53 protein-coding genes (1 of these 53 only partly in view) are annotated in these 57,671 nt (G+C 55.8%); 16 read left to right on the top strand and 37 right to left on the bottom strand.

Features of this window, described 5'->3' with window-relative positions; translation table 11 throughout:
* Positions 1-1,141: the 5' portion of a glucose-6-phosphate dehydrogenase gene (gene zwf / locus BJ885_RS12585; RefSeq protein ID WP_023312228.1), read on the bottom strand. The gene continues 335 nt to the left of window position 1, outside the view; 1,141 of the gene's 1,476 nt are visible here — the first part of the coding sequence; it begins with the start codon at positions 1,139-1,141; the stop codon falls past the left edge of the window.
* 356 nt (positions 1,142-1,497) lie between these two features.
* On the opposite strand from zwf, the gene BJ885_RS12580 reads away from it, so the two are divergent.
* Positions 1,498-2,367, top strand: a complete 870-nt coding sequence (locus BJ885_RS12580; protein ID WP_023312229.1) for a MurR/RpiR family transcriptional regulator — start codon at positions 1,498-1,500, stop codon at positions 2,365-2,367.
* Positions 2,368-2,507: 140 nt separating this feature from the next.
* A complete protein-coding gene (pyk, locus tag BJ885_RS12575) occupies positions 2,508-3,950 on the top strand; it encodes a pyruvate kinase (RefSeq protein ID WP_008500455.1) in 1,443 nt (480 codons plus the stop codon).
* Between the two features lie 45 nt (positions 3,951-3,995).
* Here the strand turns inward: pyk and lpxM are convergent, their stop codons facing one another.
* The 3 genes from lpxM to znuA form a co-directional block, all read right to left on the bottom strand.
* The gene (gene lpxM, locus BJ885_RS12570; protein ID WP_029741765.1) at positions 3,996-4,967 is read right to left on the bottom strand and encodes a lauroyl-Kdo(2)-lipid IV(A) myristoyltransferase; all 972 of its coding nucleotides are present in this window, start codon (positions 4,965-4,967) and stop codon (positions 3,996-3,998) included.
* A 121-nt stretch (positions 4,968-5,088) separates the two neighbouring features.
* Positions 5,089-6,408, bottom strand: coding sequence for a murein DD-endopeptidase MepM (gene mepM, locus BJ885_RS12565; protein WP_029741766.1), 1,320 nt, complete (start codon positions 6,406-6,408; stop codon positions 5,089-5,091).
* Between the two features lie 15 nt (positions 6,409-6,423).
* On the bottom strand, positions 6,424-7,368 hold the full coding sequence (znuA, locus tag BJ885_RS12560; protein ID WP_147449221.1) for a zinc ABC transporter substrate-binding protein ZnuA: 945 nt from the start codon (positions 7,366-7,368) through the stop codon (positions 6,424-6,426).
* Between the two features lie 77 nt (positions 7,369-7,445).
* Between znuA and znuC the strand changes: the two genes are divergently transcribed.
* Both znuC and znuB read left to right on the top strand, forming a co-directional pair.
* On the top strand, positions 7,446-8,201 hold the full coding sequence (znuC, locus tag BJ885_RS12555) for a zinc ABC transporter ATP-binding protein ZnuC (protein ID WP_023312233.1): 756 nt from the start codon (positions 7,446-7,448) through the stop codon (positions 8,199-8,201).
* Positions 8,198-8,983, top strand: a complete 786-nt coding sequence (znuB, locus tag BJ885_RS12550) for a zinc ABC transporter permease subunit ZnuB (RefSeq protein ID WP_029741768.1) — start codon at positions 8,198-8,200, stop codon at positions 8,981-8,983. The genes znuC and znuB overlap by 4 nt, the downstream gene beginning before the upstream one ends.
* A gap of 59 nt (positions 8,984-9,042) precedes the next feature.
* Here the strand turns inward: znuB and ruvB are convergent, their stop codons facing one another.
* The 6 genes from ruvB to aspS all read right to left on the bottom strand — a co-directional run bounded on the left by ruvB (position 9,043) and on the right by aspS (position 14,313).
* On the bottom strand, positions 9,043-10,053 hold the full coding sequence (gene ruvB / locus BJ885_RS12545; RefSeq protein ID WP_121932056.1) for a Holliday junction branch migration DNA helicase RuvB: 1,011 nt from the start codon (positions 10,051-10,053) through the stop codon (positions 9,043-9,045).
* An 8-nt stretch (positions 10,054-10,061) separates the two neighbouring features.
* Positions 10,062-10,676 (bottom strand): Holliday junction branch migration protein RuvA, encoded by a 615-nt coding sequence (gene ruvA, locus BJ885_RS12540; protein WP_023312236.1) that lies wholly within the window; start codon positions 10,674-10,676, stop codon positions 10,062-10,064.
* Between the two features lie 80 nt (positions 10,677-10,756).
* Positions 10,757-11,278 (bottom strand): crossover junction endodeoxyribonuclease RuvC, encoded by a 522-nt coding sequence (ruvC, locus tag BJ885_RS12535; protein ID WP_003859749.1) that lies wholly within the window; start codon positions 11,276-11,278, stop codon positions 10,757-10,759.
* A 34-nt stretch (positions 11,279-11,312) separates the two neighbouring features.
* Positions 11,313-12,053, bottom strand: a complete 741-nt coding sequence (locus BJ885_RS12530) for a YebC/PmpR family DNA-binding transcriptional regulator (RefSeq protein WP_008500447.1) — start codon at positions 12,051-12,053, stop codon at positions 11,313-11,315.
* Between the two features lie 27 nt (positions 12,054-12,080).
* On the bottom strand, positions 12,081-12,524 hold the full coding sequence (gene nudB, locus BJ885_RS12525) for a dihydroneopterin triphosphate diphosphatase (protein WP_121932055.1): 444 nt from the start codon (positions 12,522-12,524) through the stop codon (positions 12,081-12,083).
* Position 12,525: 1 nt separating this feature from the next.
* Positions 12,526-14,313, bottom strand: coding sequence for an aspartate--tRNA ligase (gene aspS, locus BJ885_RS12520; protein WP_121932054.1), 1,788 nt, complete (start codon positions 14,311-14,313; stop codon positions 12,526-12,528).
* Between the two features lie 263 nt (positions 14,314-14,576).
* On the opposite strand from aspS, the gene BJ885_RS12510 reads away from it, so the two are divergent.
* Genes BJ885_RS12510 through cmoB form a run of 5 tightly spaced genes read left to right on the top strand, consistent with a single transcriptional unit; the run spans position 14,577 to position 18,157 of the window.
* Entirely contained in the window at positions 14,577-15,143 is a 567-nt protein-coding gene (locus BJ885_RS12510; RefSeq protein WP_121932053.1) for a hydrolase, read from the top strand.
* Positions 15,140-15,958, top strand: coding sequence for a DUF72 domain-containing protein (locus BJ885_RS12505; protein ID WP_121932052.1), 819 nt, complete (start codon positions 15,140-15,142; stop codon positions 15,956-15,958). Before BJ885_RS12510 ends, BJ885_RS12505 begins: the two co-directional genes overlap by 4 nt.
* A 51-nt stretch (positions 15,959-16,009) precedes the next feature.
* Positions 16,010-16,405 carry an MAPEG family protein gene (locus BJ885_RS12500; RefSeq protein ID WP_021240443.1) on the top strand — a complete coding sequence of 132 codons (396 nt, stop codon included), beginning with the start codon at positions 16,010-16,012 and terminating at the stop codon, positions 16,403-16,405.
* Between the two features lie 40 nt (positions 16,406-16,445).
* Complete coding sequence (gene cmoA / locus BJ885_RS12495) at positions 16,446-17,189, top strand: carboxy-S-adenosyl-L-methionine synthase CmoA (RefSeq protein WP_029741772.1); 744 nt, start codon at positions 16,446-16,448, stop codon at positions 17,187-17,189.
* Entirely contained in the window at positions 17,186-18,157 is a 972-nt protein-coding gene (gene cmoB, locus BJ885_RS12490; protein ID WP_121932051.1) for a tRNA 5-methoxyuridine(34)/uridine 5-oxyacetic acid(34) synthase CmoB, read from the top strand. The genes cmoA and cmoB overlap by 4 nt, the downstream gene beginning before the upstream one ends.
* A gap of 144 nt (positions 18,158-18,301) precedes the next feature.
* On the opposite strand, the gene cutC is transcribed toward cmoB, so the two are convergent.
* Both cutC and BJ885_RS12480 read right to left on the bottom strand, forming a co-directional pair.
* Entirely contained in the window at positions 18,302-19,045 is a 744-nt protein-coding gene (gene cutC / locus BJ885_RS12485; protein ID WP_045355966.1) for a copper homeostasis protein CutC, read from the bottom strand.
* 78 nt (positions 19,046-19,123) lie between these two features.
* A complete protein-coding gene (locus BJ885_RS12480; RefSeq protein WP_029741774.1) occupies positions 19,124-19,684 on the bottom strand; it encodes a VOC family protein in 561 nt (186 codons plus the stop codon).
* 239 nt (positions 19,685-19,923) lie between these two features.
* Between BJ885_RS12480 and argS the strand changes: the two genes are divergently transcribed.
* Entirely contained in the window at positions 19,924-21,657 is a 1,734-nt protein-coding gene (argS, locus tag BJ885_RS12470) for an arginine--tRNA ligase (protein ID WP_047647442.1), read from the top strand.
* 58 nt (positions 21,658-21,715) lie between these two features.
* Here the strand turns inward: argS and BJ885_RS12465 are convergent, their stop codons facing one another.
* The 3 genes from BJ885_RS12465 to flhB are packed head-to-tail and all read right to left on the bottom strand — an operon-like array spanning position 21,716 to position 25,327.
* Positions 21,716-22,108: a flagellar protein FlhE gene (locus BJ885_RS12465; protein WP_121932049.1), complete on the bottom strand. Its 393-nt coding sequence runs from the start codon at positions 22,106-22,108 to the stop codon at positions 21,716-21,718.
* On the bottom strand, positions 22,108-24,186 hold the full coding sequence (gene flhA / locus BJ885_RS12460) for a flagellar biosynthesis protein FlhA (RefSeq protein WP_029741777.1): 2,079 nt from the start codon (positions 24,184-24,186) through the stop codon (positions 22,108-22,110). Before flhA ends, BJ885_RS12465 begins: the two co-directional genes overlap by 1 nt.
* Positions 24,179-25,327: a flagellar biosynthesis protein FlhB gene (flhB, locus tag BJ885_RS12455; RefSeq protein WP_029741778.1), complete on the bottom strand. Its 1,149-nt coding sequence runs from the start codon at positions 25,325-25,327 to the stop codon at positions 24,179-24,181. Before flhB ends, flhA begins: the two co-directional genes overlap by 8 nt.
* A gap of 507 nt (positions 25,328-25,834) precedes the next feature.
* On the opposite strand from flhB, the gene BJ885_RS12450 reads away from it, so the two are divergent.
* The 4 genes from BJ885_RS12450 (at position 25,835) to BJ885_RS12435 (ending at position 30,959) form a co-directional block, all read left to right on the top strand.
* Complete coding sequence (locus BJ885_RS12450; protein ID WP_121932048.1) at positions 25,835-26,410, top strand: fimbrial protein; 576 nt, start codon at positions 25,835-25,837, stop codon at positions 26,408-26,410.
* Between the two features lie 42 nt (positions 26,411-26,452).
* Positions 26,453-27,238, top strand: a complete 786-nt coding sequence (locus BJ885_RS12445) for a molecular chaperone (protein WP_310886300.1) — start codon at positions 26,453-26,455, stop codon at positions 27,236-27,238.
* 93 nt (positions 27,239-27,331) lie between these two features.
* Positions 27,332-29,788 carry a fimbria/pilus outer membrane usher protein gene (locus tag BJ885_RS12440; RefSeq protein WP_259467218.1) on the top strand — a complete coding sequence of 819 codons (2,457 nt, stop codon included), beginning with the start codon at positions 27,332-27,334 and terminating at the stop codon, positions 29,786-29,788.
* Positions 29,789-29,792: 4 nt separating this feature from the next.
* Positions 29,793-30,959: a fimbrial protein gene (locus BJ885_RS12435; RefSeq protein WP_121932045.1), complete on the top strand. Its 1,167-nt coding sequence runs from the start codon at positions 29,793-29,795 to the stop codon at positions 30,957-30,959.
* 48 nt (positions 30,960-31,007) lie between these two features.
* Here the strand turns inward: BJ885_RS12435 and cheZ are convergent, their stop codons facing one another.
* From cheZ to BJ885_RS12380, 11 genes are all read right to left on the bottom strand, one after another.
* Positions 31,008-31,652 carry a protein phosphatase CheZ gene (gene cheZ, locus BJ885_RS12430; protein ID WP_023312251.1) on the bottom strand — a complete coding sequence of 215 codons (645 nt, stop codon included), beginning with the start codon at positions 31,650-31,652 and terminating at the stop codon, positions 31,008-31,010.
* Between the two features lie 10 nt (positions 31,653-31,662).
* On the bottom strand, positions 31,663-32,052 hold the full coding sequence (gene cheY / locus BJ885_RS12425) for a chemotaxis response regulator CheY (protein ID WP_008500431.1): 390 nt from the start codon (positions 32,050-32,052) through the stop codon (positions 31,663-31,665).
* 17 nt (positions 32,053-32,069) lie between these two features.
* The gene (locus BJ885_RS12420) at positions 32,070-33,119 is read right to left on the bottom strand and encodes a chemotaxis response regulator protein-glutamate methylesterase (protein ID WP_029741783.1); all 1,050 of its coding nucleotides are present in this window, start codon (positions 33,117-33,119) and stop codon (positions 32,070-32,072) included.
* Positions 33,116-33,982 (bottom strand): protein-glutamate O-methyltransferase CheR, encoded by an 867-nt coding sequence (gene cheR, locus BJ885_RS12415; RefSeq protein WP_023312253.1) that lies wholly within the window; start codon positions 33,980-33,982, stop codon positions 33,116-33,118. Before cheR ends, BJ885_RS12420 begins: the two co-directional genes overlap by 4 nt.
* 19 nt (positions 33,983-34,001) lie before the next feature.
* A complete protein-coding gene (gene tap / locus BJ885_RS12410) occupies positions 34,002-35,603 on the bottom strand; it encodes a methyl-accepting chemotaxis protein IV (RefSeq protein ID WP_121932044.1) in 1,602 nt (533 codons plus the stop codon).
* Between the two features lie 44 nt (positions 35,604-35,647).
* Positions 35,648-37,315, bottom strand: coding sequence for a methyl-accepting chemotaxis protein II (tar, locus tag BJ885_RS12405; RefSeq protein ID WP_121932043.1), 1,668 nt, complete (start codon positions 37,313-37,315; stop codon positions 35,648-35,650).
* Positions 37,316-37,399: 84 nt separating this feature from the next.
* Positions 37,400-38,362, bottom strand: coding sequence for a spore coat U domain-containing protein (locus tag BJ885_RS12400; protein WP_121932042.1), 963 nt, complete (start codon positions 38,360-38,362; stop codon positions 37,400-37,402).
* Positions 38,359-40,743 carry a fimbria/pilus outer membrane usher protein gene (locus BJ885_RS12395; protein WP_121932041.1) on the bottom strand — a complete coding sequence of 795 codons (2,385 nt, stop codon included), beginning with the start codon at positions 40,741-40,743 and terminating at the stop codon, positions 38,359-38,361. Before BJ885_RS12395 ends, BJ885_RS12400 begins: the two co-directional genes overlap by 4 nt.
* On the bottom strand, positions 40,719-41,474 hold the full coding sequence (locus BJ885_RS12390) for a molecular chaperone (protein ID WP_121932040.1): 756 nt from the start codon (positions 41,472-41,474) through the stop codon (positions 40,719-40,721). The genes BJ885_RS12395 and BJ885_RS12390 overlap by 25 nt, the downstream gene beginning before the upstream one ends.
* Positions 41,475-41,490: 16 nt before the next feature.
* Entirely contained in the window at positions 41,491-42,039 is a 549-nt protein-coding gene (locus BJ885_RS12385; RefSeq protein WP_029741329.1) for a spore coat U domain-containing protein, read from the bottom strand.
* Between the two features lie 12 nt (positions 42,040-42,051).
* Positions 42,052-42,624: a spore coat protein U domain-containing protein gene (locus BJ885_RS12380; RefSeq protein ID WP_121932039.1), complete on the bottom strand. Its 573-nt coding sequence runs from the start codon at positions 42,622-42,624 to the stop codon at positions 42,052-42,054.
* A gap of 429 nt (positions 42,625-43,053) precedes the next feature.
* Here BJ885_RS12380 and BJ885_RS12375 point away from each other — a divergent pair, with 429 nt between their 5' ends.
* Entirely contained in the window at positions 43,054-44,325 is a 1,272-nt protein-coding gene (locus tag BJ885_RS12375; RefSeq protein ID WP_029741331.1) for a dicarboxylate/amino acid:cation symporter, read from the top strand.
* Between the two features lie 104 nt (positions 44,326-44,429).
* On the opposite strand, the gene cheW is transcribed toward BJ885_RS12375, so the two are convergent.
* From cheW to flhD, 6 genes are all read right to left on the bottom strand, one after another.
* Positions 44,430-44,933, bottom strand: a complete 504-nt coding sequence (gene cheW, locus BJ885_RS12370; RefSeq protein ID WP_023312262.1) for a chemotaxis protein CheW — start codon at positions 44,931-44,933, stop codon at positions 44,430-44,432.
* 19 nt (positions 44,934-44,952) lie between these two features.
* On the bottom strand, positions 44,953-46,986 hold the full coding sequence (gene cheA / locus BJ885_RS12365) for a chemotaxis protein CheA (RefSeq protein ID WP_121932038.1): 2,034 nt from the start codon (positions 46,984-46,986) through the stop codon (positions 44,953-44,955).
* Between the two features lie 4 nt (positions 46,987-46,990).
* Positions 46,991-47,920 carry a flagellar motor protein MotB gene (gene motB, locus BJ885_RS12360; RefSeq protein ID WP_029741333.1) on the bottom strand — a complete coding sequence of 310 codons (930 nt, stop codon included), beginning with the start codon at positions 47,918-47,920 and terminating at the stop codon, positions 46,991-46,993.
* Positions 47,917-48,804 (bottom strand): flagellar motor stator protein MotA, encoded by an 888-nt coding sequence (gene motA / locus BJ885_RS12355; protein ID WP_008500417.1) that lies wholly within the window; start codon positions 48,802-48,804, stop codon positions 47,917-47,919. Before motA ends, motB begins: the two co-directional genes overlap by 4 nt.
* Before the next feature lie 123 nt (positions 48,805-48,927).
* Positions 48,928-49,506 carry a flagellar transcriptional regulator FlhC gene (gene flhC, locus BJ885_RS12350; RefSeq protein ID WP_013096051.1) on the bottom strand — a complete coding sequence of 193 codons (579 nt, stop codon included), beginning with the start codon at positions 49,504-49,506 and terminating at the stop codon, positions 48,928-48,930.
* A gap of 2 nt (positions 49,507-49,508) precedes the next feature.
* Positions 49,509-49,859, bottom strand: a complete 351-nt coding sequence (gene flhD, locus BJ885_RS12345; protein ID WP_023336137.1) for a flagellar transcriptional regulator FlhD — start codon at positions 49,857-49,859, stop codon at positions 49,509-49,511.
* Positions 49,860-50,653: 794 nt separating this feature from the next.
* Here flhD and uspC point away from each other — a divergent pair.
* Positions 50,654-51,082, top strand: a complete 429-nt coding sequence (gene uspC / locus BJ885_RS12340) for a universal stress protein UspC (protein ID WP_121932037.1) — start codon at positions 50,654-50,656, stop codon at positions 51,080-51,082.
* A gap of 16 nt (positions 51,083-51,098) precedes the next feature.
* Here uspC and otsA read toward each other — a convergent pair whose 3' ends face one another.
* The 5 genes from otsA to araF all read right to left on the bottom strand — a co-directional run bounded on the left by otsA (position 51,099) and on the right by araF (position 57,054).
* On the bottom strand, positions 51,099-52,523 hold the full coding sequence (gene otsA / locus BJ885_RS12335; RefSeq protein WP_029741334.1) for an alpha,alpha-trehalose-phosphate synthase: 1,425 nt from the start codon (positions 52,521-52,523) through the stop codon (positions 51,099-51,101).
* Positions 52,498-53,301, bottom strand: coding sequence for a trehalose-phosphatase (otsB, locus tag BJ885_RS12330; RefSeq protein WP_121932036.1), 804 nt, complete (start codon positions 53,299-53,301; stop codon positions 52,498-52,500). Before otsB ends, otsA begins: the two co-directional genes overlap by 26 nt.
* A gap of 176 nt (positions 53,302-53,477) precedes the next feature.
* Positions 53,478-54,464: an L-arabinose ABC transporter permease AraH gene (araH, locus tag BJ885_RS12325; RefSeq protein WP_029742191.1), complete on the bottom strand. Its 987-nt coding sequence runs from the start codon at positions 54,462-54,464 to the stop codon at positions 53,478-53,480.
* Between the two features lie 14 nt (positions 54,465-54,478).
* Positions 54,479-55,993: an L-arabinose ABC transporter ATP-binding protein AraG gene (araG, locus tag BJ885_RS12320; RefSeq protein ID WP_032658612.1), complete on the bottom strand. Its 1,515-nt coding sequence runs from the start codon at positions 55,991-55,993 to the stop codon at positions 54,479-54,481.
* Positions 55,994-56,064: 71 nt separating this feature from the next.
* Positions 56,065-57,054 carry an arabinose ABC transporter substrate-binding protein AraF gene (araF, locus tag BJ885_RS12315; protein WP_003859687.1) on the bottom strand — a complete coding sequence of 330 codons (990 nt, stop codon included), beginning with the start codon at positions 57,052-57,054 and terminating at the stop codon, positions 56,065-56,067.
* Positions 57,055-57,671 lie beyond the last annotated feature (617 nt).

The following is a 57,671-nucleotide window of genomic DNA, read 5'->3' as shown; positions in this document are numbered from 1 at the left end:
CCTCGTCCGGCTGCAGACGAATGGTCAGTTTGTTCTGCGGCAGTTCCTGCCAGGACTCTTTGAACAGGTTCAGTTCCGGGTTTTTGAAGTAAACCACCACTTCGGAACATTTGGCTGGCAGACGTTTGCCGGTGCGCAGGTAGAACGGAACCCCTGCCCAGCGCCAGTCGTCGATATCCACGCGGATCGCCACGAACGTCTCGGTGTTGCTGGACTTGTTCGCGCCCTCTTCTTCCAGGTAGCCCGGCACTTTTTTGCCTTGCGCAAACCCGGCGGTGTACTGGCCGCGGACGGTCTTCTCACGCACATTGGAGCGGTCGATGCGGCGCAGTGACTTCAGCACCTTCACTTTTGCGTCACGGATGCTATCAGCCGTCAGGTCAGACGGTGGAGACATGGCAATCATGCACAGAATTTGCAGCAGGTGGTTCTGGATCATGTCGCGCATCTGGCCAGCCTGGTCAAAGTAACCCCAGCGACCTTCAATCCCCACCTCTTCCGCCACGGTGATTTCCACGTGGTCGATAGTGCGGTTGTCCCAGTTATTCACAAACAGGGAGTTAGCGAAACGCAGCGCCAGCAGGTTCAGTACCGTCTCTTTGCCAAGATAGTGGTCGATACGGTAGACCTGGCACTCTTCAAAGAACTCGCCCACCTGGTCGTTGATTTCACGCGAGGTTGCCAGCGACGTACCCAGCGGCTTTTCCATCACGACGCGAGCCGGTTTGGCGTTCAGTTTGGCTTCGCCCAGGCCTTTGCAGATGGCGCCGAAGGTGCTTGGCGGCATAGCGAAATAGTTAATGGTGACACGGTTTTTCTGATCCAGCATCGCGCCTAAGCGGGTAAACGCGCTGACGTCATTGACGTCCAGGTTGCAGAAATCGAGGCGTCCACTCAGGGTATCCCACAAACTTTCATCAATTTTTTCCTTCATGAAAGTTTCGAGCGCCTCGCGGACGACTTTAGTATAAGCGTCCTTGTCCCAGTCGGCGCGCCCGACACCCAGGATACGGGTATCCGGATGAATTTGGCCCGCTTTCTCCAGTTGATACAGGGAAGGCAGCAATTTTCGGCGTGCAAGATCGCCTTTCGCGCCGAAAATGACCAGGTCACATGCCTGGGCTGTTTGCGTTACCGCCATGTCATTCTCCTCAGTTGGATCACCTGGTACTTCTGCCAGGTATCGTTGTAATTTTATTACAATGCACTGTACTGCTTTTACGTCATTCCCGAAACCATTAGCGCTTATCGTCGCGTGCGATAACGCGATTTTTCCCTTTCTGGAGGATTACGGCGGCGCAATGACGCAACAACCGCCGTTTCTTTGCGCAACAACGTCACAGCAAAACCCGACACCGATCAAGTAATGAAAAAAAACAACAACATTATCTTGTCGATTGTTACCCTTTATGGAAGCCACAAGGGTAATATCGGCTAAATCGAATCACGATTTCATCAATTTATGAAATCGTTTACACCCATGAGCGTCCTGTTAACATGAACATGCTGGAAAAAATCCAGTTTCAACTGGAACACCTTAGCAAATCCGAGCGAAAAGTGGCCGAGGTCATTCTCGCCTCCCCCGCTCAGGCGATTCATTCAAGCATCGCCGCTCTGGCACAGGAAGCGGGTGTTAGCGAACCGACGGTCAATCGCTTTTGCCGCAGCCTGGAAACGCGCGGCTTCCCTGATTTTAAACTGCATCTGGCACAAAGTCTGGCTAACGGCACCCCTTATGTTAATCGTAATGTGGATGAAGACGACAGCGTTGATGCCTATACCGCGAAAATTTTTGAATCGGCCATGGCTTCACTCGACCACGTCCGTCAGTCTCTGGACATGAGTTCCGTGAATCGCGCGGTGGATTTACTCACCCAAGCCAAGCGGATTGCGTTCTTTGGTCTCGGGTCGTCAGCAGCCGTGGCGCATGACGCCATGAACAAATTTTTCCGCTTTAACGTCCCGGTTATTTATTCCGATGACATTGTGCTGCAACGCATGAGCTGTATGAATTGCAGTGAAGATGACGTCGTGGTGCTGATTTCGCACACCGGCCGCACCAAGAGTCAGGTAGAGCTGGCTCAGCTGGCCCGTGAAAACGATGCCATGGTGATTGCCCTCACCACGGCAGGTACGCCGCTGGCGCGTGAAGCGACGCTGGCGATCACCCTCGACGTGCCGGAAGACACCGACATTTATATGCCGATGGTCTCCCGGCTGGCGCAGCTCACCGTGATTGACGTGCTGGCAACCGGTTTTACCTTACGTCGGGGCGCAAAATTCCGGGATAACTTGAAGCGGGTCAAGGAAGCGCTGAAGGAATCGCGTTTTGATAAAGAATTGCTTATAAAGAGCGATGTTCCCTGATAGTTGATAACGAAGACGTAACCAATAATTACGATGTAACGATTTACGGCATTCGGTCCACTCTCCGCTGCCTTGCAGCAGATGAAGGCCGATTCAATGTTCACGCAACACCAAAGTTGTTTCAGTCAACGGAGTATTACATGTCCAGAAGGCTTCGCAGAACCAAGATCGTAACCACCTTAGGCCCGGCCACCGATCGCGATAATAATCTTGAGAAAATTATCGCCGCCGGCGCCAACGTGGTGCGTATGAACTTCTCTCACGGTACGCCAGAAGACCATAAGTTACGTGCCGATAAAGTGCGTGAAATCGCAGCCAAACTGGGCCGCCACGTAGCTATCCTCGGCGATTTGCAGGGTCCAAAAATCCGCGTATCGACCTTTAAAGAGGGTAAAGTTTTCCTCAATATCGGCGACAAATTCCTGCTTGATGCCAACCTGGGCAAAGGCGAAGGCGATAAAGAGAAAGTCGGTATCGACTATAAAGGCCTGCCGGCTGACGTGGTACCAGGCGATATCCTGCTGCTGGACGACGGTCGCGTACAGCTGAAGGTGCTGGAAGTTCAGGGCATGAAAGTGTTCACCGAAGTCACCGTCGGCGGCCCGCTCTCCAACAATAAAGGCATCAACAAACTGGGCGGCGGCCTCTCTGCAGAAGCGCTTACCGATAAAGACAAAGCGGACATCGTGACGGCTGCGCTGATCGGCGTTGACTACCTGGCGGTCTCCTTCCCGCGCTGCGGCGAAGATCTGAACTATGCGCGTCGTCTGGCACGTGATGCAGGCTGCGATGCTAAAATCGTCGCGAAAGTTGAACGCGCGGAAGCCGTTTGCGATCAGGATGCCATGGACGATGTGATCCTCGCGTCCGACGTGGTGATGGTTGCGCGTGGTGACCTGGGCGTGGAGATTGGCGACCCTGAGCTGGTAGGGATCCAGAAAGCGCTGATCCGTCGCGCACGTCAGCTGAACCGCGCGGTGATCACCGCCACTCAAATGATGGAATCGATGATCACCAACCCAATGCCAACCCGTGCAGAAGTCATGGACGTGGCTAACGCCGTGCTGGACGGTACCGATGCGGTGATGCTCTCTGCGGAAACCGCTGCGGGCCAGTATCCGGCAGAAACCGTGGCCGCCATGGCGCGCGTCTGCCTGGGCGCTGAAAAGATCCCAAGCATCAACGTTTCTAAACACCGTCTGGACGTGCAGTTCGACAACGTGGAAGAAGCGATTGCGATGTCTGCGATGTACGCGGCAAACCATCTGAAGGGCGTTACCGCGATTATCACCATGACCGAATCTGGCCGCACCGCGCTGATGACCTCTCGTATCAGCTCTGGTCTGCCGATCTTCGCCATGTCCCGTCACGAGCGTACCCTGAACCTTACCGCGCTGTACCGCGGCGTGACGCCGGTTCACTTCGACAGCACCAATGACGGCGTAGCTGCGGCACACGATGCCGTAAACCTGCTGCGCGACAAAGGCTATCTGGTGTCCGGTGATATCGTCATTGTGACCCAGGGCGATGTGATGAGCACCATCGGCTCAACCAACACCACGCGCGTCATGACCGTCGAGTAATAACGTCTGTGTTAAAAAGCCCTCTCCATCTGGAGAGGGCTTTTTTTATTTCCTCGGATAAAGCTCTTTGCGTTTATAGGGCTCTGTTTCACCCGGTTTGCGCGTTTTAAGCAGCTTCAGTATCCACGTGTACTGTTCGGCATGCGGCCCCACCAGTATCTCCACCTCTTCGTTCATTCGGCGCGCGATGGTGTGGTCGTCCGCGGTGAGCAGATCGTCCATCGGCGGACGGACCTCAATACTCAGACGATGCGTTTTGCCGTCATAGACCGGGAATAGCGGGATCACGCGGGCACGACAGACCTTCATCAGACGGCCAATCGCGGGAAGCGTCGCCTTATAGGTCGCAAAGAAGTCAACAAACTCGCTGTGCTCGGGGCCGTGGTCCTGATCCGGCAGATAGTAGCCCCAGTACCCCTGGCGTACAGACTGAATGAAGGGTTTAATACCATCGTTACGCGCATGCAAACGTCCGCCAAAACGACGACGCACCGTGTTCCAGACAAAATCGTAGATTTTATTTCCCTGGTTATGGAACATCGCCGCCATTTTCTGCCCCTGAGACGCCATGAGCATCGCCGGAATATCAACGCCCCAGCCGTGGGGGACCAGGAAAATGACTTTCTCGTCGTTGCGGCGCATCTCCTCGATGATGTCCAGCCCTTTCCAGTCAACGCGATCGACGATTTTATCCGGCCCTTTCAGCGCCAGTTCGGCCATCATCGCCATTGCCTGCGGCGCGGTGGTATACATCTCATCAATGATTGCCTCGCGCTCGGCGTCGCTTTTCTCAGGAAAACAGTAGTAAAGGTTGATCTGCGCGCGACGGCGGGCGCTCTTGCCTAAACGCCCGGCCAGACGGCCAATTTTCCCCAAAACAGGATCGCGGACGGAAGCCGGCAGCAACGCCATCCCCGCAAAGGCATAGACACCAAGCCAGGCGCCCCAGTTGCGCGGATGGCGGAAGGATTTTTCAAACTCAGGAATGTATTCAATATTGTTTTTTTTGGTTTCCATGCTGGATCCAGGGTCTGATGACGCAAAATTTTATTCAGATAGTGTAGCGAGGCAGTCGTCCACGCACAAAAGAAAAAGCCGGCGTCAGTGTGAGCCGGCTTTTTTAACAAAAACAGAGAGCTTAGTTTAGGCTCAGCTGCGGCATCACCTCTTTCACCTGCGCCAGATAATCAGTACGATCTTTACCTGTCAGGCCTTCGGTGCGCGGCAGTTTCGCCGTCAGCGGATTCACTGCTTGCTGGTTGATCCACACTTCATAGTGCAGGTGCGGGCCGGTAGAGCGTCCGGTATTGCCGGAGATCGCGATACGGTCACCACGCTTCACCTTCTGGCCCGGTTTGACCAGCAGCTTACGCAGGTGCATATAGCGGGTCGTATAAGTACGACCATGACGTACCGCGACATAATATCCGGCGGCACCGCTACGCTTGGCCACCACCACTTCGCCATCTCCTACCGCCAGTACCGGTGTGCCCTGCGGCATGGCAAAGTCAACGCCACGGTGCGGTGCGACGCGCCCGGTTACCGGGTTCAGACGACGCGGGTTAAAGTTAGAGGAGACGCGGAACTGTTTTGCCGTCGGGAAGCGCAGGAAGCCTTTCGCCAGGCCCGTACCGGTGCGGTCATAGAACTTACCGTCTTCGGCACGAATCGCGTAGTAATCTTTGCCCTCAGAGCGCAGACGTACGCCCAGCAGCTGGCTTTGCTCGCGCTTGCCGTCCAGCATTTCGCGGGACATCAGGACGGAGAACTCATCGCCCTTCTTCAGCTTGCGGAAATCCATCTGCCACTGCATGGCTTTGATCACCGAGCTGATTTCAGCGCTGGTCAGGCCTGCATCGCGCGCGCTGGCGACAAAGCTCGCGCCCACGGTGCCTTTCAGAACGCTGTTAACCCAGTCGCCCTTCTGCATTTCGCTGGTCATCTTGAAACCGTTTGCAGTGCGATCGTAGGTGCGGGTTTCGCGGCGGGACATTTCCCAGGTCAGACGCTGGAGATCGCCGTCCGCCGTTAGTGTCCAGGAGAGCTGTTGTCCGATTTTCAGGTTACGAAGATCTTTATCCGCAGCCGCCAGCTGGCTGATATTGCCCATGTCGATGCCGTACTGGTTCAGCACGCTGCTCAGCGTGTCCCCGGTAGACACAACATATTCGTGGATACCCGCTTCGTTCTCGGTTTTATCGTCCAGTTCATCCTGCGGGATGGCTTCATCTTCCTGAGCCGCCTGGTCGATAGGCTCACTGGCTTCAGGCAGCAAAGAACGGATTTCGCTCTTTTCAAGCTCAATGGTTTTGATGATAGGGGCAGAACTCGGGTGGTAAACATAGGGCCGCCAGACGGCGACCGCTAAGGTGAGAACTGTAAGCGACCCCAGCATAACGCGGTGGGGTCGAGGCAGATTGTTAAATGCCAGGGCGACAGAGCGGGCTATCTGTTGCACGTATTCACTTCCTCGTTATTCTCCTTTCAGGCAGCTCGCATACTGGTTCGCCAGTTGGCTGAGGAACTGCGAATAGCTCGCTTTGCTCAACTGGATATTCGTACCTAGCGGGTCAAGGGTTCCCATGCGCACGGATGTTCCCCTGGCCACGGCTTCTACGACCGCTGGCCTGAACTGTGGCTCAGCAAAAACGCATGTCGCTTTATGCTCAACCAACTGTGTTCTGATTTCATGTAAACGCTGCGCACCAGGCTGAATTTCAGGGTTGACGGTGAAGTGGCCCAGCGGGGTCAAACCGTAGTGTTTTTCGTAATAGCCGTAGGCGTCATGAAAAACGAAATACCCTTTACCTTTCAACGGTGCGAGCTCATTACCAACCTGCTTATCGGTTGCGGCTAATTGTGCCTCAAAATCCTTCAGGTTGGCGTCTAGTTTGGCTCGACTTTGCGGCATAAGTTCCACTAATTTGTCATGGATTGCAACCGCTGAAAGCCGCGCTATCTCTGGGGATAACCAAAGATGCATGTTGTACTCGCCGTGATGGTGATCTCCATCACCTTTTTTGCCGTCTACAGCATGATGGTGATGTTCGTCACCGTCGTCATCCGCCCCTTTCATGAGCAACGGTTTCACGCCGGAGAGTTCGGCAATCGCGACCTGTTTTTCGCCAGCAACCTGTTTTGCTGACTTCTGCATGAACGCTTCCATTTCCGGACCAATCCAGACAACTAAGTCCGCGTTTTGTAAGCGTTTTACATCTGACGGGCGCAGGGAATAGTCATGCTCGGATGCACCATCAGGGAGCAGAACCTGGGTTTCCGTTACCCCGTCTGCAATGGCGGACGCGATGAAACCGAGTGGTTTAAGCGAAGCGACAACCGCAGCGTTAACATCTTGTGCGGTTGTACCCCAAAGGGCAGCGGATAATGCTGCGAAAAGAAGCGTATTTTTATGTAACATAATGCGACTAATCATCGTAGTGAATGCGTGGAATGTGATATTATAACATTCGTTGACTTCTTCAAGCTTAAAATGACATGACGACATTGGTTTCTCTTGAAAATATTTCGGTCTCATTCGGGCAGCGCCGCGTCCTCTCTGACGTGTCGCTCGATCTGAAGCCCGGCAAAATTCTGACGCTGCTCGGCCCCAATGGCGCAGGCAAATCCACCCTGGTGCGCGTGGTGCTGGGTCTGGTCGCACCCGATGAAGGCGTGATCAAGCGCGAGGAAAAATTGCGTATTGGCTATGTGCCGCAAAAACTTCACCTCGACGCCACGCTGCCGCTGACGGTCAGCCGTTTCCTGCGTCTGCGCCCCGGCACACGGAAAGCCGATATTCTTCCGGCACTGAAACGCGTGCAGGCGGGCCATCTTGTCGATGCGCCGCTGCAAAAACTGTCCGGCGGTGAAACTCAGCGAGTGTTACTTGCCCGCGCGCTGCTGAGCAGCCCGCAGCTGCTGGTACTGGATGAGCCAACTCAGGGTGTGGATGTGAATGGTCAGGTTGCGCTTTATGATTTGATCGACCAGCTGCGTCGGGAGCTTGATTGCGCCGTGCTGATGGTGTCTCACGACCTGCATCTGGTAATGGCAAAAACCGACGAAGTGCTGTGTCTCAACCATCATATCTGCTGTTCCGGTACGCCTGAAGTGGTGTCAATGCACCCGGAATTTATCTCCATGTTCGGCCCCCGCGGCGCTGAACAGCTGGGTATTTACCGTCATCATCATAATCATCGCCATGATTTACAGGGACGAATCGTACTGCGTCGGGGAAATGGACACTCATGATTGAACTGTTACTGCCCGGCTGGCTGGCCGGGATTATGCTTGCCTGCGCCGCGGGCCCACTCGGCTCATTTGTTGTCTGGCGCAGAATGTCCTATTTTGGCGATACCCTGGCGCACGCGTCTCTGCTGGGCGTTGCCTTTGGTCTGCTGCTGGATGTAAACCCCTTCTACGCGGTGATTGTGGTCACGCTGCTGCTGGCCGCCGGTCTGGTCTGGCTGGAAAAGCGCCCTCACCTCGCCATTGATACGCTGCTTGGCATTATGGCGCACAGTGCCCTGTCCCTGGGCCTGGTGGTGGTCAGCCTGATGTCGAACATCCGCGTGGATCTGATGGCCTACCTCTTCGGCGACCTTCTGGCCGTAACGCCGGAAGATCTCATCGCTATCGCCGTTGGCGTGGTGGTGGTGCTCGCTATTCTGCTCTGGCAGTGGCGGAATTTACTGGCCATGACCGTCAGTCCGGATCTGGCATTTGTCGACGGCGTGAAGCTGCAGCGCGTAAAACTGCTGCTGATGCTGGTGACGGCGTTAACGATTGGTGTCGCAATGAAGTTTGTCGGCGCGCTGATTATTACGTCGCTGCTGATCATCCCTGCCGCCACGGCGCGTCGTTTTGCCCGTACGCCGGAGCAGATGGCCGGCGTAGCCGTGATTATCGGAATGATTGCGGTAACGGGTGGGTTAACATTCTCGGCGTTCTATGACACGCCAGCGGGGCCGTCAGTGGTGCTCAGTGCGGCGGTGCTGTTTATCTTCAGTATGATGAAAAAGACCGCGAACTAACATGGAGAGCGCTGAGGCCCTCACCCTGTCCCTCTCCCTCAGGGAGAGGGAACACAACATTACGGCATTGCCGGTGGCGTAATGCCGAAATGATTCCACGCCCGCACCGTTGCCATACGTCCACGCGGGGTACGCTGCAGGAAGCCCTGCTGGATCAGATACGGCTCCAGCACATCTTCAATCGTCTCACGCTCTTCCCCAATAGCCGCAGCCAGGTTATCCAGCCCGACCGGGCCGCCAAAGAACTTATCCAGCACCGCCAGCAGCAGTTTACGGTCCATATAGTCAAAGCCTTCGGCATCGACGTTCAGCATATCCAGCGCCTGAGCGGCGATCTCGGCGGAAATCGTGCCATCGTGCTTCACCTCGGCAAAGTCACGCACGCGGCGCAGCAGGCGGTTGGCGATACGCGGCGTACCGCGGGAACGCTTCGCCACTTCAAACGCGCCCTCTTCGCTCATTTCCAGCCCCATATAGCGGGCGCTACGGCCAACGATGTGCTGGAGGTCCGCCACCTGGTAAAACTCAAGACGCTGTACGATGCCGAAACGGTCGCGCAGCGGAGAGGTCAACGAGCCGGCGCGGGTGGTGGCGCCAATCAGGGTAAACGGCGGCAGATCGATTTTGATGGAGCGCGCGGCCGGGCCTTCACCGATCATGATATCCAGCTGGTAATCTTCCATCGCCGGATAGAGCACTTCCTCCACCACCGGGGACAGGCGGTGGATCTCATCGATAAACAGCACGTCATGCGGTTCGAGGTTAGTCAGCATCGCCGCGAGATCGCCCGCCTTCTCCAGCACCGGGCCGGAGGTGGTGCGCAGATTGACGCCCATCTCATTGGCAACGATATTCGCCAGCGTGGTTTTGCCTAAACCGGGAGGGCCAAAAATCAGCAGGTGATCGAGCGCATCGCCGCGCAGCTTTGCCGCCTGGATGAAAATCTCCATCTGGGAACGAACCTGCGGCTGGCCGATATACTCATCAAGCAGCTTAGGGCGGATCGCGCGATCAACCACGTCATCTGCCTGAATTGTGCCTGCCGATACCAGGCGGTCTGCTTCAATCATCCTTTACCTCACAATGCAGCGCGCAGCGCTTCGCGAATCAGGGTTTCACTGCTGGCGTCCGGTTTGGCAATTTTGCTCACCATACGGCTGGCCTCCTGAGGTTTATAGCCCAGCGCCACCAGCGCGGCAACCGCTTCCTGCTCGGCGTCATCATCCGTCGCAGGCCCGCCAGGAGAGGTCAGTACCAAATCGGCAGCCGGAGTGAACAGATCGCCATGCAGACCTTTAAAGCGGTCTTTCATTTCGACAATCAGGCGCTCGGCGGTTTTCTTACCAATGCCCGGGAGCTTAATCAGCGCCGCAGGATCTTCGCGCTCAACGGCATTCACAAACTGTGGTGCCGACATGCCGGACAAAATCGCCAGCGCCAGCTTCGGCCCAACGCCGTTGGTTTTAATCAGCTCGCGGAACAGGGTCCGTTCCTGCTTGTTATTGAAGCCGTACAGCAGCTGGGCATCTTCACGCACCACAAACTGGGTAAAGACAATCGCCTCTTTGCCCGCGTCCGGCAGCTCGTAGAAGCAGGTCATCGGCATATGGACTTCATAGCCCACACCACCCACTTCCAGCAGCACTAACGGGGGTTGTTTTTCAATGATGATGCCTCTGAGTCTGCCTATCACGTGACGCTCCTGCGTTCTGGGAGAAATTAACTGCCGACATAATAAAAAAAGGCTGGATGTTTATCCAGCCTGATTTCTGATTATCGTAACCTGCCTCGCGCCAGATTGAGCCGCGACTCGCTCATTTGCATCGCATTCTGGCTGACGTGACAGTGGGTAATCGCAATCGCCAGCGCATCCGCGGCGTCAGCCTGCGGGTTCGCGGGAAGCTTCAGCAGGGTACGCACCATATGCTGCACCTGGCTTTTCTCCGCGCTCCCAATGCCCACCACCGTCTGCTTGACCTGACGTGCAGCGTATTCGAATACCGGCAAATCCTGGTTCACGGCAGCGACGATGGCGACACCGCGCGCCTGACCGAGCTTTAGCGCTGAATCGGCGTTTTTCGCCATAAAGACCTGCTCGATGGCGAAATAGTCCGGCTGAAACTGGGTGATGATCTCCGACACGCCCGCATAAATGAGCTTCAGGCGCGAAGGAAGATCGTCCACTTTGGTGCGAATACAGCCGCTGCCCAGGTAGGTTAACTGGCGTCCCACCTGACGGATAACGCCATAACCGGTGACGCGTGAGCCTGGGTCAATCCCGAGAATAATCGACATCACGCGTCTCCCGTAAACGGTTTACAGGCTCTCATCAGAGAGTCGCTGCAACCTCATCAGAGATTTCACCGTTGTGGTACACTTCCTGAACGTCGTCGCAGTCTTCGAGCATGTCGATCAGACGCAGCAGTTTCGGTGCCGTTTCAGCATCCATGTCCGCTTTGGTGGACGGGATCATGGACACTTCAGCGTTGTCCGCTTTCAGGCCAGCCGCTTCCAGCGCGTCGCGCACGGCACCCATCTCTTCCCACGCGGTATAAACGTCAATAGCGCCGTCATCGAAGGTCACTACGTCTTCCGCACCGGCTTCCAGCGCCGCTTCCATGATCGCATCTTCGTCGCCTTTCTCGAAGGAGATGACGCCTTTTTTGCTGAACAGGTAAGCAACGGAACCGTCAGTGCCCAGGTTGCCGCCGGTTTTGGTGAACGCGTGGCGCACTTCCGCAACGGTACGGTTACGGTTGTCGGACAGACACTCAACCATCACCGCAGTACCGCCAGGGCCGTAACCTTCATAAATGATGGTTTCCATGTTCGCGTCTTCATCACCGCCCACGCCACGAGCGATTGCACGGTTCAGGGTGTCACGCGTCATGTTGTTAGACAGCGCTTTATCTACCGCCGCGCGCAGACGCGGGTTAGAAGCCGGGTCGCCGCCGCCCAGACGCGCTGCTGTCACCAGCTCGCGAATGATTTTGGTAAAGATCTTACCGCGCTTGGCATCCTGTGCCGCTTTGCGGTGTTTGGTGTTGGCCCACTTACTATGACCTGCCATAAAAAGTTCTCCAAAAATCGCGCCTTCTCAGGCTGCGTTAATTACAAATTCTTCAATCGCCTGCCGGTTGCTCCACGACTTGGTCAGTGCGGCGGCGTCCGCCGCACTCACCCAGCGGTAGGTCAGGTGTTCAGTAAACACGATCTCCCGTTCATGGGGGAGCGCGAGACAGAACCACGACTCCGTATTGCGCTCGGTACCCGGCGCGTAGCGATGACGTAAATGGCTAAAAATTTCAAACTCCACCGTGCGCTGGCAGTCCTTCAGGGTCAGTTGCTCGCGGGCAACGTCAATGGTGACCTCTTCCTTTACTTCGCGCGCGGCGGCCTGCAACGCGGTTTCCCCCTCTTCCAGACTGCCGGTTACCGACTGCCAGAAATCAGGGTCATCGCGCCGCTGCAACATCAGCACCCGCTTCGTGTCTTCTGCATAAATGACCACTAGGACCGAAACGGGAAGCTTATACTGCATATTATTCGTTCTCCGAAATCTCTTTTGAAGCTTTCGGAAGCACCTGAATGCCCAGCTCGGCCAGAGAGGCCGGGTTGGCAAAGCTTGGCGCTTCGGTCATCAGACACGCTGCGGCAGTGGTTTTCGGGAAGGCAATAACATCACGAATGTTATCGGTGCCGGTCAGCAGCATGGTCAGACGGTCAAGACCGAAGGCCAGACCCGCGTGCGGCGGCGTACCGTATTTCAGAGCGTCCAGCAGGAAGCCAAACTTCTCGCGCTGCTCCTGCTCGTTGATGCCCAGGATGCCGAACACGGTCTGCTGCATTTCGCCGCTGTGAATACGCACGGAACCACCGCCCACTTCGTAGCCGTTGATAACCATGTCATAAGCGTTCGCGACCGCGTCTTCCGGTGCCGCTTTCAGCTCTGCCGCCGTCATGTCTTTTGGCGAGGTGAACGGGTGGTGCATTGCGGTCAGGCCGCCTTCACCGTCGTCTTCAAACATTGGGAAGTCGATAACCCACAGCGGCGCCCATTTGTTTTCGTCGGTCAGGCTCAGGTCTTTGCCGAGCTTCAGACGCAGCGCGCCCATCGCATCAGCCACGACTTTCTTGTTGTCTGCGCCGAAGAAGATCATGTCGCCGTCCTGCGCGCCGGTGCGCTCAAGGATCGCTTCCACGATGTCCGCGTTCAGGAATTTCGCTACCGGGCTGGTGATGCCTTCCAGACCTTTCGCGCGCTCGGTCACTTTAATATAGGCCAGACCTTTCGCGCCGTAGATCTTGATAAAGTTACCGTAGTCGTCGATCTGCTTGCGGCTCAGGGCAGCACCGCCCGGTACACGCAGGGCCGCCACGCGGCCTTTAGGATCGTTAGCTGGGCCAGCGAAGACGGCAAACTCAACGCCTTTCACCAGGTCTGCTACGTCCACCAGCTCCATCGGGTTACGCAGGTCTGGTTTGTCGGAGCCGTAACGACGCTCGGCTTCAGCGAAGGTCATGATAGGGAAATCGCCCAGTTCAACGCCTTTCACGTCGTTCCACAGGCTACGCACCAGAGCTTCCATCACTTCACGCACCTGCTCGGCGGTCATGAAGGACGTTTCCACGTCGATCTGGGTAAATTCAGGCTGGCGGTCAGCGCGCAGGTCTTCGTCGCGGAAGCATTTAACGATCTGATAGTAGCGATCGAAGCCGGACATCATCAGCAGCTGTTTGAACAGCTGTGGAGACTGCGGCAGCGCGTAGAATTTGCCTTTATGAACGCGGGATGGAACCAGGTAATCGCGCGCGCCTTCCGGCGTGGCTTTGGTCAGCATCGGGGTTTCGATGTCGAGGAAACCGTGGTCATCCATAAAGCGACGCACCAGGCTGGTGATTTTCGCACGGGTTTTCAGGCGCTGAGCCATTTCCGGACGACGCAGATCCAGGTAGCGGTATTTCAGACGCGCTTCTTCAGTGTTGACGTGGTTGGAGTCCAGCGGCAGCGCTTCTGCACGGTTGATTATCACCAGATCGGACGCCAGCACTTCGATGGCACCCGTCGCCATGTCGGCGTTGACGTTTTTCTCGTCGCGCGCGCGCACGGTGCCGGTAACCTGAATGCAGAACTCATTACGCAGCTCAGAGGCCAGCTTCAACGCATCTGCGCGATCCGGATCGAAGAACACCTGAACGATACCTTCGCGGTCGCGCATATCGATGAAGATAAGGCTACCAAGATCACGACGACGATTGACCCAACCACACAGGGTTACCTGCTGTCCGACGTGGGACTGACGCAGCTGCCCGCAATATTCTGTACGCATGAGATATCCCTTAATTAGCCGCAGGCTAAATGTCGCCTGGTATGCAGGCTACTATGTCGCAGCTTTCTGTATGTCACAACTGGATGAAAAAAGGCGGCTATTATACTGGAAATTCCGCCGGACGATAAGAGCGAACCACGGCCAGGCGGTCGTTTGCTGCACTCTTATTGCGCATTCTCACAAAAATTAACAAAATTATCCGACCAATAACAGGCCATGACGTCGTATGGTGTCTGGAAGTGATTCATTTAACGGGAGTAACGATGTTAACACTTGATGCCAGTAAAACCGCACTTGTTGTGATTGATTTACAGGAAGGCATTCTGCCCTTCGCCGGTGGCCCACATACTGCGGATGATGTGGTCAGCCGCGCTGCTCGCCTGGCGGAAACATGTCGTGCCAGCGGTGCGCCTGTTGTCATGGTGCGCGTCGGCTGGTCCGCGGATTACGCCGAAGCGTTAAAACAGCCCGTTGATGCCCAGGCTCCTGCACGCGCCCTGCCGGAAAACTGGTGGACGTACCCGGCCTCACTTGGCAAACGCGACAGCGATATTGAAGTGACCAAACGCCAGTGGGGCGCATTTTACGGTACCGATCTCGAGCTGCAGCTCCGCCGTCGCGGCATCGACACCATCATCCTGTGCGGCATTTCCACCAACATCGGCGTGGAGTCTACCGCCCGCAACGCGTGGGAGCTGGGCTTTAATCTGGTGATCGCCGAAGATGCCTGCAGCGCGGCCTCCGCGGAACAGCACCAGGGCAGCATGACCCATATCTTCCCGCGCATCGGCCGCGTGCGCAGCACGGATGAGATTGTCAGCGCGTTATGATGTACGTGGGCCTGCCCCAGTGGTCGCACCCGAAATGGGTGCGCCTCGGCATCACCAGCCTTGAGGAATATGCCCGGCACTTCAACTGTGTCGAGGGTAACACCACCCTATATGCGCTCCCCAAAGCCGAGATTGTTGCGCGCTGGCGGGAACAAACGACCGACGACTTCCGCTTCTGCTTTAAGTTTCCGGCCACCATTTCCCACCAGGCCGCGCTGCGCAACTGCGGTGATTTGACCGAAGAGTTTTTTACGCGCATGTCGCCGCTCGCGAACCGCATCGGTCAGTACTGGATCCAGCTACCCGCCACGTTTGGCCCGCGCGATTTACCTGCGCTCTGGCAGTTCCTGGATGCCCTGCCCCGTGAATTCACCTACGGCGTTGAAGTCAGGCATCCTGAATTTTTTGCGAAGGGCGATGCAGAAAAAACGCTCAATCGCGGCCTGCTTGAGCGTTCCGTTAACCGGGTGATCCTCGATAGCCGGCCGGTGCACAGCGCGGTCCCCCATAGCGAAGCCATCGTTGAGGCTCAGCGTAAAAAACCGAAAGTGCCGGTCCACGCCATCGTGACCGCGCAGAACCCAATGGTCAGGTTTATCGGCAGCGATAACATGCAGCAAAATCAGGCGATGTTCGCCGTCTGGCTGCAAACGTTAGCGAAATGGGAACATACCACCACGCCGTATCTCTTTTTGCACACGCCGGATATCGCCCAGGCGCCCGAACTGGTCGATGCTCTGTGGCAGACCTTGCAGGCTGCGGTGCCGTCCGTGGGCAGCGCCCCTTCCATCCCACAACAATCTTCTCTTTTCTGATATCACCCCCTATCATAGTGAAGTGCCATCTGCCAAAAACAGGGAGTTTGTATGGTCAGCGCGCTGTATGCGGTGTTAGGTGCATTACTGCTGATTAAGTTTTCATTTGATGTTGTGCGCCTCAGAACGCTGTACCGCGTCTCTTACGGTGACGGTGGATTTTCCGAGCTACAAAGCGCTATCCGCATTCATGGCAACGCGGTCGAATACATTCCCGCAGCCTTAATCCTGCTGCTTTTTATGGAGATGAATGGCGCAGAAACCTGGATGGTGCACATCTGTGGCCTGCTTCTTATTGCTGGCCGCCTGATGCACTATTACGGTTTTCACCACCGCTTAATCCGCTGGCGTCGTTCCGGCATGAGTGCGACCTGGTGTTCGCTTTTGCTGATGGTGCTGGCTAACCTGTGGTATATGCCGTGGGAGTTGGTTTTCTCCCTCCATTAGCGCACAATACGCCACTTTATTTTTCCCGGATTTTTACGTTATGTCAGATCGCGACACGCTTTTTTCCGCGCCTATCGCCAGCCTGGGCGACTGGACCTTCGATGAACGGGTAGCCGAAGTCTTCCCGGATATGATCCAGCGCTCTGTTCCCGGTTATTCCAATATTATCTCTATGATCGGCATGCTGGCTGAGCGCTTCGTTCAACCCGGCACGCAGGTCTATGACCTGGGCTGCTCGCTCGGCGCGGCAACGCTGTCGGTTCGTCGTAACGTTCACCACGAAGGCTGCCGAATCATTGCCGTCGATAACTCCCCGGCGATGGTTGAGCGCTGCCGTCGCCACATTGACGCGTATAAAGCCCCTGTTCCGGTCGACGTGGTGGAAGGCGATATCCGCGAGATTGAGATCAATAACGCGTCGATGGTGGTGCTGAATTTCACCCTGCAGTTCCTGGTCCCTGAAGACCGCCAGCTGCTGCTGGACAAAATTTACCAGGGGCTGAATCCCGGCGGCGCGCTGGTGCTCTCGGAGAAATTCAGCTTCGAAGATGCCGAGGTTGGCGAGCTTCTGTTCAACATGCACCACGATTTCAAACGGGCGAACGGCTACAGCGAGCTGGAGATCAGCCAGAAGCGCAGCATGCTCGAAAACGTGATGCTGACGGATTCCGTAGAAACCCACAAAGCGCGTCTGAGCAAAGCCGGGTTTGAGCACAGCGAACTCTGGTTCCAGTGCTTTAACTTTGGCTCTCTGGTGGCGCTGAAAGCGGGAGAGTCCGCATGATCGAATTCAGTAACTTCTATCAGCTGATTGCCAAAAACCAGCTCTCCCACTGGTTGGAAACCTTGCCCGCGCAGATTGCCGCCTGGCAGCGCGATCAGCAGCACGGCCTGTTAAAGCAGTGGTCAAACGCGGTGGAGTTCCTGCCCGAACTGACCCCGCATCGTCTGGATCTTCTCCACAGCGTAACCGCCGAGAGCGAAGAGCGGCTTCCGGCCGGGCAGATCAACCGCATCGAAACGCTGCTGCGCAACCTGATGCCGTGGCGCAAAGGGCCGTTTTCACTTTACGGCGTGAACATCAATACCGAATGGCGCTCGGACTGGAAATGGGATCGCGTTCTGCCTCACCTTTCCGACCTGACCGGACGTACCATACTGGACGTGGGCTGCGGCAGCGGTTACCACATGTGGCGCATGATTGGTGCGGGCGCGCATCTGGCGGTCGGTATTGACCCGATGCAGCTGTTCCTGTGCCAGTTTGAAGCGGTGCGCAAGCTGCTGGGTAACGACCAGCGCGCGCACCTGCTGCCGCTGGGCATTGAACAACTCCCTGCCCTGAAAGCCTTTGATACCGTCTTCTCCATGGGCGTGCTGTACCACCGTCGTTCCCCGCTTGAACACCTGTGGCAACTGAAGGATCAGCTGGTCAGCGGCGGCGAGCTGGTGCTGGAAACGCTGGTGATTGAAGGCGATGAACATGCCGTTCTGGTGCCGGGCGATCGCTACGCGCAGATGCGCAACGTTTACTTCATCCCTTCCGCGCTGGCGCTGAAGAACTGGCTGGAGAAGTGCGGGTTTGTGGATGTGCGGATTGCTGACGTCAGCGTGACCTCGCTCGAGGAACAGCGCCGCACCGACTGGATGATCACCGAATCGCTGGAGCAATTCCTCGACCCGGCCGACCACAGCAAAACCATCGAAGGCTATCCGGCCCCGATGCGAGCGGTGTTGATTGCGACCAAGCCGTAGTTTTCCCCTCACCCCGGCCCTCTCCCCTATGGGGAGAGGGTTAGGGTAAGGGGATAAAAAAAGGCCCCTGTTGAAATTGCAGGGGCCTGGTACAAGCAAGCATCATATTGGGCGACATGATGCGCGGTAAAAATCGGTACGTTGCTACACGTGATGGCGCTCAATCAGCGACTTCATTTCCGCAACCGACTCTCCCTCTACGCCATAGCGTGAATACTCATCCGCTTCAGCATCCGTCGACATTGACAATCCTGTATTGCGATAACGCATGGGCGAAGGTATCCATTTACCTGCGGAGCTGTGCAGCTCTTCTACCCCGGCGTTTAAAAACCGTTCCAGATTGCTGGCGCGGACACCCGCACCCGCCATTATTATTGGAACACCGGAATGTGCTTTTAGTTCCGTAATTAATTGCAGTCCTTTTTCAGCTGACGCCTGCTGACCCGATGTCAGGATGCGCGCCACGCCAAGTTCTCCAAGCGTTTCAAAGGCCTGAAGCGGATCTTTACACATATCAAATGCGCGATGAAAAGTGACGGCCAGCCCCTGCGCGGCGCTCATAATCTGACGCATGCGCGGTATATCGATATTGCCGTCTTCATCCAGCAGACCGGTCACCAGTCCTGGAAATCCCAGGTCCCGAACGAGCGCGATATCATCAAGCATGGCACTGAACTCGCCCGCCGTGTAACAAAAATCACCGCCGCGCGGACGAATAATCGGGTGAACGGGAATGGTGACGGCCTGACGGGCAGACTTCAACACGCCGTAGGACGGCGTCAGCCCGCCCTCTTTGGGTGCCGCACACAGTTCAATACGGTCAGCCCCGTGCTTTTGCGCGGTCACGGCACACTCCACGCTGTAACAACAAATCTCCAGCAGCGCCATTTAATCCTCCTGAAATTCCACTAAACGAAACATCATGACACGCCGTCCGTTTTCAGTCCCGGCGTGAACTCACATCTCTTACGCTTCGCTGGCAACGATCTGCTCAATGGTCCACGGATGAAACTTCACCGTGACCTGCCCGTCAGTGACGGCCAGCGTCGGGTTAGGTAACCGCTCGCGCTCGCCTTTGGGTGAACTCGTCTTCACAAAAATTCCCGGCTTGCTTAAGCCTTCGTCAGAAAGGAGGGCCAGCGCGCGCGCGTTCAACGTTTCCGGCTCACCCGGCAGGACAATTTCGATATGTTCCCAGCCTTCGTGCGGATAGCGTTTCTCTCCCGGCCACGGCAGTTCAACCACGCTGAACTGCCAGTGCGCCACGTTCACCGGTTCATACAGTTTGAACAGGCAAATGGGGCGACCGTTGATGATGTTCTCGGAGAGCAACTCGCCGCACCGTTCGAACCCGCGACGCCAGCGCTCGGCCGTGGCATTCTGATGACAGCGCAAAGAGATGTGATCGGCCTCAAGCGGCGCGATATCCAGACCGAGACGGGTGGCAAGTTCTGTGAACGCCTGGGTGAAGCGCGGTAAATCTGCGGAAATATCATGCAGTTCGTCAATGGATTGCCAGTTCGCCATAAGTCACTCTCTTTTCATGTCGCAAAGCCGCTAATTTACTCTGTTGCCCTGTTTTGACCAACCGTAGAATCCGGCTTTTTATGACTGCATGATTATGCATACCTTCACCGCCTGGATTCTGAGCAATCTTCAGGCCCCGCAATGCTGACGCCAGAAGGCATTTGCAGTATACTCCCGCCCTAAATTCTTTAACTGGCGCGGGCGGTTGTAAGCCCGCATCAAAAACGTAAGGTATCCAGGTGAATATTCAGGCTCTTCTCTCCGAAAAAGTCAGTCAGGCACTGATTGCCGCAGGCGCGCCTGCGGATTGCGAACCGCAGGTTCGTCAGTCAGCAAAAGTACAGTTTGGCGACTATCAGGCTAATGGCGTGATGGCAGTGGCTAAAAAACTGGGCATGCCGCCGCGACAGCTCGCTGAGCAGGTACTGACGCATCTGGATCTTTCCGGCATTGCCAGCAAAACCGAAATCGCCGGTCCGGGCTTTATCAACATCTTCCTTGAGCCTGCATTCCTGGCAAGCCACGTTGACGCGGCGCTGAAATCTGACCGTCTGGGCGTTTCCCAGCCGGAAGCGCAGACCGTCGTGATCGACTACTCTGCCCCGAACGTGGCGAAAGAGATGCACGTTGGCCACCTGCGCTCCACCATCATCGGTGATGCCGCGGTGCGCACGCTTGAGTTCCTCGGTCACAAGGTGATCCGCGCGAACCACGTGGGCGACTGGGGTACCCAGTTCGGCATGCTGATTGCTTACCTGGAAAAACAGCAGCAGGAAAACGCGGGTGAAATGGCGCTGGCGGACCTGGAAGGTTTCTACCGCGAAGCTAAAAAGCACTACGACGAAGACGAAGCCTTTGCCGAGCGCGCGCGCAGCTATGTGGTAAAACTGCAGGGCGGCGACCAATACTTCCTCGAGATGTGGCGCAAGCTTGTCGACATCACCATGTCTCAGAACCAGCTGACCTATAACCGCCTGAACGTCACCCTGACCCGTGACGACGTGATGGGTGAAAGCCTCTATAACCCAATGCTGCCCGGCATTGTGGCTGACCTGAAAGCGAAAAACCTGGCGGTAGAGAGCGAAGGCGCAACGGTGGTGTTCCTTGATGAGTACAAAAACAAGGAAGGTGAACCGATGGGCGTGATCATCCAGAAAAAGGATGGCGGCTACCTCTACACCACCACCGATATCGCCTGCGCGAAGTACCGTTACGAGACGCTGCATGCTGACCGCGTGCTGTACTACATCGACTCCCGTCAGCACCAGCACCTGATGCAGGCGTGGACCATCGTGCGTAAAGCCGGTTACGTGCCGGATTGCGTGCCGCTGGAACACCACATGTTCGGCATGATGCTGGGCAAAGACGGCAAGCCGTTCAAAACCCGTGCGGGTGGTACCGTGAAGCTGTCCGACCTGCTGGACGAAGCGCTGGAACGCGCCCGCCGTCTGGTGGCCGAGAAGAACCCGGACATGCCTGCCGATGAGCTGGAAAAACTGGCCAACGCCGTGGGTATCGGTGCGGTGAAATACGCGGATCTCTCCAAGAACCGTACCACCGACTATATCTTCGACTGGGATAACATGCTGGCGTTTGAAGGCAACACGGCGCCTTACATGCAGTACGCCTACACCCGCGTGCTCTCGGTGTTCCGTAAGGCGAACATTGATGAAAGCGTACTGGCGAATGCGGCAGTGACCATCACGGAAGATCGTGAAGCACAGCTGGCGGCGCGCCTGCTGCAGTTTGAAGAGACGCTGACGGTTGTCGCGCGTGACGGCACGCCGCACGTGATGTGTGCTTACCTGTACGATCTGGCGGGTCTGTTCTCCGGCTTCTACGAACACTGCCCTATTCTGTCTGCGGAAAACGAATCGGTCCGCAACAGCCGCCTGAAGCTGGCGCAGCTCACGGCGAAGACCCTGAAGCTGGGTCTGGATACCCTGGGTATCGAAACCGTAGAACGCATGTAATACAAAAAAACCCGGCAATCGCCGGGTTTTGTTTTTTGCAGTGCTGCTCATTCAAGCGTCAGCGGTAGTTCACGATGACAGAATTACTCTGCACCTTCAGCGCCGGGATTAAGCGTCCCCCGCCCGGCACTTCCCAGATAAAACGCAAAGGTTCAATGGCCGGTACGCCGTTGAATGCCTGCGTCGTGCCGTTTTCGCCGTCGATTTCCGTGCAGCGCGTCTGAGAGCAGAGGCGCACCCGCAAGCCCGCTGGCGTAGGGCCAATCAGCCGGTAGTTCCAGACCACAAGGCCCATCTGACCGGAAACGCCTTCAGAAGGCGACAGCGGGTTAGAGGACATGGTGACGCCCCGGTTGCTGAGGGTCACCCCCATGCTGCTTGCCTGCCAGGTGCCCTCCCCGGCAGCGTGCGCCGCCAGCGGGAAGAGTAAAATCCAGAGCCATTTACGCATTATTTTCCTCCAATCGTCGCAGTCATGCGGATATGACGGTTATCCGACAGCTCCATATTCGACAGCACGACCAGCTGATTCAGGCTACGACGCAGGAAGCGCGACAGCAGCGGACGCAGCGCATGGTTAACCAGCAGCACCGGCGGTGCGCCCAGCATCTCCTGGCGCGCCAGCGCCTCCTGCGTTTGCGCCAGCAGACGGTCCGCCAGCCCCGGCTCCAGGCCGCCCCCGCCCTGCAGGGCCTGCAGCAACAGACGTTCAAGCGGCGTATCGAGGCCAATGACCTGCACTTCTCCGGTTCCCGGGAACCACTGCTGGGTGATCGCACGACCCAGCGCCACGCGTACCACCGCCGTCAGCTCGTGCGGATCGTTTTGTATCGGCGCATGCTCGGCAAGGGTTTCCAGAATGGTGCGCATATCGCGGATCGGCACTTTCTCTTCGAGCAGGTTTTGCAGCACCTTGTGCAGCGTGGTTAAGGTCACCACGCCCGGGACCAGATCTTCCGTCAGCTTCGGCATCTCCTGCGTGACGCGGTCCAGCAGCTGCTGCGCTTCCTGGCGGCCAAACAGCTCCGCCGAGAATTGCCCAATCAGGTGATTAAGATGGGTCGCCACCACGGTACTGGCTTCAACAACCGTATAGCCCTGGATCTGCGCCTGCTCTTTCAGGGCACTTTCAATCCAGATAGCGGCCAGGCCAAAGGCCGGATCGATGGTTTGTTCGCCCGGCAGCGTGCCTGCGGCGGTGCCGGGGTTAATCGCCAGCCAGCGGCCCGGATAGGCATCACCGCTGCCAATTTCAACACCTTTCATCAGAATACGGTAGCGCGCGGGCGGCAGGTCCATATTGTCGCGGATGTGAACAACCGGCGGCAGGAAGCCCATATCCTGCGCGAATTTTTTACGGATGCTGCGGATACGGCCAAGCAGCTCGCCATCCTGCTGGAAATCGACCATCGGAATCAGGCGATAGCCCACTTCCATGCCCAGGGAATCTTCCAGCTGAACGTCGTTCCAGGTCGCTTCGACGGCCTGGGTATTCTCCGGCATTTTTACCGGAACAGGCTCCGCCGCCGGTTTGATTTCACGACCGCGCATCCACCAGGCTAGCCCCAGCAGACCCGCCGTAAACAGCAGGAACACCAGGTTTGGCATACCCGGCACCAGGCCGAGCAAACCCAGAACGGCAGCGGCCAGCAGCATAACGCGCGGGTTGCTGAAGAGCTGCCCCACCATCTGCTCGCCAACGTCCTGATCGGTACTCACGCGGGTCACAATCACACCCGCCGCCGTGGAGATAACCAGCGCCGGGATCTGCGCGACCAGACCGTCACCAATGGTCAGCAGCGTATAGCTTTCCGCCGCGTGGCCCATGTCCATCCCGTGCTGCAATACCCCCACCAGCAGGCCGCCGACCACGTTAATCACCATGATCAGAATGCCCGCGATGGCGTCACCGCGCACAAACTTACTCGCACCGTCCATGGAGCCGTAGAAGTCCGCTTCCTGCGTCACTTCCGAACGGCGTTTTTTGGCTTCATCTTCGGCAATAAGACCGGCGTTCAGGTCGGCGTCGATCGCCATCTGTTTGCCCGGCATTCCGTCCAGCACAAAACGCGCGCCCACTTCCGCTATACGCCCTGCACCTTTGGTGATAACCATAAAGTTGATGATAACGAGGATAACGAACACCACGATACCGATAGCGAAATTGCCGCCCACCAGGAAGTGGCCGAACGCTTCAACCACTTTACCTGCCGCTGCCGCACCGGTGTGACCTTCCATCAGGATGATACGCGTGGACGCTACGTTCAGCGCCAGTCGGAGCAAGGTGGTAAACAGCAGAATGGTCGGGAACGCGGCAAACTCCAGGGTACGCTGGGTGAACATTGCCACCAGCAGCACCATAATGGACAGCGCAATATTGAAAGTGAAAAGCAGATCGAGGATGAATGCCGGGAGCGGCAGTACCATCATCGACAGAATTAGCAGGATCAGAATCGGCCCGGCAAGGATTTGCCATTGGGTCGATTTCAGGTTGCCGGGCAGGCGCAACATTGCCACCAGATTAGCCATCAGAGTCCTTCTCGTTCATAAAATCCAGCGCGGCAGGCACCGGAAGGTTTTCAGGTTTCACAGGCCGCTGACCGCCAGCCAGACGCCAGCGCTTCAACTGCCACACCCAGGCCAGCACTTCCGCCACGGCGGCGTAGAGTTGTCCCGGGATCTGTTGTCCGATATCCGCATGGCGGTAAAGGGCACGCGCCAGCGGAGGGGCTTCCAGGATCGGCACGCGGTGCTCAGTGCCAATTTCCCGGATTCGCAGTGCGATCAGCCCCGCCCCTTTCGCAACGACTTTCGGCGCGCTCATTTTGTTTTCGTCATAGCGCAGCGCAACGGAATAGTGCGTCGGGTTGGTAACAATGACGTCGGCCTTCGGCACATCGTCCATCATGCGGCGACGGGCGGCGGCACGCTGCATCTGGCGGATACGCCCTTTTACGTGCGGGTCACCTTCCATCTGCTTATATTCGTCACGGATATCCTGACGCGACATGCGCAGCTTTTTGAAGTGGGTATAAAGCTGGAAGATCACGTCAAAACCCACCATCGGGATAATGCTGAGCACCACCAGCAGCGCGCAGAGCCCGACCAGATTCAGCGCGTTGCTCATCGCGGTGAGCGGCGATTCGCTGATAAGACGCATCATTTCCGGCCAGTGGTACCAGAGGTAGAAGCCTGCGGAACTGCCCATCAGCACCGATTTGAGAACGGCTTTGAGCAGCTCAGCCCCGGTCTGCGCAGAGAACATTTTCGCAATACCCGGCAGCGGGTTCAGTTTGGAAAATTTCGGTTGCAGCGATTTGGCACTGAAAACCAGACCGCCGAGCATCACCGGAGAGACCAGCGCGACCAGCACAACGCCGGTAATCAGGGGCAACAGCGCGACCATGGCCCCTTTGATAAGCTGAATAATCTGGCTGAGGATCAGATTCGGATCGTTGACCATGCTGTGGTCAAAACGTAAGCCGGTGGACAACATTCCCGCCAGCTTTCGGGCGAGCGACTCCCCGCCCCACCAGATAATGCACACCCCTACGATAAGGATCAGCAGGGAGGTTAATTCTCGGGATCGGGGGATCTGCCCTTCCTCACGCGCTTTTTCTAGTCGGTGGGGTGTGGGGGCTTCCGTTTTGTCGTCGTTCTCTTCTGCCACAGTGCATGCTCAGCCCATTACGTCACGGGTATCATGCCAGCACCGCCTTTCATCAATGGGCTGATAAACCCCTATAACCGGGTCTTTTTATCCAGTTTAAGAGCCCACTCCGTACGTTGGGCAAGCGAAGAGAGGACACGTAAAGTTCGAACAGACATTGTTTCTGCTTTTGTGATGGGCTTCATATCACACAATGAATTAAGCGAAGTTTTAAAAACGTTTATTCAAAAAAATATCCCGAAAGAAAATCAACATAGTCGTCGATTTTAACAACTTAATATTGCAGGAATGATATAAGTATGTAAATCCAATAATTCAGACCAATTAAAACCCTATTTATCCATTACTGGAGAAAATCCAAAAATGGATTAATCAATACAACATTCGTCCTGAAGCTCACTTACCAGCAGAAATTTAAATGTTATAATTTCACGCGACATAATTTACTTTTCACGAAAAAGCAAATCATATGCCAGATATTTCTTTTTACTTAAAGGAACATTTAAGATGGATTTGAAAAAGAATATTGTTGCGGGCTTAGTTCTTGCAACGCTGTCGATAAATGGTTTCGCCGCAGAAATGAATGCCGGCACTATTCATTTCACGGGTGAAATTATCGAATCAAGCTGTACAATTCAGGGGGACGACGGTACGGACAGTACTATCCCACTGGGTACCTATCCTATATCGTTGTTTACTGGTGTTGGAACGGAAACCGCACTTATGCCGTTCTCCATTACGTTGGCGAACTGCCCGTTAACAAGCGCTGGGCTTCCGGCTGTTCAGCTGACCTTTAACGGCCCAACGACCCTGACCAAGACCAAGACGCTGCTGGACGTCAGTAAAATCACCACCACGGGCGATACCGCGGCCACCGGTATTGGCGTTGCCGTCAGCCCGTCGGGTAAAGATGATAAACTCATCACTATGGACGGCGCTGAAGGGCAGATCTATATCGAACTGGCGACAAAATCCGAAGATACGATTAAAGCTGATTTTAATGCTCGATATAAATCATTTGCAGCAGCGGTTACCGCCGGTCCTGCAGATGCTGATATGACGGTAAATATTCTTTACCGTTAATAAATGCATCACTGACATTCACAATATATATATTTAGGCGTCATGACATTTAAGGAGTCATGCTTTGATAATAGTCCGAATCCGGATTCGGACTATTATCATTTTCCCTCAACATCCTTTATTAAAGGTTTCACCATGCGCAAATCACTCCAGGTCTTATTATGCATTCCTGTCATTGCGAGTACCTTTTGTCACGCAGCAGGTGTTCAGATAGGTCGCACACGCATAATCTACGATGCCGCGAAAAAGGAAGTTGCCCTGCCCTTACAAAATAATGATAAAGAACTTCCCTGGTTAATACAGTCATGGACGGATACGGGTGATGGTAAAACGCACGGACCGTTTATCGTGACCCCCCCTCTCTTTCGGCTCGACCCGCAAAAAGAGCAAAGCCTGCGCATTACCTGGAACGGGACAACCTTAGCAGGGGATAAAGAATCGCTGTTCTATATGAACGTGCGAACCGTTCCTGCCACGGCTACGGATGAGGGTGACAAAAACGTCCTGCGGTTAATCTATAAAACGCGTCTGAAACTGTTCTGGCGCCCTGTCGGACTGAGCGGTACCCCATCTGAAACCTGCAAAAACCTGCGCTTCGCTCGTCATGGTCAGCAGCTCACTGTCATCAACGCGGGGGCGTTCTACAGCGTCTTTGATTCACTTGCGCTGGGCTCGCATAAAGTGGAGAAGGCCGATATGGCTGGCCCTAAATCCCGCGTTGATATTCCTCTCCCTGACAATGCTCAGGGGACGAGCGTCACCTGGCGCTGCATTACCGATTACGGCAATGCTTCAGAAAAATACACTTCCACACTTGCGCAGGATTAAAAGACCGCGATGATGACAGGACGTAATTATTTGTCATACGGGCGGCTCTTTAGACCGAATCCGCTTCTTCGCTGCCTTGGCGGTGTCTTGCTCATGGCGAGCTTCTCGACGCTGGGCCGTGAGTATCGTTTCTCTCCCTCATCGTTGGAAGGGGACATGCTGGCACAGCAGGATATCGACCTTTCACTCTTTTCAAAGTCGAATGCTCAGCTACCCGGCACCTATTCTTCACGAGTGCAGGTGAACGAACACCGCCTGAGCACCACCAATATCGTTTACGTCAGCTCGCCTGAAGGATCACTGATACCACAGCTCACACCGGATATGCTGCGGGCATGGGGGATTGCTATCGACCAGTATCCCGACTTGCTTGCATTACCCACCAATAAGGCTTTGCCCAAAGATATCAGCAACTATATCCCCCAGGCCTCCGCGCGGCTTGATTTTTCAACCATGACATTAGCGTTGAGTATTCCTCAGGCCGCGTTAAGTGGGACCGGTCACGATTACATCGATCCCTCGCGCTGGGACGACGGTGTTCCCGTGTTGTTCAGTGACTACGCTTTTTCAGGATCAAAAAATAAGGACAACGGCGACAACAGCGCCACCAGTCAGTATCTGAATTTGCGCACCGGCGCCAACCTGGGTGGCTGGCGAGTGCGCAACTATTCAACGTGGAGCAATTCAGAGAGTGAAAACCAGTGGGAAAACATCAATACCTTCCTGCAGCATGACGTTGACGCCCTCAAGGCGCAGTTCACGGCCGGGGAAAGCAACACGCGTGGAGAAGTATTTGATAGCTTACAGTACCGGGGCGTCAACCTTGCGTCAGATGAAGAAATGCTTCCCTATAGCCAACGCGGTTATGCCCCTGTCATTCGCGGCATCGCCAGTTCAAACGCTGAAGTCTCGGTCCGCCAGAACGGCTATCTCATCTATCAGCAAAATGTCGCGCCGGGCGCTTTCGAAATCAACGATCTCTACTCCACGACCAACAGCGGCGATCTGGACGTTACGGTGAAAGAGGCTGACGGCACCGAGCATCGCTTTACGCAGCCCTATTCCAGTATCGCGATTATGCTGCGGCCAGGGCGTATGAAGTATGAAATGACAGCAGGCCGTTATCGTGCTGAAAGCGGGAGCGACCAAAAGGAACCCGACTTTTTCCAGGGAAGCATGATTTACGGTTTAAATAACCTTCTCACCTGGTTTGGAGGGCTGACCCTCTCGAAAGACTATAACGCAGCCAATACCGGTGCCGGTCTGGCGCTCGGGCCGCTGGGCTCGCTGTCGGCTGACGTTACCATGGCCGACACCCGGCTAGACGATAACAGCCAACATACCGGCCAGTCATGGCGTCTGCTTTATACCGGTAAACTGGATTCGACCAATACCAACTTCAGCCTCGGCAGCTACCGATACAGCAGCCGCGGGTATTACAGCTTTGCCGACGCCAATCAAAAGCGTGACGGTCACGAAGACGATCTGCTGTTTCGTTACAACAAACGCAACCGCATTCAGGCCAGCGTTAGTCAAACCGTTGCTGGGGTGAGTCTGTATCTTAACGGTTATCAGCAGGATTACTGGGGCACCTCTAAAAAAGAGCGCAGCCTGTCGGTTGGATTAAATACCGTTATTGCCGGCACGAGTTATCACATTGCCTATACGTACAGCAAAACCAACGACGAAGAGTCTGACAGAATGGTCTCTTTAGGGTTTAGCATTCCTCTCGCCAGATGGCTGCCACGCGCCTGGAGTAGCTATAACATCAGCAATACTAAAAATGGCTATACGCGGCAAAACGTGGGTCTCAGCGGCACGCTGCTGGACGACGAGCGTCTGAGCTACTCGTTGCAGCAGAGCCATTCCAACCACGATGGGGAAGATATCAGCAGCGTCTATGGCAGCTACCGCTCGCAATACGCCAACCTGACCGCAGGCTATTACGCCTCCACTGATAACTCTCAGCAGCTTAACTACGGCATTAGCGGCGGTATTGTTGCCCATCCTCAGGGCGTCACGCTGGCTCAACCTTTAGGCAGCCAGTTTGCTATCGTCAACGCCAACGACGCGTCCGGCGTCCGTTTCCTGAACCAGCGGGGTATTCAGACCGACTGGCAGGGTAACGCAGTCATTCCATCACTCACTCCGTACCAGGAGAACAATATTCGTATTGATACCTCGAGCCTGCCGGAAAATGTGGACAGCAGCGATACCGCCATCACCGTTATCCCCTCGCGCAACGCGGCGGTGCTGGCCAGATTTGACGCCCACACAGGCTATCGGATGTTGATTACCCTGAAGCGTCCAAACGGCCTCCCCGTTCCGTTCGGCGCCATCGCGACCAGTAGCGACCCGGTGATGAGCGGCATTGTCGATGAAACCGGCACCGTCTATCTGGCAGGCATTGGAGAGACCGCGCAGATCACCGTGAAATGGGGCAACGGCACGGGCCAACAGTGCCGCGCCAGCATTACGCAACAGTCAGCCAACCACACCGAAAGCCCTAACGGTATTCGCTCGGTTAGCGAGCTTTGTCAGCAGGAATAAGCACATGAAAACTATAATCACGAAACGGGCCGTCTGGGCTTTATTGGCTACGGCATTGAGCCTGACCGCAACCAGCCCGTGCAGGGGAGCCGCGACTTTACTTCATAGCTGCTTTAGTGCACCGCAAGCCTACACCACTACGTTCGATCATGAGTTTTCGTCCAGCGAAAATGTCGCCAATCATGACTATGATGTGCCAAATCATCTGGTCGGCAATGGCCCGGTGATAGTGGCCAACTGCAGCTGTCCCGGAAATATGTTTTCTTCGAGCATGGTCTATGAAAAAACGTTTGCCGGGAGCCCGCTGAATCCGGGAACAAACGGATACGGCTATTTGACCGATAAGATCGATGCCGATATCACCGCCTATGCGGATGCAATCAACTCTCCGGACGGTACTTCTTTGAACCCGTTAGCTATCAATGAATACCCGACGTCCAGAGCTAATATGCGTAACACTACCGAGAATGCACTCGCCAAAACGGAGGGAGATGCCAACGTTTGCAGTAGTGGCACCCAGCCGAGCAACGCCGCTACAGTAAAGCGTAATTTCCGCTGGAACGTCGTTGCGATCCTGCTTCACGTTAAAAAACCCATCCTGGGTCAAGAGGTTATCCCTTCGACGATCGTCGCGCAAAACTATGCCTGTCTTTATTTCGGCTCGGGGGGAGGCTGCGATTCAGGGCAGGCAGAACAGGTCTCTGATATCTGGTTTAGCGGCACGCTTTCTGCGCCGCTAAGCTGCGTTATCAACGAAGGCAGCACCATTGAGGTTGAGTTCGGCAGCATCGTCAGCAAGCAATTCGTCATCAAGGGGCAACCGCCAAAACGTTATGCCATCAAAAACGTTGATATTTCCTACCACTGTGATGATAACGCAGTGGGAAACACGGACCGGATAAAGCTCACGCTGACAGCAGATCAGGGCGTCGCGGATAGCAGTACGCCGTACATTGCAAAACTTCTGGACAGGGACGATCTCGGGGTGCGCGTATATGATGAAAACAGCCAGAACGTTGCGCTGGATGGTACCTATGAGTTTCCGGTAACGATGGACGAGCAGGGAAACGGTGTGGTCAAAATTCAGGCTGTACCGGTCAGCACGACGAATGCCCCCCCGGCCCCGGGCCGCTTTGAAGGTAACGTGACGGTGAAGATGGATCTTCGCTAACCGAAATACCCTCAGGCTGACGCCGCAGCCTGAGGGTAATCAGAACAATCAGAAGCCGAGGCTGTCCAGCAGATCGTCGACCTGATCCTGGCTGGCTACAACGCCCGCCTTGCTGGCGTCGAGCTGTGGACCATTGAGCAGGCTTTCGTTCTCGCGTTTTGGACGGGCTGCCGGTTCCGGAATGTTTTCCAGCAGAACCATCAGCAGCTGACGCTCAATCTCCTGGATAACATCCATCATGCGCTTGATCACCTGACCGGTCAGGTCCTGGAAATCCTGCGCCATCATGATGTCCAGCAGCTGGGCGTTGGTGAAGCTGGTGTGGCCCGGCACATCACCCAGGTACTGACGAGTATCCGTCACCAGCTCGCGGGCATCCGCCAGCTCGATAGGATTCTCAAACCACTCGTCCCAGCGTTTGCTCAGGGCTTTCGCCCCCTTTTCCATCGCATCCTGGTGCGGCTGTGACGCTTCAACGCTGTTCAGCGCACGTTCCGCGGCCTGAGCGGTCATCTGCACAACATAGTCCAGACGATCGCGGGCATCAGGAATGGCTTCCGCCGCTTCGGCAATCGCCTGATCCAGACCCAGCTCGCGCAGGCTGTCACGCAGCATGCGCGTCAGGCTGCCGATGCGGACGATGATATCGCTCGGCGAGTGTTCTTCAACGGGTTTCATAGCAGGTTGCAACATTTCCATCACCTCACATGCCGAGTTTCTCGAAGATCTTACCGAGCTTCTCTTCCAGGGTTGCCGCGGTGAATGGCTTCACCACATAGCCGCTTGCGCCCGCCTGTGCTGCGGCAATGATGTTCTCTTTTTTCGCTTCTGCAGTGACCATCAGAACCGGCATAGAGGCCATTCCCGCATCGGCACGAATGGTTTTCAGCAGTTCCAGACCGTCCATGTTAGGCATGTTCCAGTCGGAGATAACAAAACCAAACCCGCCAGCCTGCAGTTTGTTCAGCGCATCAACGCCGTCTTCTGCTTCTTCAACGTTGTTGAAGCCCAGCTCTTTCAGCAGGTTGCGCACGATGCGACGCATGGTGGAAAAGTCATCCACAACCAAAAACTTAAGCTCTTTATCCGCCATAAAATAATACTCCTGAGTCAAATACGTATTGCCTGTCCGGCACTGATTTTCGCCAGCATCTGCTGGCTTACCTGGCTAAGATCGACCACTTCGCTCACGCCACCCATATTGATGGCCTCGCGCGGCATGCCGAACACCACACAACTTGCTTCATTCTGCGCAATCGTCCAGGCGCCAGCCTGGTGCATTGCAAGCATTCCGGCGGCACCATCGTTGCCCATCCCCGTCAGGATCACCCCAACGGCGTTGCGCCCCGCATGTTTCGCCACCGAATGAAACAGCACATCCACCGACGGACGGTGCCGGTTGACCGGCGGTCCGTCATGAATTTTGATTTGATAGTTAGCGCCGCTGCGCGACAGCTCCATATGCTTGTCGCCCGGGGCGATATAGGCATGTCCCGGGAGCACGCGCTCGCCGTCTTCCGCCTCCTTCACGCTGATCTGGCACAGCTTGTTCAGGCGTTCGGCGAATGAACGGGTAAAGCCTGGTGGCATATGCTGAGTGATCAGAATACCCGGACTTGAAAGCGGCAATGGCTGGAGTACATGACGAATTGCCTCTGTTCCTCCGGTTGACGCCCCAATGACCAGTAGTTTTTCCGAGCTGAGTAAGGGACCGGCCTTCAGGGTCGCAGGCGCGGCCAATGGCGTATGGGCAGCAAGCTTCGCACGCGATGCGGTGCGGATCTTCTCCGCGATCATTTCGCTGTAGGCCAGCATCCCTTCGCGTATGCCGAGCTGCGGCTTGGTGACGAAATCCACCGCCCCCAGCTCCAGCGCGCGCAGGGTGATTTCCGATCCTTTTCCGGTCAGGGAGGAGACCATCACAACCGGCATGGGCCGAAGCCGCATTAATTTTTCGAGGAAATCTATGCCATCCATGCGCGGCATCTCGACATCCAGCGTTAGCACGTCGGGGTTATATTTTTTAATTAAATCCCGCGCTACCAGAGGATCGGGCGCAGTGGCCACCATCTCCATGTCGCTGTGGCTATTGATAATTTCAGTCATGATCTGACGCATCAGCGCTGAATCATCGACAGACAACACCCTGATTTTACTCATGCTTTTTCCTTACTCAGCGCATATACCGTTTGCCCACGCAGGCTAAACTCACGCGCGAGGTTGCTGAAGTTTTCCGAGTGCCCGGCAAACAGTAAACCGTCAGGCTTGAGCAACGGAACAAACCGACGCAGAATGTCCTGTTGCGTCGTTTTATCAAAATAGATCATGACGTTACGGCAAAAAATGGCGTCGAACGGCCCCGGCACGTTGTACTGCTTATCCAGCAGGTTAACGGGCGCGAATTCGACGCAGTTCGCCAGCTCCTGGCGTACGCGTACCAGGCCTTCATGCGGGCCCGTGCCGCGCATGAAATAACGCTGCAGCTGCTGCGGCGACAGCGTTTTCAGTTCATCCTGGCGATACACGCCGTTACGCGCCTTCTCCAGCACCTCGGTATCGATATCGCTGGCGTAGACTTTCCAGCGCCCGGGCGTCATGCCCAGGGTGTCAGCAAGGGTGATCGCCAGCGAGTACGGCTCTTCACCCGTCGAGGCGGCCGCACTCCATACGCGATATTCCCCGGTGCGACGGCGGGCGTGCTCGGCCAGGACCGGGAAGTGGTGAGCTTCACGGAAAAACGCCGTCAGGTTGGTGGTTAACGAGTTAATAAAAGCCTGCCACTCTGCGCTGTTCTGGTTCGCCTCGAGCATGCTCAGATAGCGGCCAAAATCATCCAGCCCCAGCGTGCGCAAGCGCCGCACCAGACGGTTGTAGACCATGTCCCGCTTATGATCCGCAAGCACGATCCCCGCACGCTGGTAGATTAACTGACATATCCGACGAAAATGCGCGTCGGACAGCGCGAGGCGCTGTGTCATCTGCAACAATAATGACGTTTGCCCAGGGGGCATTGGTGATGTCATAGCGCCTTCTTAATTACATTCAGGATACAACTGGCACGGCCTGCGACCGCCCGACTTCTGTTACTGCTTCAACGTGCTCTTTCACATTAAATACCGCGACCAGTCCGGTCAGACGATCTGCCTGGCTGGCCAGCTGATCGGTTGCCGCTGCCGCTTCCTCAACTAACGAGGCGTTCTGTTGCGTCACCTGATCCATCTGGCTGACGGCCTGGGCAACCTGCTCAATGCCGCGGCGCTGTTCGTCCGACGCCGAGGCAATTTCGCCCATGATGTCGTTCACCCGCGTCACGGAGGTGACGATCTCGTGCATGGTTTTCGCCGCCGTATCCACAAGCGTTGAGCCCTGCTGAACGCGCGAGACCGACTCTTCGATCAGCACCTTAATCTCTTTCGCCGCGTTGGCGCTGCGGCTCGCCAGGTTACGCACTTCCCCCGCCACCACCGCAAATCCGCGCCCTTGCTCACCGGCGCGCGCCGCTTCCACGGCGGCGTTCAGCGCCAGAATGTTGGTCTGGAACGCGATACCGTCAATCACGCTGATGATGTCACCAATTTTCTGCGAGCTGGTGGCAATCTCCTGCATGGTGCTGGCGACATGAGACGCCTGGTCGCCGCCTTTCTTTGCCGTCATCGCCGCCTGTTTTGACAGGTCAGACGCCTGACGTGCGTTATCGGCGTTCTGGCTTACCGTCGCGGTTAACTGCTCCATGCTGGCCGCCGTCTGCGCCAGCGAGGCCGCCTGCTGCTCGGTGCGGGACGAGAGATCGTTGTTGCCCGCCGCAATCTCAGAGATCCCGGTGTGCATGGCATAGCTGCCCTGCCGCACGTCGCTCACCGTTTCCCGCAGCGATCCCTGCATCGCCTTCAGGCTCGCAAAGATCGCCGAAATTTCGTTTTTGCCGAACACCGCGACCGGACGCGCCAGGTCCCCTTTCGCAATGCTGTCGAAGTGGCTGCTGATAATCGCCAGCGGCTGCACGATCATTCTGCGCGACCAGAGCAGCGCCCCGCCGGTCAGCAGCCCTGCCAGGATCACCACCACGGCAAAGATGACGCCCGACATGTGATAGCTTTGACGGCTCTGGTCACCGGCACGCTGAACAGACTGGTTAATATCCTGCTGCCACGCGTTAAAGCTGCCGTCAAACGCCGCCTGCGAGGCCTGAACCGGTGCAGTCATAAAGTCCGAAAGCTGGTTGTTCTCAAGCCACGTCGCCTGGTGGTCCAGATCGCTGTACCACTGCTCAAAGTTCGTCTTCATGGCGGCCTTCAGCGCTTTCTCTTTCTCACTGTCGGCGGCCTGCGCCGTAAAGGCTTTAAACTGTGCGTCAGCCTGCTTCAGACTGTCGCGCGCGGCCGCCATCAGCGCTTTAATGTCATCCGGCGGATAACTCAGCGCGGTTAAGGTTCCCGCCTTGTTCAGCGCAGTGCTTGCCTGCAACAGCACGGCACGCGTTTGTGCCAGTGCGGAGCGCTGCTGATTACTCGCCTCAACTTCCTGCAAATTCTGATAGCCATCGCGAAACGCCCAAAAAGACAACCCGTTACTGCCAACCTGCAACACACCGCAAAGGATCAGAATCAAAAACAGTGTGGTCGAGATACGAATACGATTTAACATCCACGCTCCCATCAAGCGGCAAGCAGCCGCGGTTTAATTGTCAGTCAAAATGTTTCCCAGTTTTCATCTTGTCCGGTCGTCGCGGTGCGCGTACGGTTTGCAGCCGATTCAGCGGCTGGCGCGCGATACGTCGCCTGCGGGGTGACCGTGTTTCCAGCGAGTGAAGCGAGACGAAACGCCGAGACGGCCATCTTCAGACGGCTCGCCTGGTCTTCCAGAGCAGCGGCCGCCGCAGCGGACTCCTGCACCAGCGCGGCGTTTTGCTGTGTCACGCGATCCATTTCCGATACCGCCAGGGCAACCTGGTCGATACCACGACTCTGCTCATCGGACGCAGAGGCGATTTCACCCATGATGTCCGTCACGCGGGTGACGGCATTCACGATGTCATTCATGGTCTCCCCGGCGCTTTCCACCAGCACGGAGCCGGTATCCACGCGGGAGACGGAATCTTCAATCAGGGACTTGATCTCTTTTGCCGCGTTGGCGCTGCGGCTGGCCAGGTTGCGTACTTCCCCGGCCACCACGGCAAACCCGCGTCCCTGTTCGCCCGCACGCGCCGCTTCCACGGCGGCGTTCAGCGCCAGAATGTTGGTCTGGAAGGCAATGCCGTCGATGACGCTGATGATGTCGGCGATTTTCTTCGAGCTGTCGGCGATTTCGTGCATGGTTTTCACCACGCCATCCACCACGCGGCCGCCGCGCTGCGCCGTTTCGGAGGCGCTTTCCGCCAGCTGAGACGCCTGGCGGGCGTTATCGGCGTTCTGCTTCACGGTTGCGGTGAGCTGCTCCATGCTGGCGGCAGTCTCTTCCAGGGCGGACGCCTGCTGCTCGGTACGGGATGAGAGATCGTTATTCCCCATCGCAATTTCGCTGGTGCCGGTATAGATAGCCTCCGACCCGTTGCGCACGTTGGCGACGGTTTCGATTAACGAACGCTGCATATGGTCAACGCTGTTTGCCAGCTCGGTGATCTCATTGCGCCCGGAAACGGTCAGCGTTTTGGTCAGGTCACCGCCGGCAATTTCACGAATGTGGGCAATGACGCGCCCGAGAGGGTTCAGCAGGATATGGCGAATGCCGTACCAGACCGCGACCAGCACAATGACCAGCGCCAGCGCCAGCACGGCCATCTGCCATTTCGCAAAGCGGTAGTCATCCTGGCTTGCGGTAAAGGCCGAGTGGTACAGATCGCCACTGGCCTTCGCGTATTCCCCCAGCGCCGCGCCGAGTGCGTTTTGCATCCCCTGCGTTGGCTGCGCGAAATAGGCGTCCATGTTACCGCTCTCCAGGAACTGAATCAGCTCTGTCAGGCCGGTATGGTAGGCGTTGTATTTTTCATCGATGTTCTGGCTCACCTGCTCCATAGCAGGCTGCGGGGCGATCTTCTTGAAGGCGTCGTAATGTTTCGCGGCGTCAGCGAGGGTGGCACGGGCATTTTTCAACAGATCGGTTTTCGCGCTGCTCTGCTGATTGTTGGGGTCCATCATCATGCGCGCGGACGAGCGGCTCAGGTTGATACGCGTTTGCAGCATCAGATCCCACGTCGACGTGAGTTCACTCTGCTGCAGGCGGAGATCGTTCGAGGCCGCGAAGCTGTCCTGATTCTGTTTTAATGACGAGAAAAAAAGCCCGCCGGAGATGAGCTGAAGAAGTGCGAAAATGACCAGCACCATCATGAGCATTGTGACAACGCGGATACGGTTCAACATACAACACCTTCTCATAGATTTATTAACGGTGTTATCGGCACAGCCCACAGGAACTTTACATTTGCGAAAGGGAAAAGCGCGGGGTTAAAACGCCACGTCGACAATCAGCGTGTCTGTGTAGGTTCCGGCGGGCGGCGTGGCCTGATTGGTCAGGACTTTAGCGGTGTAGTTGAAGGTGCGCAGTAAACCGTCGGTACTGACCTGGGACGATACCGCGCTGGACCAGCGCTCGCTGCCGCTGCCGCCCCAGCGGTTACCGGTGGCTTCCTTATAGATGTCGTAGCTCATGGCGTTGCTGCCGCTCACCATCCGCCGCACGTTGTTCAGCGCGTTGGCACCGTTATTAATGCCGATGGTATACGAACTTCCTTTGGTACAGGTGACGGCAATCGCCTGTGAGACGGTGGGGAAACTTTGTACCAGCGGCGCGCTGTTGAAGTTCACATCTGGCGTGGTCATGGCGCTGCAGTCGTTGGTGACGGTCATATCTAACAGGATGGTGGTTGTCGCGGTTCCCGTCTGATTGATTGTGCAAACGCCGAGCGCGCCCACGGAGCAGACGCTGTAGTTAATGCTGAAGGTTAACTGCACCTGATATGGCCCGGCAGTGACGTTTTGCCCGGCGACGGTGCGGAAATAGAGCGGAATGTTGTACTGCTTTGACCCCAGCAACCCCAGCAGGTTATTCCCGCTCCAGGTATACGATTTACTTATCTGTACCTCGCTGCTGCTCGCGCATCCCGATAACCCGCACAGCCGGGTGGGGATCACGTCGGTGATGGCCGCATTATCCGTGCGTTTCATCGTGGCCCGGCTGCTGCCCGAAACCGATGCCGCGGTGTAGGTCAGCGTTACCGAGTCGCTGGTCAGCAGATTCAGCACGGCATCGCAGGCCACCACCAGCGTGCCGGTGGTTTGAACTTCCCCGGTTCCGCTGAGCGCGAACGAGGTAACGCTGCCAAACGACGCATTAACCGTACTGACGGTACACGCCGCCCAGCCGCCGCCGGAAAACAGCAGCAGGATCAACATCAGCAGGCGCGTCATGGCGCCTCCCGGCAAATCAGCGGCCCGTAGGTTTTCAGCTTATGCTCCGGATTGGCCCCCACGGTCAGAGTAGTCTTGCAGCGCCTCCCGTCAGGTGCGATCACCTCCAGCGGGTTCACATCGCTGAGATTTTCCAGCCAGGCGATGCCGTCATATCCCACCACCGCATTGCTGCGCGAGGCGCGTCGAACCTGGCTTCCCACCGGCAACGCCTTCCCGCGCGCGTCATGCAGAATAACGCTTGCCACCCGCTCCTGCTCCATCGGGAAATCGACCAGATAGCCGCTGTGGCGCCGAATCGCGATCCGGCGTTCGGTCTCTTTCAGACGGGTATCCGCCGGCAGATTCAGGGTATCAATCCGGTAGCTGGCCGGGTAATACGCCGATACCCCGCTGACCAGCAGGTAGCCGTTATTATTGGTTTTACCGACGGGCTGGTTCTCATAGCTGACGGGCACGTCCGGGTGGCCGTCGGTACTGATGACCACAAATGCATCGTTGATCTTATTCGCCGCGAACAGCTCGCCGTCCATCAGCACAACGGAACCCATCGCCTCGCCCCACCAGGTCATGGTATCTCTTTCGCCATAGCCGCCGCCCTGCAGCTCGATGTTGTTATTGCGCCAGCCCAGCGTACCCTGCTGATAATCACTGGATCTCGACTGGTTGGCCCAGGCCATGTTCCAGCTGAAGCCACCGTCAGAAGGCATGGAGTGGTTGTAGTTAATACGCTGGGTACTGCCTGCATCCGGAGTGTTTTCGAAGGTGACGGCAGCGCTGTCGCGCGCCCCCAACGGCACCTGCAGCGACAGCGCGACCGTCCAGTCTCCCCGCTGCCGATCCCGGCTGCCGGCCAGGTAAATGCTGCTCGCCCCCCACAGGTTGCGGCTCCAGGAGAGATTGAGCAGCTCGGTTTTTTGACTGTCAAAACTCTCCACGCCGATCCAGGCCGCACCGATGTTGCCGTACCGTCCCAGATTGAAGGTCAGCGAATACTGGTCCGTATTACGGCTAAAGCTGGCGACAGGCTTATCGTTTTCGTCATAAACCGTCGGCTGGTCGTAGAGGGCGAGATTGCCAAAGCCGCGGTCGCGACGCGTGTGCTGGGTGGCGACGCTAAACTCGCTGGTACTGTACTGGTAACCCCAGTTGATTTGCCCGCCCGCATCACCGCGCATGCGGCTTTGCGAGTAAGAGGTATTCACCACGCCAAACTGGCCGAGTTTTATTACCGTCCCCGCGCCGCCCAGCGCCAGCTCCTGCGCCCCTTCCGCGTGGCCCTCCAGCGTTAGCCAGTCCGTCATCCCGTAGCGATACGAGCCGCTGCCGGCTGCCGGACCGTAGTCAAAATTCTTGATACCGTAATTACGCCGCAGGCTGCCGAGCGTCACGGCGCCGTCGCTCAGCCCTTGCTTAAGCAGGTCGCTGGTGACGTAAAACGGTAGCGTGGTGCTTACCTGGCGCCCCAGCGCATCCGTCGTGACCAGCACCGCATCCCCGGCGCCGTTGATATAGGGCAGATTAGTCAGGGTGAAAGGCCCCGGCTGAAGCTGGGTTGAACCGGAGCGATAGCCGTTGATAAAGAGATCGACCGAAGTGGGTACCGCGGCTTCCCCCGCGAACTCGGGCAACGGCCATGTCACCAGGTCAGGACGCAGGGAGAAATCCCGCCCGACGCTTATCCCTCCCATCCGCACGCTGGAGCTCCAGCTCAGGGCATCGCTGATCACGTCCCCGGCGCTCCAGCTCATCGCGTCATCTTCGTTAGTGAACAGCAGGGTCGTGTCATAGCGGACATACCCTTCCTGCTGGCCGTGGTTACCGGTGAAATTTTCCCGCGCGTAACCGGTCGAGGAAAACGAGCCGTTCTCGTTGAAGTAGCGGAACTCATGCCAGATCGACGCCTGACCGCCGATATGTTCCGTGTGGTTGGTGTAGAGATCGTAATTCAGCAGCGCCCCGCGGCCGAAGTGCGGTTTGGCCTGCGCCGTTTGCGCGCTGAAAGGCGTCACGCGGGCCGTCACCCAGTCGCGGGGAACGGTCAGCAGCAGGCGCTGCGCTGCGCTGTCGTACTCCACCCGAACCTGAGCAAGCGAGGAGAGATTTACCTCCCCGGTGGGAACGTGCGCCGGGGGCAGCCCCGCGCGCAGCAAATCGGCGCTGGAGATAAAGAAAGCGCCTTTACGCTGCGTCACGGGCACGACCAGGCCGGTATCGTAGTGGTTGAGCACGAGGGCAAGCTGGAAAACCGCTACATCATTTATCGCCTGTGCCTGGGGAGGTGGCGGTAAACTGTCGTCGCCGGGCTCGGCCAGGGTCGCGGAACTGACGCATAGCAGTACCATCATCGCCGGCTTCAGTTGACGGGCGTCGACTGCCATTGTTCGTCCCTGGCATTAATCTGCGCGCTCATCCGCTCTGGCTGGCGAACGCCAGCGGGTATGGGCCAGCTGCGGGTGCTGCCCGGCAGGACGTAACCCAGCAATCCTTCCGCCACCGTGCGTTTCTGACCTCCCTGCTCCAGCGCCACCTGGCTCAGCCTGACGTGGACATCCCCCCGATTTTTGACCACCAGAGCAGGCTTACCCTCAGCCTGCGTCACCCGCCAGCTCAGATTTCGGGTTTCAACCATCGCGTGGTGTGCACCCTCTTTTATGGTCGGGATCCCCTGTCCATACACGAACAGAGGGATGGAGTAACGCATCTGCAGTTTCAGGCCGATGGCGGGTTCGGCTTTGGCATCCGGCTGGGGGATTTCATCGACGATAATGCGATAGGCCTGTTCGACCCCTGCGGGAACCGAAGCCTGTTTGATAAGGCGAATAAGCTGCTTGCTGCCCGTGCCAATCGTGACGATCGGCGGGCTGGCGACCACGTCCTGCTGCGCGGTATAACGCTCGTGTCCGTCCTCCTGCTTCCAGCGCACGATGCGGACCTGCATCGTCGTGGCGCTGTTTCCCTGGTTCTGGATCCACAGCTCCGTGGCGTTAGCGTCCGCAGCGAGCCACGGATCGATCGGCCAGAGCAGGATGGTGGCCGCCGCCTGCGCCTGGCCAGCAACCGCCATTCCCAACGCGCCCGCCAGACAAACCGGTCTGAAAAATGGCTTCATCAACGCTCTCCCTTTATTACCATGACAAGGTCACGGTGAGCTGATCGGAATAGGTTCCCGCCGGGCTAAACCCGGTCAGTAGCGCCACGCCAAAAAGCGGCAGCGCGATGTTATTGCTGTTGGTATAGGTCACCGCTATCGCCTGGTTGACGCCAATTTCGCTGTTCGCGGCCAGCGAGCTGCTGCTGTAGAGCCGGTATGGCACCATATCGACGCCGTTCGCGCGCTTCATGCGGCGAACGGATGAATAATTTTGACCGCCATTAATGCTCATGCTCAGCGCCACGCCTGGCGTACAGGCAATAGACAACGCCCCGTTTGGCACAAAGCTGGTGCTGACCGGCGCGCTCTCGACGCCGTTATGGCTGCCAAAATCCAGCGTACCGAGAAGCCCTCCGCTACCGGTGGCCACCGCGCACCCCGGGACAATCGTCGCGCTGACCTTAAACGACTGGGATGTCACCGCATCCGCCGTGGGCATCATGATCAATCCGACGATCAGCGCGAAAAAAGGCTGCACGCGTCCCTCTGCGCATTTGCGCAGACCTGTGAGAGATGCCTTCATGGCGGTTCGGGACTAGTAGGTGACGCTGACGTTAATCGTGTCGGTGTAGGTTCCCGGGACGACCGTCACGCTGTTACCACCGCCGGTAATCCGTCCGTACAGGGTGTAACTGTCCACCCCGCCCGCCGTGGACGCGATCGGCAGCGCGGCGTTATTGGCAATCACGGTGTTAAATCCGCTGTCGCTGTACAGGCTGTAGGCCACGCCCTGTGCCGCGTTGGCCGTATTCACCAGATAGCGTTCAGGCGTACCCGGCGAACCGACAACCGAGCCGGGCGCGGTGGAGTGGGTATTACCGGTGATCGCGACCGTATAGCTGGCGGTCGTACATTGAATGGTGAAGGTGTTTCCGCCGCTGGCGCCGCTCAGCTGCGTCGTAAGCGTGGAAAAGGTTGCCGGATGGGTACCGAAATCGAGCGTGCCGAAGTTAATGCCACTTTGTGCGGGCGAGCCGTTTATCAGACACCCGTTTGTCAGCGTCAGCGTTGCACCGATGGTGCCGCTGCTGGTGACGGCCAGCGCCTGATGAGGCGTTGCCGCAGCCAGTAAGGTGCCTGCGCAGATCAAAAGAAGTTTTCTTTTCATTTACCACCCTCCAGAAGACGTCTCCGTTCCCTAGCCACATTTTATTTTTGTCGTTCAAGATGTTAGCCCCGCTTAACGTTCCTCTGAGGGGGTTATTGTGAATTTAGTTTACGGATATCGCTTCGACCACCTGCCCCACGACGCATAAGGCATATGTCTTATTGACTTAATTTTCATATTAATAACAAGTGGTTAAATTCATTTAATCCGCGATTTTATATTTTCCGGAGAGAATATATCCATTAATATGTGACGCAGATCACAATATATCGTCAGAGCAATAACAACAAAATTAATAAAACTTAAAAAGGAGTTGTATCCCCCTACACTTTGCGTCAATTTATGTGCCGAATAATTTCCTGCATCGTAATAAAAAATTTATATGTATCGATGCGGGCTACATCTGAAGCGCATAGAGGGTCTTTTTTCGTGGCAAGTGCAAACAAACTCACACTCTTCATCGTGATATTCATGCTGGCGGGTATTCTTTCAGGGGCAGCAATTCATGAGTATGCATCTGCGGATGCCATCACAGCCTGGTCGGATAATATTACCCTTCTGACCGATATTTTCCTCCGTCTGATCAAAATGGTCATTGCACCATTGGTCTTCAGCACGCTCACCGTCGGCATTATGAAGCTGGGCGAAACCTCCACCATTGGCCGCGTTGGCGGCAAAGCGATGGTGTGGTTTATCAGCTCATCCGTGCTCTCTATTCTGGTTGGCCTGTTTATCGTCACGCTGGAGCATCCGGGAAGCGGTCTGAACCTGACGGTTCCAACCGAAGCGGTGGATACCGGTCTGGCCGTGGGCGGCATGACGCTGAAAGCGTTCCTGTCACACACCATTCCGACCAGTATCGCGGGGGCGATGTCGAACAATGAGATCCTGCAGATTGTGGTGTTCTCGATGTTCTTCGGCATCGGCGGCGCGTCGCTGGGACAGAAATTCAACGCGCCGCTGGTGGCCGCGCTGGATGTGGTTTCCCATATCATGCTGAAGGTAACGGGTTACGTGATGTACGTTGCTCCGCTGGCCATTTTCGCGGCGATTTCATCCGTCATTGCCACGCAGGGTCTGGGCATTCTGCTGAACTACGCCTCCTTTATTGGCGGCTACTATGTTGCCATTCTTCTCACCTGCATGGTGCTGCTGGCCGTGGGTTACATGGTGCTGAAAAAAGAGGTGTTTCGCCTGGTCAGCATGCTGAAGGATCCGGTCCTGGTGGCCTTTACCACCAGCAGCTCTGAAGCCGCCTACCCTAAAACGCTGGAGCAGCTGGAGCGCTTCGGCTGCTCGCGCAACATCGCCTCTTTCGTTCTGCCGATTGGCTACTCCTTCAACCTGGTGGGTTCGATGGTGTACTGCTCTTTCGCCTCGATGTTTATCGCTCAGGCGTACAACATTCACCTGAGCTTCTCGGAAGTGACCGTGCTGATGCTGACCCTGATGCTGGCCTCAAAAGGGATTGCGGGCGTACCGCGTTCATCCCTGGTGGTGCTGGCAGCAACCATTCCGAGCTTTAATATTCCGGTGGCGGGTATTCTGCTGCTGATGGGGATCGACCACTTCCTGGACATGGGCCGTTCCGCAATTAACGTGCTGGGGAATGGTATTGCTACCGCGATGCTGTCGCAGAATGAAGGCGCGCGAGAAGCTGAAGCTGAAGCGGAAGCGGAGCTGGTAAAGCAGGAAGCATAAGGTGAAAAAAAGGGTGAGGCCTGATGCCCTCACCCCTGCCCTCTCCCTGTGGGAGAGGAAGCAAACACAAAAAACGGCAACCTGGGTTGCCGTTTTGCATTTACCTACGCTACGTGACTCGCGGCGATATCCAGCAGCGCCATCTCATCGCTGTTCAGCAGCTTCTCAATGTTCACCAGAATCAGCATACGCTCGCCGAGCGCGCCCAGGCCGGTCAGGTATTCGGTCGACAGCGTGACCGCAAACTCTGGCGCAGGACGAATTTGGTCAGAGGTCAGGGAAAGCACATCAGATACGCCATCCACCACGATACCAACCACGCGCTGCCCCAGATTCAGAACGATCACCACGGTGTTGTCGTCGTAGTCAACGTCGCCCTGGCTGAACTTCACGCGCAGATCCACGATTGGCACAATGACGCCACGCAGGTTGGTGACACCTTTAATAAAAGCAGGCGTGTTAGCGATGCGGGTAACCTGGTCGTAACCACGGATTTCCTGCACTTTCAGGATATCGATGCCGTACTCCTCATCGCCTAAAGTGAATACCAGGAATTCCTGCCCTGATGGCTCGCCCGCCAGCTTCGTTACATTACTCATACCGGTCATGTTATTACCTTCTACTTAATCAGGCGGCTGTGTACGCCACACGTTGTTCACGATTTAATCCCTGAAGCGCCGACACGTCGACGATCAGCGCCACGCTACCATCACCCAGAATGGTGGCGGCAGAAATACCCGGCACTTTGCGGTAGTTGCTTTCGAGGTTCTTCACTACAACCTGGTGCTGGCCAATCAGCTGATCGACCAGCAGCGCGTAGCGACGGCCCGCGCTTTGCAGGATCACAACGATGCCCTGCGTGGCCTCTGTCTTCGCCCCGTCCACTTCGAACACTTTCCACAGTTCCACCAGCGGCAGGTACTCACCGCGCACTTCGAGGACGCGCTCGCCGCCCGCCAGCGGATGCAGATCTTCTTCACGCGGCTGCAGGGATTCCATCACGGCGTTCAGCGGCAGGATAAAGACTTCGTCCGCCACTTTGACTGACATGCCGTCGAGGATCGCCAGCGTCAGCGGCAGCAGGATGCGAATGGTGGTGCCGGAACCCTGTTTAGACTGGATCTCAACGTGGCCGCCCATCTCCTGGATGTTACGTTTCACCACGTCCATGCCCACACCGCGTCCGGACACGTCGGTCACCTGCTCTGCGGTAGAGAAGCCCGGGGCGAAGATCAGCATGCCCACTTCTTCGTCGGTCATGTTTTCATTGACCGCCATCCCCTGCGAAATCGCTTTTGCCAGGATGCGCTCGCGGTTAAGCCCCGCGCCGTCATCGGTCACTTCGATGCAGATGTTCCCGCCCTGGTGTTCCGCAGAGAGGATCAGGTTACCGACCGGGGATTTTCCGGCGGCAATGCGGTTTTCCGGCAGTTCGATACCGTGGTCGAGGCTGTTACGCACCAGGTGCGTTAACGGGTCGATAATGCGCTCGATCAGGCTCTTATCCAGTTCGGTTGAGCTGCCCATCAGGGTCAGTTCAATCTGTTTATTCAGCTTGCTGGCAAGGTCGCGGACCAGACGCGGGAAGCGGCTGAAGACATATTCCATCGGCATCATACGGATGGACATGACCGATTCCTGCAGGTCGCGGGCGTTACGCTGCAGCTGACCCATGCTGGTGATCAGATCGCCGTGCGTGACCGGGTCCAGTTCGTTAGAACGCTGTGCCAGCATCGACTGGGTGATCACCAGTTCGCCAACCAGGTTAATCAGCTGGTCGACCTTCTCAACGGCAACGCGGATGCTGGTTGACTCGCTGGAGCGCGCGGCAGGTTTTTCACCACGGCCAGGTGCCGCGGCCTCTTTTGGCACGGCCTTCAGCGCCGGAGCCGCAGCCGGTGCGGCGGCCTGAGCGACAACGGCCACCTCTTCCGCAGCGGCAGGGGCGTCAACCGCGGCCGTTTCGGTTTCGGTTTCGAAGGCGATCTGGTCAGCTTCAATCACAAAGCACAGTACCGCCACGATATCGTCCTGGCCAATACCGTCATCAAGCGTCGCGGCAAGGCTGTCTTTGCCTTTTACCACGTTGCTTAATTTCGCCAGGTTACCCAGCTCTTCTTCCAGCAGGTTAACTTCACTCTCTTTAAGGCGTGACAGCACAACGCGCAGTTTGCCCGCTTGTGCAGCGGCTGGCGCGGCCTCGTCGGCAGCAACCGCATCGACAACGCTCAGTTTCGCCGCAGGGACAACGGCTGCAGCGACCTCACCTTTTGCTTCCAGGGCGAGCTGGCGCAGCGCATTGCAGATGTATTCAAAGCTGGCGGCATCAGGCTCTGCCGAACTTTTATAGGCGTCGAGCTGTTCCTGCATAATATCTTTGGTTTCCAAAAACAGGTTGATAATGTCGGTATTGAGCTGCATCTCACCGCGTCGCGCTTCATCAAGCAGGTTTTCCATTAAATGGGTCGTTTCCTGCAGGATGGTAAATCCAAACGTTCCGGCTCCGCCTTTAATAGAGTGCGCCGCACGGAAGATGGCATTGAGCTGCTCGGAGTCCGGTGCTTCGGGCACCAAATCGAGCAAGTGTTGCTCCATATCGGCCAACAATTCGTCGGCTTCATCAAAGAATGTCTGGTAAAAATCGCTAATATCCATGCTCACGCTATCACCTCGGATTGGCTGGTGGCGATGTTGGAACGGCAGCCGAAGGAACGGCCCCAGGCTGTTTTAAATCGTCCAGTGACTCATTCTGACTTTCGGCGTTTTCATGCAGGATGGCCTGCTCCGCCTGCTGGTTCAGCACTAGAAGACTGATACGACGGTTGATGGCATCATCCGGCCCGCGGTCGGAAACGCGCATGGTTGCGGCCATGCCGACTACGCGCAGTACCTTGCCATCATCAAGCCCACCTACCACCAGCTCGCGACGCGAGGCGTTGGCACGATCGGCAGAAAGCTCCCAGTTGCTGTATCCCTTCTCCCCACTGGCGTACGGGAAATCATCCGTGTGTCCTGACAGGCTGATTCGGTTAGGAATGCCGTTCAGCACCGGTGCAATACCGCGCAGAATGTCGCGCATGTACGGTTCGACTTCCGCACTCCCGGTTTTAAACATTGGGCGGTTCTGGCTGTCGATAATTTGAATACGCAGCCCTTCCTGCACCAGGTCGATCTTCAGATGCGGGCGCAGCGCGCGCAGCTTTGGATCCGCTTCAATCAGCTGATCGAGATCGCCCCGCAGTTTCTTCAGACGTGCCTGCTCCATCTTTCTTTTCAGCTCGTCGATGTTCGGCTCTTTTTTCACCTCACCCTTCTGCTGGGTGTAATCATCGCCGCCGCCCGGGATCGGGCTTTCGCTGTTAGAGATACGCGGCCCGCCGGCCACCGCCGTTGCCAGCGGCGTTCGGAAATATTCGGCAATCTGGATCAGTTCTTTTGGGCTGGAGATGGAGATCAGCCACATCACCAGAAAGAACGCCATCATTGCGGTCATAAAGTCGGCGTACGCAATTTTCCACGAGCCGTGTGCGCCATGCCCGCCGCCCTTGTGCTTGCGTTTTTTTACGATGACGATCGGATGGGACTGGTTTTTCATGCGTCCTCAGTTGTCGTCTGTTGGTTTGGGTTTTTCACCGCACGCACGTGTTCTTCAAGCTCGATAAACGACGGACGCTCGCTGGAGTAAAGCGTTTTACGGCCAAACTCAACCGCGATCGGTGGCGCGTAACCGTTGAGGTTAGAGAGCAGCGTGATCTTCACGCACTGCATCATTTTGGTGGTTTCCGCGCTCTTCTGGCGCAGAACGCTCGCCAGCGGCGAAATGAAGCCGTACGCCAGCAAAATACCGAGGAAAGTTCCCACCATCGCGTGGGCAATCAGCGCGCCCAGCTCGGCTGCCGGACGGTCTGCCGAGGCCAGGGCGTGAACCACGCCCATTACCGCAGCAACGATACCGAATGCCGGAAGCGAGTCGCCGACCAGCGCCAGGCTGTTGGCCGGCACTTCAGATTCGCTTTCGTGGGTTTCGATCTCTTCGTCCATCAGCGCTTCGATTTCGAAGGTATTCATGTTGCCGCTGATGATGAGTCGCAGATAGTCGACGATGAAATCCAGCATCATGGCGTCAGCAAGTATTCGCGGATAGCTGGCAAAAATTTCGCTCTCTTTCGGGTTTTCAATATCCCGTTCCAGCGAGAACATGCCCTGCTGACGCGACTTCGCCATCAGGCGATAGAGCAGTGCCAGCAGATCCATATACATACTTTTGGTGTATTTCGAGCGACGGAACAGCAACGGAATCGCTTTCAGCGTGCCCTTGATCGATTTACCGTTGTTACCAACGATAAAAGCCCCTACCCCTGCGCCGCCGATGATAATAAGTTCAGCCGGTTGATAGAGTGCTCCAAGGTGCCCGCCGGTCATCATGTAACCGCCGAAAACTGTACCGAGAACTACCAGGTAACCTAATAAGATAAGCACGACATCATCCTTCCGCTAGTGACTATGGCAAGGACGTCCAGCTCGCAGCGTTTACCGTTTGCGGGGTAAAAAAAAGCAGCGGTAATTGCTTACCGCTGCTGGAATCTTTCCCACACGTTCGGGTTAAACAGCTTGTTCGATCTGTTCATCCAGCAGTTGTGGAATAATATCGGCAGCATCCCGGGAAAGTTTACGTCTTTTTACTGCGCGGGATGGAGGCTGACATAAACTACAGGCGAAGCTGCCTGCAGGCTGATGAGCATGGGTAATAAAATTGCCGTCGCAGCAGTTGCAGCGCGACAGTTCAAGCATTCCGCTCTCAACAAAACGCACCAGCGTCCATGCGCGGGTCAGCGCCAGCAGAGGGCCTTCTTCCTGCTGTGGGCATTGTTCAAGGTAAAGTTTGTACGCTTTGATCACGGCGTCAACGCCGCTGCACAAACCGGTTTTGAGAAGATACTGCCAGGCATTACAGAACATGGAAGCGTGAATATTCTGCTCCCACGTCATAAACCAGTCGGTAGAAAACGGCAGCATGCCTTTCGGCGGGGGACTACCACGTAACTCTTTGTACAGTTTGATGAGACGGCCACGGCTCAGCTGAGTCTCGCTTTCCAGCATTTGTAAACGAGCACCCAGTGTAATCAGCTCCATGGCCAACTGTATGTCACGCGCTTCCTGAACAATGCTTTTCTCGCTCATTGCTAGGCCCTTTTCTTACGGGCTGCGTCATCAGGCTGGCTGATTTCGTTAAGCAAGCGAGTGGAAAGAAGAATACCGGTATGGATCTGTTGAAGATCGTCCACACGGGAATCCTGCGTCAGACGCGTTATTGTCTGCGAATCATCGAAACGGAACTGGCAAACCAGTTGATTCGTTTCAGCCAGTTTAACCATCTGCGGGAGGGTTAAACCGCCCAGCATGGTTGCCATCTCTTCGTTAATACCCAGACGAAACATCGCGGACGCCTTGTCCTGACTAATCAAACGCTGCGCGAGCAGTAAATACGACAAATTGATGTCATAGATATGTTTTAGCAACTCGGATGTATGCATTGTTCCCATCCCGAATAACCAACTATTATTTTTATGCGGAAAGACCGCACCCCGTGATGTCGCCGGGAAATCACCCGGTATAAAAAAGAAAAGGCTAAATGCATAGTTGAATTTAGGTTTGTATTCACTAAAACCGTAAGAGAGAAACCGCGAATGCGTCTCTTACATGATTTATCATTTCTTACAAATAACTAAGATTTTTCCTAATTCGACGCAAACTCTACTCGTCAGTTTTGTCACATACAATCCAGCCACCCTCAAATTTAAAAAAAATGTGATCCACGTCACACAATTTAAGTGAATATGACCCATAAATCCATCAGTATGACTTGTAATTTGTTCAAAATTTAGCCAATCGGTACTGTTTTGTATTCTTAATTGACGAATACTCATGCAGAAGGGTGATCCAAACTGGCATGCAACGTGCTTTTCCTACCGTAAGCGCCGCGCGGAAACATTTACATCAGATCCCTCTCCTGGAAACATTTTTCTTACCGTGAAAAAACATATAGTTATGCAGGTAGCACAAAAAAGATGTTTCAGGACGTGATCATTCGAAATGAGTTTGTAACGCATCAAAACGATTTAACAGTCAAAGCGTGGATTTGTGTGATTTACGTTAAGTTGTTAATTTTTTTCATTTAGGCGCATTTTTCAGTTATTCTTCTTATAAGAATAATTAATGAATAATTATGATAAGCTTCACACTAATGTCGTAATCTGCTCTTGCAGAACCAGGGATTTCGCGGTAAAGGTGGTTAAACGCTGTCTTTCAGACATATAAGGAGTGCGCCATGAGTTACTCCCATCTTCTTGTTTCCGTTGCAGTTTCCCCCGAAAGTCATCAGCTCGTCGCCCGGGCAGTTTCCATTGCCAGACCCCACAATGCCCGCATCAGCCTCATCACGCTCGCCGCAGAGCCAGAGATGTATAATCAGCTGGCCGCGCCCATGCTGGAGGATATTCGCGAGGTTCTGCAGGAAGAAACGCAGCAATTTCTGCGCGAATTAGTGGAAGAGGCACAATATCCTGTTTATGAGACCGTTATTGCGACCGGGGAACTGAACGCCCATATTCTCGATATGTGTCGTAAACAAAATATTGATTTAGTGATTTGCGGGAACCATAACCACAGCTTTTTATCGCGGGCAGCCTGCGCGGCGAAATCTATTGTCGCGTCAAGCCAGGTCGATGTGCTGTTAGTGCCGCTTGGGGGGCATTAGCCCCCCCAGCAGTAAATCAGGCGAGTTTAGGGAAGGTCGCGATCTTTTTTTGCAGATCGCCTTCATGACTTTGCGGAGCGATATCCCGGAGATCCTGAATAAAACGCGCCTGCCAGTGGTTAATATCGTTCTTCCGGATTGTCTCCATCATGTCAGCATGGCGGGAAATACGTTCCGTGAGCGGCATTGTCAGGGCGCGATTCAGCGCGTTAGCCACGTCATCCCTGTCGTAAGGGTTAACGATGAGCGCCGACGTGAGCTCATTTGCGGCCCCGGCAAACTGGGAAAGCACCAGAACACCCGGGTCGGCAGGATCCTGGGCCGCCACATACTCTTTCGCCACCAGGTTCATCCCGTCGCGCAGCGGCGTGACCAGCCCAACGTCCGCATAGCGGAAGACCTTCATCAGGATCTTACGGTCAAAGTGCTGATTCAGGTAAAACAGCGGCGTCCAGCCCAGCTGGCCGTAGCGGCCATTAATGCGCCCTGCTTCTGTCTCCAGCTGATGGCGAATATCCTGATAGGCCTGAACCTCACCGCGCGACGTCGGCGCAATCTGGGTATAGCGAATTTTCCCGTGATGCTGCGGGTATTTATCCAGCAGCGTTTCATACGCCAGGAAGCGTTCCGGCAGCCCTTTGGAATAATCAAGACGCTCAACCGAGAAGATATTTTTTACGTGCTTGAGTTCATTCTTAAGCTGCGCCAGCTTCGGCGGCAGCGGGCCGGAAGCCTGCTCCGCGATTTCGTCAGGTTCAATCCCTATTGGATAGACCTCGGTGTGGAAGGTTTTCCCCCACGCCGTATGGGTTTTCCCGCCTTTGGTTACCAGACGCGCTTTACCTGACACGGAGTCAAGGAACGCGAGGCGGTCATTTTCGGTCTGGAAGCCCAGCAAATCGTAATCACACAGCGCCTCCAGCAATTCTTCATGCGGCGGCAGCGCGGTAAAAATTTCCGGCGTCGGGAACGGGATGTGCAGGAAGAAGCCAATGCGGTTATTTACCCCTCTTTTTCGCAGCTCGCGCGCGAAGGGCAACAGGTGATAATCGTGGATCCATAAAATATCGTCTTCTTCGATTAATGGCAGCAGTTTATCCGCCAGCAGCGCATTCACGCGCGAGTAGCCTTCGAAGGATTCACGCTGGAATTTGACCAGGTCAAGACGATAGTGGAACGCAGGCCACAGGACGGCATTTGAGAACTGCGAGTAATACTCGTCATAGTCTTTCTCTTTCAATGCAAATGAAGCCCACGTAATGTTTCCGCGCGTCACCTTTTTGAGCGGTTTCTCTTCTTCACTGATTTCTCCACTCCAGCCAAACCACAGCCCGCCAGCGGCTTTTAAGGCACCTAACACCCCTACCGCCAGGCCACCTGCACTGGCTTTTTTATCGTCAGGCGGTGCGATTCGGTTAGAGACGACGACTAAGCGACCCATAATGGTTTCCCCCTTTGCTTTGCGCTATTTGTTGTTGTTGCTGGTTAGCGATGTCAGATATCCACTGCCAGACGCTGGCGACATCCGCCAGCCGCCATTCGGCAACCGTGTCACCAGGCCCCACCTTGACGGCGATCCCTCCGGCCTGATTCACCACGCGAAACCCGGCCTCGTCGGTCAGGTCATCCCCAATGAAAACGGGCGTTCGCCCTTTGAAAGGCGGCGACGCCATAAACGCGGCGATGGCCGCGCCTTTATTAATCCCTTTTGGTTTTAACTCCACTACGCATTTGCCGGGCTGCAACGCCAGCTGTGGATGGGCATCCGCAACCGTCTGAGCCAGCGCAAGCACGGCCTCCTCATGCTGCGGCGACTGACGATAATGCAGGGCAAAGGCCATGCCTTTGGCTTCCAGTTCGGTGCCAGGCAGCGCTTCCAGCGCAGCAGAAAGCTGCTTCTGGAGCGTTTGCGTGAGTGCGTCAGGGAGTGAAACGATATGCGTGTGATCATGGATGTCGCGGCGCTCCGCTCCGTGTACACCGGCCAGCGGAAAGTGGTAAGGACTGGCGAGCGTATCCAGCTCGGCCATTGAGCGCCCTGATATCAATGCCAGTGCTCCCTCATTCATGAGCGAGAGCTGATGCAAATCCTGTAACACCGCATCCGGAATAGACACCTGGTCAGGGTGCGGTTTTATCCCGGCGAGCGTGCCGTCGAGATCGAAAAAGAAAGCATAGTGTCCGGGCAGTACAGGCGGTGCGGTTAACATGTCAGCCACCCTTTTCCTCCTTACGGTTTACGAGAGGTAAACGCCTTTACCTCTTTCATAGCCATGTAAGTATAGACAGTGTGACGTCGCTCGCCATTTGACAACCGCCCCGCCAGTTTTACTGGCGGGGCGGTTAAGGGGTCAACTATGGTTATAAGTTGAGCAATAAAAGACGGGAAAAAGGGTTACAGGGTACGCTTCGCTTTTTGCTTGTAACGGTCGAAAATCACGGCTGCCAGCAGGATCAGGCCACGCACGACGTACTGCGAGAACGGCGAAATATTCAGCAGGTTCATGGCGTTCTCTACGGTGCCCAAAATCAGGATACCGGCCACCACATATGAGATTTTTCCGATGCCGCCCTTGAGGGAAACGCCCCCTAAAACGCAGGCCGAAATGACGATCAGCTCATAACCAATAGAGGTCATCGGCTGGCCGCTGGTCATGCGCGACGCAAGAATAATCCCCGCGGCGGCAGAAACCAGCCCCGAGAGCACAAAGATAATAATCTTGGTTCGCACCACCGGTACCCCGGCCAGACGAGCGGCCTCTTCGTTACCGCCAATCGCCAGCGTATTGCGGCCAAAGGTGGTCCGGTTGAGCAGGAAGCCGAACAGGATCAGGCAGGCCACGGTCAGCCAGATTGGCGCAGGCAGACCCAGCCAGTTGGCGTAACCCAGGGTAAAGAAGCGCTCGTCTTCAATCCCCACCGCTTTACCGTCGGAGATGATATAGGCCAGCCCGCGGACAATTTGCATCGTCGCAAGCGTGGTGATCAGAGCGTTAATCTTCAGGCGTGCGATAACAAAACCGTTCACCAGACCGCTGATGACGCCGAGTAGCAGACCGGCCAGAACGCCAATCCACAGGCTTTCCGTCATGTTGATCACCACTGCCGTCGTGACGCCCGCGCAGGCAATCACCGACGCCACCGACAGGTCAAAATCGCCGGAGGCCAGACAGAACAGCATCCCGCAGGCCACCATCCCGGACATGGAAATGGCCAGCCCCAGCCCCTTCATATTAATGAAGGTGGCAAAGTTAGGAACAAAGATCGCGCAGGCGAGGAACAGTGCGGCAAAGACCACCAGCATGCCGTACTGATCCCAGATACGTCCAAAACTCAGCGCCGACTTCGACTTCGGCGCTCCGGATGTAGTAACAGAGGACATCATTAACTCCTTACTCAGGCGACAGCCTGGCTGACTTTAGGCATGGCGAGGTTCAACGCCTGTTGTTCATTCGCCTGTTCATGAAGTAATTCACCGGCAATTTCGCCTTCACGCATCACCACAATGCGGTCGGCCACGCCAAGCACCTCCGGCAGATCGCTGGAGGCGAAGAGCACCGCCACGCCGCGTTTTGCCAGCTCATAGATCACGTTATAAATCTCGTGTTTTGCCCCCACATCGATACCGCGCGTCGGCTCGTCGAGCAAAATGACCTTCATATCTTCCGACAGCCAGCGGCCTAAAATCGCCTTCTGCTGGTTTCCGCCTGACAGATTCATGATCAGCTGTTCCGGACCCGGCGTTTTAATATTCAGCGAGCGAATATGGTGGTCGGCATTGCTCGACTCCCAGCCATCGTTTATCAGGCAGCCTGCGCGAATAAACTTGCGGCGAGCGGAAATATTGATGTTGTCGCGTACCGAATGCACCGGAATAATCCCCTCTGCTTTACGGTCTTCCGGGCAGAGCATCATGCCCGCCCTGATCGCGTGGGCCGGTTTCTGGATATCGACCCGTTCACCGTCAATAGAGACCTGCCCTTCGGTAATACGGGTTCCGCCGAACAGGCCTTTCATTAATTCACTGCGCCCCGCCCCCACCAGACCAAACAGGCCGACAATTTCGCCGCTGCGAACGGATAACGAAATCGGCGTGCGCACGCCCGGCGCTTTGACGCTGTCCAGGCGCAGGCGTTCAGGGCCGTACTGACGCGGCTGCCAGTGATAAATGTCACCCAGCTCGCGTCCGACCATCGCCTGAACAAGCTGATCATGGTTAACCTGCTGCATGTCGGTAAAGGTGCGCACATAGCGCCCATCTTTAAAGACGGTGATGGCGTCGCTCAGGGCAAATATCTCTTCCATGCGGTGCGAGACATACAAAATCGTACGCCCTTCCTGGCGCAATTCGCGGATCACGCGGAACAGATTTTCAATTTCACGCGCAGAGAGCGAACTGGTGGGCTCATCGAAGGCAATAATTCTGGCGTTACGCGCCAGCGCCTTGGCAATTTCAACCATCTGCCACTGGCCGATGGAGAGATATTTCAGCGGCGTCTGGGGATCGACGTCCAGACCCAGGTGTTTAAGCTGCAGCCCCGCTTCATAATTAAGTAGCGAACGATTTACCACGCCGCCTTTGTGCGGGAGCTGTCCTAAATAGATGTTTTCCGCCACGGTCATCTCAGGAATGAGGTGCAGCTCCTGGTAGATGATCGCCACCCCGGCATTGAGCGCCGCCGTGGTATCGGCAAACGCCACCTCTTCGCCGCGAATGGCCAGCGTGCCGGTTGTAGGCGCATAGTTGCCGCTGAGGATCTTCAACAGCGTGGATTTCCCCGCACCGTTTTCCCCCATCAGGGCGTGAACCTGGCCGGCATAGCAGTCGAAGCTGATATCGGTCAGCGCGTTAACACCGGGAAAAGTTTTCCCGATGCCGCGGAAAGAGAGATACGGATCAGACTGTCGCATAACGTCTCCGTGATTCCTGTAGTGTGTACGTCTGGCCCCTCACGAAGCATGAGGGGCACAATCACAGCGTATTACTTACCGCCCAGCCCTTTTTTCGCCAGCTCCTCTTTGAAGTTGTCGCGGGTAATCAGCACCACGTCGGTCACTTCGGTAAATTTCGGCGGTTCGGCCCCTTTGGTTACCCAGTTGTAGAGCATCTCACTGGATTTGTAGCCGTGAACGTCCGGGCTCGGCAACAGAGAACCGTAGAAGCCGGTAGCCTGCGCTTTGGACAGCTCGCTGACGGCGTCAACGCCGTTGATGCCAATCCCGATCACGTCAGGCGCTTTGAAGCCCTGGCCTTCCGTCGCGCGTACCCCGCCCAGCACGGTGTTGTCGTTCATGCCGACCACCAGCCAGTGTTTGACCTCCGGATGCTGGACCAGCATAGAGTTCGCGGCGTCGAAAGCACCCGGGATATCGTTGGATTTGGTTGGGACTTTATAGATCTGTTTTTCCGGGAAGCCGGCCGCTTTCAGCGCATCCATTGAACCGGTAGTACGACGACGGGCGGTGTCCAGCTCGTCAGCCGTGATAGCCATTACCGCGGTCTCTTTGACATCCCAGCCGCGCTTTTGCATCTCTTTATAGAGTTCCTGGCCCTGGCGCTCGCCGATTTTGGTCGCCGCCATCATGACCAGCGGGACGGTGTCCATCGGCTTGCCTTTGGCGTTAACGAACTGATCGTCAACCGCGATGACCTTCATATCGTAACCGCGCGCTTTCGCCGCGATTGCCGATCCCAGCTTTGGATCCGGGGTACAGATAACGAAACCTTTTGCACCGCTGGCCGCCAGGCTGTCGATGGCGTTCAGGGTTTTTTCGCCGTCAGGCACGGCGATTTTAATGACTTCAAAACCTAAATCTTTCCCGGCTTTATCTGCGAATTTCCACTCAGTCTGGAACCAGGGCTCTTCGGGCTGTTTTACCAAAAAACCGAGTTTTAAATTCTCAGCGATAGCGGATTGTGACATAACGGCAGCCAGACCGATGGCCGCCAGCGCTTTAGTAAATTTGTGCATGGTAAACTCCAGCTTTAGCATTCTTTTCTGTAGGGAATAAGTGCGTGCTTCTTATTTAATCGGACTTAAAACAAGGCATTAGCGCTTACCTCGTCATAAGCGTTATTGCTGGTGATAGTTTTAGCGGGAAATTAATCATCCATAAGAGAGCCCCATCACACCGCAGAATTACAGTAATTGCGTACATAAATTCAGCGAAAAATGACATAAAAAAGGCAGGTTTTGTCAGACAAATAGAAAGAGGTTAAGCAGAATTATCCATAAGATTAGCCAAGATATCCCTGATGCCCCTCAGCGGGCAAAAACGCACCTGGCGTTAAAGGGGGTCAACATGTTTTTCATCAAGAATGTACAACGCACCTGAAAAAACGTTATTCCGCAGAAATTGATTTAGCGCAATTTTATTAGCACATCATATATTCGAAACGATTAAACCGTATTTCTCCTTTTCTCAGAGTAATATTCCAACTTAATATTTTCGAAAGAGTAACACTGTACCTTCACGATAAAAACCCTTAATTATTAGCCCATTAAGTCACATCCAATTCATGGCGAGTTAATTATATTTCTGAACTATATTAAACTTTGTAATGTATGGTAAATACAGCCTGATTAAG

The sequence above is a fragment of the Enterobacter sp. WP_7_1 genome (genome assembly GCF_003688535.1).
Lineage (GTDB): Bacteria > Pseudomonadota > Gammaproteobacteria > Enterobacterales > Enterobacteriaceae > Enterobacter > Enterobacter asburiae.
This window is presented reverse-complemented; position numbering and strand designations above follow the sequence as displayed.

Excerpts from the sequence above, each read along its gene's own strand:
- BJ885_RS12510 (WP_121932053.1), top strand. The coding sequence starts at position 14,577 with ATGTTAACACTTGATGCCAGTAAAACCGCACTTGTTGTGATTGATTTA.
- uspC (WP_121932037.1), top strand. The coding sequence starts at position 50,654 with ATGAGTTACTCCCATCTTCTTGTTTCCGTTGCAGTTTCCCCCGAAAGT.
- BJ885_RS12390 (WP_121932040.1), bottom strand. The coding sequence starts at position 41,474 with ATGAAGCCATTTTTCAGACCGGTTTGTCTGGCGGGCGCGTTGGGAATG.
- nudB (WP_121932055.1), bottom strand. The coding sequence starts at position 12,524 with ATGCAGTATAAGCTTCCCGTTTCGGTCCTAGTGGTCATTTATGCAGAA.
- cheY (WP_008500431.1), bottom strand. The coding sequence starts at position 32,052 with ATGGCGGATAAAGAGCTTAAGTTTTTGGTTGTGGATGACTTTTCCACC.
- cheW (WP_023312262.1), bottom strand. The coding sequence starts at position 44,933 with ATGACCGGTATGAGTAATGTAACGAAGCTGGCGGGCGAGCCATCAGGG.
- BJ885_RS12380 (WP_121932039.1), bottom strand. The coding sequence starts at position 42,624 with ATGAAAAGAAAACTTCTTTTGATCTGCGCAGGCACCTTACTGGCTGCG.
- cheR (WP_023312253.1), bottom strand. The coding sequence starts at position 33,982 with ATGACATCACCAATGCCCCCTGGGCAAACGTCATTATTGTTGCAGATG.
- flhC (WP_013096051.1), bottom strand. The coding sequence starts at position 49,506 with ATGAGCGAGAAAAGCATTGTTCAGGAAGCGCGTGACATACAGTTGGCC.
- BJ885_RS12580 (WP_023312229.1), top strand. The coding sequence starts at position 1,498 with ATGAACATGCTGGAAAAAATCCAGTTTCAACTGGAACACCTTAGCAAA.
- BJ885_RS12395 (WP_121932041.1), bottom strand. The coding sequence starts at position 40,743 with ATGGCAGTCGACGCCCGTCAACTGAAGCCGGCGATGATGGTACTGCTA.
- BJ885_RS12400 (WP_121932042.1), bottom strand. The coding sequence starts at position 38,362 with ATGACGCGCCTGCTGATGTTGATCCTGCTGCTGTTTTCCGGCGGCGGC.
- BJ885_RS12435 (WP_121932045.1), top strand. The coding sequence starts at position 29,793 with ATGAAAACTATAATCACGAAACGGGCCGTCTGGGCTTTATTGGCTACG.
- BJ885_RS12530 (WP_008500447.1), bottom strand. The coding sequence starts at position 12,053 with ATGGCAGGTCATAGTAAGTGGGCCAACACCAAACACCGCAAAGCGGCA.
- motB (WP_029741333.1), bottom strand. The coding sequence starts at position 47,920 with ATGAAAAACCAGTCCCATCCGATCGTCATCGTAAAAAAACGCAAGCAC.
- araG (WP_032658612.1), bottom strand. The coding sequence starts at position 55,993 with ATGCGACAGTCTGATCCGTATCTCTCTTTCCGCGGCATCGGGAAAACT.
- cmoB (WP_121932051.1), top strand. The coding sequence starts at position 17,186 with ATGATCGAATTCAGTAACTTCTATCAGCTGATTGCCAAAAACCAGCTC.
- cmoA (WP_029741772.1), top strand. The coding sequence starts at position 16,446 with ATGTCAGATCGCGACACGCTTTTTTCCGCGCCTATCGCCAGCCTGGGC.
- BJ885_RS12440 (WP_259467218.1), top strand. The coding sequence starts at position 27,332 with ATGGCGAGCTTCTCGACGCTGGGCCGTGAGTATCGTTTCTCTCCCTCA.
- otsA (WP_029741334.1), bottom strand. The coding sequence starts at position 52,523 with ATGGGTCGCTTAGTCGTCGTCTCTAACCGAATCGCACCGCCTGACGAT.
- araH (WP_029742191.1), bottom strand. The coding sequence starts at position 54,464 with ATGTCCTCTGTTACTACATCCGGAGCGCCGAAGTCGAAGTCGGCGCTG.
- znuC (WP_023312233.1), top strand. The coding sequence starts at position 7,446 with ATGACGACATTGGTTTCTCTTGAAAATATTTCGGTCTCATTCGGGCAG.
- tar (WP_121932043.1), bottom strand. The coding sequence starts at position 37,315 with ATGTTGAACCGTATCCGCGTTGTCACAATGCTCATGATGGTGCTGGTC.
- BJ885_RS12420 (WP_029741783.1), bottom strand. The coding sequence starts at position 33,119 with ATGAGTAAAATCAGGGTGTTGTCTGTCGATGATTCAGCGCTGATGCGT.
- ruvB (WP_121932056.1), bottom strand. The coding sequence starts at position 10,053 with ATGATTGAAGCAGACCGCCTGGTATCGGCAGGCACAATTCAGGCAGAT.
- ruvC (WP_003859749.1), bottom strand. The coding sequence starts at position 11,278 with ATGTCGATTATTCTCGGGATTGACCCAGGCTCACGCGTCACCGGTTAT.
- BJ885_RS12480 (WP_029741774.1), bottom strand. The coding sequence starts at position 19,684 with ATGGCGAACTGGCAATCCATTGACGAACTGCATGATATTTCCGCAGAT.
- araF (WP_003859687.1), bottom strand. The coding sequence starts at position 57,054 with ATGCACAAATTTACTAAAGCGCTGGCGGCCATCGGTCTGGCTGCCGTT.
- BJ885_RS12500 (WP_021240443.1), top strand. The coding sequence starts at position 16,010 with ATGGTCAGCGCGCTGTATGCGGTGTTAGGTGCATTACTGCTGATTAAG.
- BJ885_RS12505 (WP_121932052.1), top strand. The coding sequence starts at position 15,140 with ATGATGTACGTGGGCCTGCCCCAGTGGTCGCACCCGAAATGGGTGCGC.
- aspS (WP_121932054.1), bottom strand. The coding sequence starts at position 14,313 with ATGCGTACAGAATATTGCGGGCAGCTGCGTCAGTCCCACGTCGGACAG.
- lpxM (WP_029741765.1), bottom strand. The coding sequence starts at position 4,967 with ATGGAAACCAAAAAAAACAATATTGAATACATTCCTGAGTTTGAAAAA.
- cheZ (WP_023312251.1), bottom strand. The coding sequence starts at position 31,652 with ATGTTGCAACCTGCTATGAAACCCGTTGAAGAACACTCGCCGAGCGAT.
- BJ885_RS12385 (WP_029741329.1), bottom strand. The coding sequence starts at position 42,039 with ATGAAGGCATCTCTCACAGGTCTGCGCAAATGCGCAGAGGGACGCGTG.
- BJ885_RS12445 (WP_310886300.1), top strand. The coding sequence starts at position 26,453 with ATGACATTTAAGGAGTCATGCTTTGATAATAGTCCGAATCCGGATTCG.
- znuB (WP_029741768.1), top strand. The coding sequence starts at position 8,198 with ATGATTGAACTGTTACTGCCCGGCTGGCTGGCCGGGATTATGCTTGCC.
- pyk (WP_008500455.1), top strand. The coding sequence starts at position 2,508 with ATGTCCAGAAGGCTTCGCAGAACCAAGATCGTAACCACCTTAGGCCCG.
- tap (WP_121932044.1), bottom strand. The coding sequence starts at position 35,603 with ATGTTAAATCGTATTCGTATCTCGACCACACTGTTTTTGATTCTGATC.
- BJ885_RS12450 (WP_121932048.1), top strand. The coding sequence starts at position 25,835 with ATGGATTTGAAAAAGAATATTGTTGCGGGCTTAGTTCTTGCAACGCTG.
- znuA (WP_147449221.1), bottom strand. The coding sequence starts at position 7,368 with ATGTTACATAAAAATACGCTTCTTTTCGCAGCATTATCCGCTGCCCTT.
- cutC (WP_045355966.1), bottom strand. The coding sequence starts at position 19,045 with ATGGCGCTGCTGGAGATTTGTTGTTACAGCGTGGAGTGTGCCGTGACC.
- BJ885_RS12465 (WP_121932049.1), bottom strand. The coding sequence starts at position 22,108 with ATGCGTAAATGGCTCTGGATTTTACTCTTCCCGCTGGCGGCGCACGCT.
- flhA (WP_029741777.1), bottom strand. The coding sequence starts at position 24,186 with ATGGCTAATCTGGTGGCAATGTTGCGCCTGCCCGGCAACCTGAAATCG.
- flhD (WP_023336137.1), bottom strand. The coding sequence starts at position 49,859 with ATGCATACATCCGAGTTGCTAAAACATATCTATGACATCAATTTGTCG.